42 protein-coding genes and 1 tRNA gene (2 of these 43 cut by a window edge) are annotated in these 57,671 nt (G+C 52.7%); 4 read left to right on the top strand and 39 right to left on the bottom strand.

The window, feature by feature from the left end; genetic code table 11:
* From ftsH to KF749_05305, 12 genes are all read right to left on the bottom strand, one after another.
* A protein-coding gene (ftsH, locus tag KF749_05360; protein MBX2990584.1) for an ATP-dependent zinc metalloprotease FtsH crosses the window boundary here: on the bottom strand, positions 1 to 97 show its start. Its footprint begins 1,910 nt before the window's first position; the window shows 97 of its 2,007 coding nt (coding positions 1-97); it begins with the start codon at positions 95 to 97; its stop codon lies beyond the left edge, outside the window.
* A 51-nt stretch (positions 98 to 148) separates the two neighbouring features.
* Positions 149 to 703, bottom strand: coding sequence for a hypoxanthine phosphoribosyltransferase (gene hpt / locus KF749_05355; protein MBX2990583.1), 555 nt, complete (start codon positions 701 to 703; stop codon positions 149 to 151).
* Positions 672 to 2,207 (bottom strand): tRNA lysidine(34) synthetase TilS, encoded by a 1,536-nt coding sequence (gene tilS, locus KF749_05350; GenBank protein ID MBX2990582.1) that lies wholly within the window; start codon positions 2,205 to 2,207, stop codon positions 672 to 674. The genes hpt and tilS overlap by 32 nt, the downstream gene beginning before the upstream one ends.
* Before the next feature lie 74 nt (positions 2,208 to 2,281).
* Entirely contained in the window at positions 2,282 to 3,880 is a 1,599-nt protein-coding gene (locus tag KF749_05345; GenBank protein ID MBX2990581.1) for a PP2C family protein-serine/threonine phosphatase, read from the bottom strand.
* 17 nt (positions 3,881 to 3,897) lie between these two features.
* Positions 3,898 to 4,248 carry an STAS domain-containing protein gene (locus KF749_05340; protein MBX2990580.1) on the bottom strand — a complete coding sequence of 117 codons (351 nt, stop codon included), beginning with the start codon at positions 4,246 to 4,248 and terminating at the stop codon, positions 3,898 to 3,900.
* Positions 4,249 to 4,256: 8 nt separating this feature from the next.
* Positions 4,257 to 4,673, bottom strand: a complete 417-nt coding sequence (locus tag KF749_05335; GenBank protein MBX2990579.1) for an ATP-binding protein — start codon at positions 4,671 to 4,673, stop codon at positions 4,257 to 4,259.
* Between the two features lie 5 nt (positions 4,674 to 4,678).
* Complete coding sequence (locus KF749_05330) at positions 4,679 to 7,849, bottom strand: SpoIIE family protein phosphatase (GenBank protein MBX2990578.1); 3,171 nt, start codon at positions 7,847 to 7,849, stop codon at positions 4,679 to 4,681.
* A gap of 142 nt (positions 7,850 to 7,991) precedes the next feature.
* A complete protein-coding gene (locus KF749_05325; GenBank protein MBX2990577.1) occupies positions 7,992 to 12,407 on the bottom strand; it encodes a right-handed parallel beta-helix repeat-containing protein in 4,416 nt (1,471 codons plus the stop codon).
* Positions 12,408 to 12,477: 70 nt separating this feature from the next.
* On the bottom strand, positions 12,478 to 12,984 hold the full coding sequence (locus tag KF749_05320) for a hypothetical protein (protein ID MBX2990576.1): 507 nt from the start codon (positions 12,982 to 12,984) through the stop codon (positions 12,478 to 12,480).
* A gap of 555 nt (positions 12,985 to 13,539) precedes the next feature.
* Positions 13,540 to 13,613, bottom strand: a tRNA-Met gene (locus KF749_05315).
* Positions 13,614 to 13,691: 78 nt separating this feature from the next.
* Positions 13,692 to 15,905 (bottom strand): copper-translocating P-type ATPase, encoded by a 2,214-nt coding sequence (locus tag KF749_05310; protein ID MBX2990575.1) that lies wholly within the window; start codon positions 15,903 to 15,905, stop codon positions 13,692 to 13,694.
* A gap of 35 nt (positions 15,906 to 15,940) precedes the next feature.
* Positions 15,941 to 16,144, bottom strand: a complete 204-nt coding sequence (locus tag KF749_05305; protein ID MBX2990574.1) for a heavy-metal-associated domain-containing protein — start codon at positions 16,142 to 16,144, stop codon at positions 15,941 to 15,943.
* Positions 16,145 to 16,384: 240 nt separating this feature from the next.
* On the opposite strand from KF749_05305, the gene KF749_05300 reads away from it, so the two are divergent.
* Entirely contained in the window at positions 16,385 to 17,023 is a 639-nt protein-coding gene (locus KF749_05300; protein ID MBX2990573.1) for a hypothetical protein, read from the top strand.
* A gap of 67 nt (positions 17,024 to 17,090) precedes the next feature.
* Here the strand turns inward: KF749_05300 and KF749_05295 are convergent, their stop codons facing one another.
* The 3 genes from KF749_05295 to KF749_05285 form a co-directional block, all read right to left on the bottom strand.
* On the bottom strand, positions 17,091 to 17,636 hold the full coding sequence (locus KF749_05295; protein MBX2990572.1) for a helix-turn-helix transcriptional regulator: 546 nt from the start codon (positions 17,634 to 17,636) through the stop codon (positions 17,091 to 17,093).
* Between the two features lie 60 nt (positions 17,637 to 17,696).
* Entirely contained in the window at positions 17,697 to 19,115 is a 1,419-nt protein-coding gene (locus KF749_05290) for an FAD-binding oxidoreductase (protein MBX2990571.1), read from the bottom strand.
* 184 nt (positions 19,116 to 19,299) lie between these two features.
* Positions 19,300 to 20,445 carry a T9SS type A sorting domain-containing protein gene (locus KF749_05285; GenBank protein ID MBX2990570.1) on the bottom strand — a complete coding sequence of 382 codons (1,146 nt, stop codon included), beginning with the start codon at positions 20,443 to 20,445 and terminating at the stop codon, positions 19,300 to 19,302.
* A gap of 29 nt (positions 20,446 to 20,474) precedes the next feature.
* Here KF749_05285 and KF749_05280 point away from each other — a divergent pair, with 29 nt between their 5' ends.
* Entirely contained in the window at positions 20,475 to 21,161 is a 687-nt protein-coding gene (locus tag KF749_05280) for a CoA pyrophosphatase (GenBank protein ID MBX2990569.1), read from the top strand.
* Here the strand turns inward: KF749_05280 and KF749_05275 are convergent.
* The 19 genes from KF749_05275 to KF749_05185 all read right to left on the bottom strand — a co-directional run bounded on the left by KF749_05275 (position 21,158) and on the right by KF749_05185 (position 43,848).
* Complete coding sequence (locus KF749_05275; protein MBX2990568.1) at positions 21,158 to 21,757, bottom strand: sigma-70 family RNA polymerase sigma factor; 600 nt, start codon at positions 21,755 to 21,757, stop codon at positions 21,158 to 21,160. The genes KF749_05280 and KF749_05275 overlap by 4 nt on opposite strands.
* Positions 21,758 to 21,962: 205 nt before the next feature.
* A complete protein-coding gene (locus tag KF749_05270; protein ID MBX2990567.1) occupies positions 21,963 to 24,395 on the bottom strand; it encodes a HEAT repeat domain-containing protein in 2,433 nt (810 codons plus the stop codon).
* An 86-nt stretch (positions 24,396 to 24,481) separates the two neighbouring features.
* Positions 24,482 to 26,299 carry a tetratricopeptide repeat protein gene (locus KF749_05265; protein MBX2990566.1) on the bottom strand — a complete coding sequence of 606 codons (1,818 nt, stop codon included), beginning with the start codon at positions 26,297 to 26,299 and terminating at the stop codon, positions 24,482 to 24,484.
* A gap of 1 nt (position 26,300) precedes the next feature.
* Positions 26,301 to 27,218 carry a substrate-binding domain-containing protein gene (locus tag KF749_05260; GenBank protein MBX2990565.1) on the bottom strand — a complete coding sequence of 306 codons (918 nt, stop codon included), beginning with the start codon at positions 27,216 to 27,218 and terminating at the stop codon, positions 26,301 to 26,303.
* Positions 27,208 to 27,423: a hypothetical protein gene (locus KF749_05255; protein MBX2990564.1), complete on the bottom strand. Its 216-nt coding sequence runs from the start codon at positions 27,421 to 27,423 to the stop codon at positions 27,208 to 27,210. Before KF749_05255 ends, KF749_05260 begins: the two co-directional genes overlap by 11 nt.
* A gap of 23 nt (positions 27,424 to 27,446) precedes the next feature.
* A complete protein-coding gene (locus KF749_05250) occupies positions 27,447 to 28,211 on the bottom strand; it encodes an energy transducer TonB (protein ID MBX2990563.1) in 765 nt (254 codons plus the stop codon).
* A 31-nt stretch (positions 28,212 to 28,242) separates the two neighbouring features.
* Positions 28,243 to 28,740 (bottom strand): biopolymer transporter ExbD, encoded by a 498-nt coding sequence (locus tag KF749_05245; GenBank protein MBX2990562.1) that lies wholly within the window; start codon positions 28,738 to 28,740, stop codon positions 28,243 to 28,245.
* A gap of 14 nt (positions 28,741 to 28,754) precedes the next feature.
* On the bottom strand, positions 28,755 to 29,219 hold the full coding sequence (locus KF749_05240; GenBank protein MBX2990561.1) for a biopolymer transporter ExbD: 465 nt from the start codon (positions 29,217 to 29,219) through the stop codon (positions 28,755 to 28,757).
* Between the two features lie 34 nt (positions 29,220 to 29,253).
* Positions 29,254 to 30,030: a MotA/TolQ/ExbB proton channel family protein gene (locus KF749_05235; protein ID MBX2990560.1), complete on the bottom strand. Its 777-nt coding sequence runs from the start codon at positions 30,028 to 30,030 to the stop codon at positions 29,254 to 29,256.
* A gap of 67 nt (positions 30,031 to 30,097) precedes the next feature.
* The gene (locus tag KF749_05230) at positions 30,098 to 30,442 is read right to left on the bottom strand and encodes an STAS domain-containing protein (protein ID MBX2990559.1); all 345 of its coding nucleotides are present in this window, start codon (positions 30,440 to 30,442) and stop codon (positions 30,098 to 30,100) included.
* Between the two features lie 444 nt (positions 30,443 to 30,886).
* A complete protein-coding gene (locus KF749_05225; protein ID MBX2990558.1) occupies positions 30,887 to 32,206 on the bottom strand; it encodes a sigma-54-dependent Fis family transcriptional regulator in 1,320 nt (439 codons plus the stop codon).
* A 3-nt stretch (positions 32,207 to 32,209) separates the two neighbouring features.
* Entirely contained in the window at positions 32,210 to 34,102 is a 1,893-nt protein-coding gene (locus KF749_05220) for a HAMP domain-containing protein (GenBank protein MBX2990557.1), read from the bottom strand.
* 168 nt (positions 34,103 to 34,270) lie between these two features.
* The gene (locus KF749_05215) at positions 34,271 to 35,845 is read right to left on the bottom strand and encodes an aryl-sulfate sulfotransferase (GenBank protein ID MBX2990556.1); all 1,575 of its coding nucleotides are present in this window, start codon (positions 35,843 to 35,845) and stop codon (positions 34,271 to 34,273) included.
* Between the two features lies 1 nt (position 35,846).
* Entirely contained in the window at positions 35,847 to 37,964 is a 2,118-nt protein-coding gene (locus KF749_05210) for a T9SS type A sorting domain-containing protein (protein ID MBX2990555.1), read from the bottom strand.
* Between the two features lie 52 nt (positions 37,965 to 38,016).
* Positions 38,017 to 38,691: a DUF4956 domain-containing protein gene (locus tag KF749_05205; protein ID MBX2990554.1), complete on the bottom strand. Its 675-nt coding sequence runs from the start codon at positions 38,689 to 38,691 to the stop codon at positions 38,017 to 38,019.
* Complete coding sequence (locus tag KF749_05200; GenBank protein ID MBX2990553.1) at positions 38,691 to 39,482, bottom strand: polyphosphate polymerase domain-containing protein; 792 nt, start codon at positions 39,480 to 39,482, stop codon at positions 38,691 to 38,693. Before KF749_05200 ends, KF749_05205 begins: the two co-directional genes overlap by 1 nt.
* Before the next feature lie 33 nt (positions 39,483 to 39,515).
* Entirely contained in the window at positions 39,516 to 40,598 is a 1,083-nt protein-coding gene (locus KF749_05195) for a hypothetical protein (protein ID MBX2990552.1), read from the bottom strand.
* The gene (locus KF749_05190) at positions 40,595 to 43,444 is read right to left on the bottom strand and encodes a CotH kinase family protein (GenBank protein MBX2990551.1); all 2,850 of its coding nucleotides are present in this window, start codon (positions 43,442 to 43,444) and stop codon (positions 40,595 to 40,597) included. The genes KF749_05195 and KF749_05190 overlap by 4 nt, the downstream gene beginning before the upstream one ends.
* Before the next feature lie 23 nt (positions 43,445 to 43,467).
* Positions 43,468 to 43,848, bottom strand: a complete 381-nt coding sequence (locus tag KF749_05185; GenBank protein ID MBX2990550.1) for a hypothetical protein — start codon at positions 43,846 to 43,848, stop codon at positions 43,468 to 43,470.
* A gap of 366 nt (positions 43,849 to 44,214) precedes the next feature.
* Between KF749_05185 and KF749_05180 the strand changes: the two genes are divergently transcribed.
* Together KF749_05180 and KF749_05175 are read left to right on the top strand one after the other, a co-directional pair.
* Complete coding sequence (locus KF749_05180) at positions 44,215 to 45,882, top strand: HAMP domain-containing histidine kinase (GenBank protein MBX2990549.1); 1,668 nt, start codon at positions 44,215 to 44,217, stop codon at positions 45,880 to 45,882.
* A complete protein-coding gene (locus KF749_05175) occupies positions 45,879 to 46,580 on the top strand; it encodes a response regulator transcription factor (protein ID MBX2990548.1) in 702 nt (233 codons plus the stop codon). Before KF749_05180 ends, KF749_05175 begins: the two co-directional genes overlap by 4 nt.
* Positions 46,581 to 46,842: 262 nt before the next feature.
* Here KF749_05175 and KF749_05170 read toward each other — a convergent pair whose 3' ends face one another.
* The 5 genes from KF749_05170 to KF749_05150 form a co-directional block, all read right to left on the bottom strand.
* Complete coding sequence (locus tag KF749_05170) at positions 46,843 to 47,190, bottom strand: VOC family protein (protein MBX2990547.1); 348 nt, start codon at positions 47,188 to 47,190, stop codon at positions 46,843 to 46,845.
* Between the two features lie 311 nt (positions 47,191 to 47,501).
* Entirely contained in the window at positions 47,502 to 52,190 is a 4,689-nt protein-coding gene (locus KF749_05165; protein ID MBX2990546.1) for a choice-of-anchor D domain-containing protein, read from the bottom strand.
* Between the two features lie 43 nt (positions 52,191 to 52,233).
* Complete coding sequence (locus KF749_05160) at positions 52,234 to 54,663, bottom strand: M20/M25/M40 family metallo-hydrolase (GenBank protein MBX2990545.1); 2,430 nt, start codon at positions 54,661 to 54,663, stop codon at positions 52,234 to 52,236.
* A 296-nt stretch (positions 54,664 to 54,959) separates the two neighbouring features.
* Complete coding sequence (locus KF749_05155) at positions 54,960 to 55,961, bottom strand: zinc-binding dehydrogenase (GenBank protein MBX2990544.1); 1,002 nt, start codon at positions 55,959 to 55,961, stop codon at positions 54,960 to 54,962.
* 73 nt (positions 55,962 to 56,034) lie between these two features.
* On the bottom strand, positions 56,035 to 57,671 hold the 3' portion of the coding sequence (locus KF749_05150) for an efflux RND transporter permease subunit (GenBank protein ID MBX2990543.1). It continues 1,561 nt past the right edge of the window; only the last 1,637 of its 3,198 coding nucleotides appear in the window; the start codon falls outside the window, past its right edge; the stop codon is at positions 56,035 to 56,037.

Below are 57,671 nucleotides of genomic sequence, written 5' to 3'. Positions count from 1 at the left end.
TCCAGTTGAAATCATCGTCCGGTCGGAATTGCTGCCCGGGACGTTTTTTTGCTGGTCGCTGAAACCCGCGTTTCTTGTCCGAATCCCCGGAGCGCATACCACCGTCTGTTTTCTTTTTTTCGTCCATCTCTTCCTCGTTAACGTAAAATCAGCTTTCCTTCAACCGGTAGATTGCCTTGAGGTGCCGCAGTTTCTGCGCGTAATCAAGGCCGTACCCGATCACAAAATCCTTAGGAATCGAAAATCCGATGTAGTCAATCTTCATCTGCGTCTTTACCGCATCTTTCTTGTACAGTAGAGTAACAACGCGAAACGACTTTGGGTTCTGATGGCGGATCAGATCGCGGATATACTCCATCGAGAGCCCGGAATCAATGATATCTTCCACAATGATGATGTCACGTCCCTCCACCTGGCAATTCAAATCCTTCAGCAACCGGACGTTCCCCGACGAAATCTTCGCATCTCCGTAGCTGGAGAGTTTGAGAAAGTCGATTTCGCAGTCGATACTCACTTCACGAATCAAGTCTGAAAAGAAGATGAATGAGCCGTTCAGTATGCCGATAAACACCGGCACAGTGCCTTTGTAGTCTTTGCTGATCGTCCGGGCAAGTTCTTTCACTTTTGCTTTGATCCGACGCTCGCTCAGCATGACAACGAAGCGATCCCCGTTAATTTTCAGACTCTTTTTGTTGAAGGGCATTCTGCTTTGGTAGTAAAGAAAAATGAAGTTTCATCACCCTCCGCGTTTCCAACGTCACTTTGAATCGTTCGTCAATTCTGTATCCGCACACCCACACAATGTCGCCCCGTTTTGTTTCGAGAATCGGAATAAACGGTTTCTCGAACACGGGGATCTTGGCATCAACGAAAAAATCGCTGAGCTTCTTGCGGCTCGTCATGCCAAGCGGAACGAACCAATCTCCCTCCCGCCACGAGCGGATGACAAGTTCCTGGCCTTCGACCTTGTCCGCATCAATATACTCCGTGTTCCTCCCGTTCGTCGGCGCGCTGCGCGTTTCAAGAATCTCCGACGAAAACTCGAACCGCTCGAACCGGTAGCGATGAGCCGGAAGAACTGCAAACCGGAACTCCACCTTCTCTTCAACGCGTCGAAAGACCAGATGATCCCGATCCCGATAGACAACCGAATTCTTGTCGATTTCCACACGCGACCCGGTCAACCCTTCTGTTAACTCCAAAACCCGGCTTACTTGATCGTATTCGAGTTTTGTTCCGGAGAACGCTTCCGAAGCCATCATAATAATGTAATGTTGAATGAGCTTCGGAATTGTCCTCAGCTTTGAAATGGAAAGATGCAGCTCCTCATTACTGTCGAACACGACAACGGGCTGATACCGGGCGTGCGCTGTCTCTTTCAGGAACACATCCAACTCACGAAACACTTCCGCCAATCGATTCATCGTCGAAACAACACCCCGATTCACTTCCTCTTTGATCAGAGGGAGTATACGATTCCTGATAAAATTCCGGGTGTAATAATCCTTCTCGTTGGAAGAATCATTGCGGAACGTCAGATGCCCGGCTGCCGCATAGGCCTCAATCTCTGACCGTTCAGCAAACAGCAAAGGCCGGATAATCCGCCGGTCTTCGCGATATACGGGAATCCCCGCAAGTCCGCTTACGCCGGAGCCGCGGAAGAGATTCATCATGATCGTTTCAACATTGTCGTCGGCGTTATGTGCCGTGGCAATTTTGTCAAATCCGCTCGAAAGCAACAGTTTGTCAAAGAACTCATACCGCAACATGCGGGCGGCTTCCTGAATCCCGACACGATGCTGCTGGGCAAATGCTTCAGTATCGGCATGCTCCACATACAATTCAAATCCGTAGTGGCGCGCGCTGCGCGCGACAAGGGCTTCATCACCGTCGGATTCTGCTCCCCGCAGCCGGAAGTTGAAATGAGCAACAATAATCGTCAGCCCGAACGACTCCTGCTCCTTTGCCAACAAATCCAGCAATACCATCGAGTCGGCCCCGCCGCTGACTGCGGCAATAATCCGATCACGCTCTTCAATGAGATGTTTCCGGCGGCTGAACTCATGAAATTGCGTGAGAAAGGCTCTCGACGACATCGCTTGTGTGTTTCCCCCGTTGGAAATGGCGAAACCCCGAAAAGCGGGCTCCACCGACGAATAATGCCCTTTTTGAGTGTCGATCTGCACGCTGAAAAAGGTACTGAACATGATAAGGAATTTGAGATTCTTTTGCTATCCCCGACCTGATGCTGATTCGGAACAACGAATGGAGTGTGGCGAAGTTAACGTCGAAGAAGATACAGGGCAGTAATGTCGTCGCTTTGCGGAGCCGACCCTGTGAAGGAGGAAACATCGCTCATGAGCGAATGTATGAAATGCTCCGCGCCTTCCGGCCGGTTGTTGATCATGAATTTCTTGAACGAATCATTCGTGTCGTAGAGCTTTTCGTCGCTGTTCATCGCCTCGGGAACGCCGTCCGTGTACAGCAACACGCGTTCTCCCGGTTGGATGATGATCCGATCACTCTGATACGGAAAGTCGATGTCGAGCATGCCGAATGCTATGCCGCCATTCGCATATTCCTCCACCGTACTGTTGTTCCGGTGAACGTACATCGGATTGTGCCCGGCGTTGATCGTCTCCAACTCTCCCGTCGACGGATTGAGAACACCGACGATACCGGTAATATACCGTTCGGGAGTAGACGAACGGTACATTGCGCTGTTGAGTTTCTGCGCCAGCGTCAGCAAGGAAAATTCCACCTCAAGATACGCCGTCAGATAAGCATGAAAACTGCTGACCAGCAACGCGGCAGGAACGCCCTTCCCCGCGACATCCGCCATGATGAACGCATACGTTCCGTTCGCTAAAGGAATACAATCGTAATAATCCCCCCCGACCGCCTTGGTCGGAATATTGATACCGAACAGATCGTAGCCCGGGATTGCGGGAAGTCTTTCCGGTATTATCCGCTTTTGTATTGCCGCGGCAACAGCAATATCCTGCTCGATTTTTTGCTTCTCCAACTCTTCATTATGCAGAAACTGGTTTTCAATCACTGCATGAACCTGACGGCACACAGCAGCAAGAAGCATCGTGTCGGTTTCGTCAAACGGGATTGTGCCTGCCCGGCTTTCCTTTTCGTACAGATTGAACGCGTATGTTGCATCACGAAACTTGAATCCCGCATGAATGCGATGGCGCTTGTCCTTGATACGATGCGGCTTCGTCCCGGCCGGGAAAACCAGTTCTTCCATTGACTGCCCCTGAACGGTTTTCTTGTATGTACCCCACGATGCGTTGGTCAGAACCGCGGCCCGCTCAAGAGCAAGAACAGGGGGCGAGACTCCCTTTCTCGGCCTCGTCAATTCGATACCGGTATCGATGAGGCTGTTCAGTTGCAGCAGACGGTGATTGAGAGAAAAGATGAGTTCCTTCTCTTTGCGTTGCTGAAGGTGTGCCTGATACGCATTTGCGAAGAGTTGGAGAAAAATCTGAAGTGAGATTTTGTCGAGGGATGAATACGTGCTGCCGTCGAGCTTGCGTCCCAGTACAACGCCCGCCGATGATTTATCCACCAGCGGCTGAACGGCAGTCAGTTTCGGATCTTTTCCGCCGAATCCCTTCAACGCAAACGTCGTTGACGCTTCGCCGAGATATTCGGAGCTTTCGTGCCCTTTGCCGTACAGAAATTCCCATAAGTCGGCGGATTTCTGTTTTCGATAAATGGAGATTTCCGACGTGACGAAATTTCCGCGAAGAAGATGGAAGAACTGTCGGGACAGTTCTTTCAGGTTCGTAGCACGAGTGAGGGCTTCAAATCCATCCTGCAATGAATCAATTTGAACAGAAAGCCGGTCAACGAGATGCTGAGATGCCACGTGGGTGCCCGCAACTGCTATATTGAGAATGACTTGAGGGCATCCTGCACGGTCTTTTCTTTCCCTGCAAAGTTGAACAATCCCATAATAGAAAGCATCTTCTCGACACCGGGATCCAAGTTGGTGAACACGAGCTTGCCGCCTGTTTCTTCCAGCCGTTCGATGATCTCGATCAGAAAAGACATGCCGATGGAGTTGACAACTTTTGATTGCGCCAGGTTGATGATCACGCGCTTGATGCCGGCGTCAAAATGCTTGCTGAACTCCTGCGCAATCGCTTCGCCGCCTTTGTTGTTGACATATCCCGATGTTGCAATCACCAGACACCCGTCCTGCACTTCTGATGTCAGTGTAAACTCTTGTTCCATTGTCGATCCTACGTCAGTTTCTTGATGAGCGTAATCTTTGTTCCTGTTTCTTTCGACTCGATGCGGAAATCATCCGACATTGATTTCATCAGATGCAATCCCCACCCGCGCTTGTCTTTCGAGCCGAATTTCTTCCCGATGTCCGGCGATTGAATTGCCGAAGGCTGGAATCCCTTCCCGTAATCCCTGACAAAAATCGTCAACTCTTGTTTGGACATCGTGAATTCGACCTGGACAACCGGGTTCTCTTCGCCTGCATGTTCCAGCGCATTGATGATCGCTTCTGTAACGAGTACGCGGGCTTCCCCAACTTTCTCGTCGGTGATTCCGAGATGGCGGCCGAGACGTTCCAGCCCTTCAATCGCAACCAACTCGATATCGGGAATCTTAGGAAGTTCGATTTTCAAAGCTACGGTATCATGCATGGGGGTCAATCCTTCATCTTTACGGCAATCATCGTGATGTCGTCTTCCTGCACAGCCCCCTTCATCCACTCGTCGCCCGACAATGCGAGCCGGTTGATCAACTCTTGCGGTGTTTCGCCTGCCGCCTCCTTCAACACCTCGTGAACCCGGGCATAGTCGAACATTTCTCCAGCGGCGTTCTTCTGCTCGGGCAGGCCGTCGGTCAGCATTAGCAGTGAATCGCCGGCCTGCAATTCTTCCTCGTGGATAATGTAGGGAAAATTTCTCATTGCACCTAACGGCATGCCTTTGAGCAATACCTCTTCAACCGTTCCGCTGCCGTTTCTGCAAATGAAAACGGGCGGCATCCCGGCCGTTGCGAAGGAAATCTTGTGATTGTTGATTTTTACGAGCGTCATGGCCATCAGCAGCCGGCCCAACTTGATATCCTTGATTGCTTTGCTGCAATGGTTCAGGAATGATTTGATATCGAGCCGGGAAGCATCCGATGTAAAGAGTCCTTTCGTCAATGTAACCACAGTTCCTGCCTGCATGCCGTGTCCGGTTGCGTCGCCGCACGCGATGCTGAGTGTGCCGTCTTCCGCGAGATGGAAATCGTAATAGTCGCCGCCTACCTCGGTCGCAGTTTTCATGAACACGGCAATCTCCAGATGAGGGAGTTTCGGTACTTCGCGAGGAAGCATGGAGAGTTGAAGTTGCCGCGCCTCTTCCAATTCCTTCGTCTTGCGTTCGTTTTCGGCTTCCAGCGCCCGCTTTTCCGCTTCCGCAGCCTTCGCCCGCAGTTCGGATTCCCGCACAAGTGCCTTCTGCTCCCGCCGGTTGATTTCAAACTTGCGAAGCTGATACAGCACTCCAAAGAACATCAACACATATCCCGCATAAGCCCAGGCTGTTTTCCACCAGGGCGGAGTGACCATGAGAATCATTGCCGTGCCTTGCTCGTTCCACACGCCGTCGTTGTTCGAGCCTTTCACACGCAGAGTGTAAGTGCCGGGATCGAGGTTGGTGAACGTTGCCCTGTGCTCGGTGCCGAGCTGAATCCAGTTGTCGCTGAAGCCTTCCAGCTTGTACGTGTAACGGTTCTTGAACACGTTGTAGTAGCTCAGCGCGGCAAATTCGAATGTTGCGATATTGTCTTTGTACGTTAACTCAATCTTGTCTCTTACAGGAATGCCCCGTTCTTCGATAGCCTTTCCTTCACTGTCATCCGTATTGTATCTGCGAAATGTACTGAAGACGACGGGCGGAACGAACGGATTGTCCTGCACGCGGTCAGGATGGAAAACGTTGAAGCCGCCGTTGCCTCCGAAGTACATTTCACCGGTGGAATAGTTCTTTGCATAGGCATTCTGATTGAAATCTTCCCCTTGTAAGCCGTCGCTCGCATCGTAGTTGCGGAACGTTTCATTCACCGGATCGAATCTCGACAATCCCTTGTTGGTGCTGAGCCAGAGATATCCCTTCCCGTCTTCCAGAATTCCGAAGATGCTGTTGTTCGGCAGGCCCTCCGTCTCACGATAGATTGTGAAGTTCCCCGTTGCGCGGTCGAGCCGGTTCAACCCGCCGGTAGTACCGACCCAGAGGTTATGCAGCCGATCTTCATAGATACAAACGACAACATCGTCGCTCAGACTTGAGGGATTTGACTTGTCATTCTTGAAAGCGGTGAATGTTTCCGTTTCAGGATCAAACCGGTTGAGGCCGCCGGCGGCTGTTCCGACCCACAACACACCCTCATGGTCTTCGTGAATTGCCCATACCGTTCTTGCACTCAAACTGGCCGGAATATTCGGATCATGGTTGTACGTTTTGAATGTTCCGGATGCCCTTTCGAATTTATTCAACCCGCCGCCGTTTGTCCCGACCCAAAACGTGCCCTTCCTGTCTTCGAGCAATGCATAGATTCTGTTATCGCTGAGGCTTTTCGGATTGGCGGGATCGCGGCGATAATGTATGAACGTTCCCGTCTGCCGGTCGAACCGGTCGAGGCCGTTACTCATCGTTCCAACCCACAACACACCTGAACGATCTTCATAAATAACATTCGGAACATCTCCCAGACTTTTCGGGTTGGCGGGATCGGATTTATAGTGGGTGAAGGTTTTCTTCGCTTTATCCAGACGATTGAGGCCGCCGGGCGTTCCGATCCATGCAATGCCTGAACGATCCACGTGGATTGTTCTCACCTGGTTGTCGTTCAGGCTGTTCGGATTCCGGGAATCTCTCGCGTAATGGGTGAACGAAGTCAAACCCGGATGAAACGTGTTCACGCCGCCTCCGCTTGTGCCAACCCATAGAAGCCCCGACCGATCCTGATAAATGGAAAAAATCCAATTGCTGCTCAAGCTTCTCGGGTCGGTATCCTCATGCTGGTAGCTCGTGAATACGCCCGACTCCCGATCAAACCTGTTCAAGCCGCTGTTCACCGTGCCGACCCATAGCGTGCCTAGTTGATCCTCAAAAATGGGCCACACCCAATTGTCGCTCAGCGAATTCGGATTGCCGACTTCCTTTTTGTAGTGGATGAAGGAATCGGTTGCCGGATCGTAGCGTTCGAGGGCACCACGGGTTCCTATCCATATCGTGCCCGAGCGATCTCCGTACACGGAATATACTCTGTTGTCACTCAGACTTCGGGGGTTGGCGGGGTCATTCTTGTATTCCGTTTGAATGCCGGTTTTTGTATCAAGCTTCCTCAGCCCTCCGCCGGGCTTCCTTTCCCAGCGAACGCCTGCATGATCCTCATACCAGGGAAAAACTGAACTGAATTTTGCATTCTTCAGGTCAATGCTGTCCTTTTGTACCTCCGTAAACGTCTCTGTGAGTTTGTCGAACCGGTTGAGAACCTCGGCATTGGTGAGTGTCTCAAACCACAGAACACCGTCCTTATCTTCGTAAATGGAAACGATGAAGTTGCCGTTCAGGCTCCTTTCGTCGGCCGGGTTATGCTTGAAGACGACAAAGGTGTATCCGTCGAATCTGTTGAGGCCTTCCTGCGTTCCAAGCCACATGAATCCTTGACTATCCTGAAAGATGCATGTCACCGAACTCTGGGAAAGCCCGTGCCGGACGTCCAGATGCGAGAACCTGAGTTTGGCTTGGGAAAAGGAATTCGCGTAAACGAGCAGGACAGCAAGAAAAAGGGCCGCAACTCTGCAACCTGTAATGAATAACATCGCGTGCTTGTGTTTCCGAATCACTGATGGGCTACTTTCTTGAAAAACAGAAGAGGTGTCACAATCGCTTCATGACACCTCCTCATCACAACAGCTTCCGGTGTAAAGGTAGTGACGACCGGAAGATTATGCAAGTCCGGCCTTACTTCAAGAACATCATCTTCTTCTGTTCTAAAAACTCTCCCGCTTTCATGTGGCAGAAGAACACGCCGCTGCTGACCTGCTGTCCCTGGTCGTTCTTCCCGTCCCATACAACATCATATCGCCCTGCGTCGTACGTATTTTGAACCAGGGTTCTTACGGCTCTGCCGAGGATGTCGTACACCACAATGCTCACGGTACGCTGCTCTGGCAACGCAAACCGGATAGTAGTGGCAGGATTGAAAGGATTGGGGTAGTTTTGTTCCAAGGCAAACGTGGTCGGGATTCCTTCCCCGTTCATTGCCTCCGGCTCGAGTGTCCATCCGCCTGCGGCAGGCTTGAGGATTCCGGAGAATGCGCTCCCCAAAGTAATCATCGCTTTTGCATCGGCATTGATGGTATTGGCGAGGAAGGCGCCCGTAGCCTCCGTCTGTGCCTTGAACGTGATGTTTCCGTTCGGAGCATAGAAGTTGGCAAATACGATGGCCTTCGGGCCGAGTACGACTGCTTGTGTTCCCGTACCGCCGACAAAGAAGAGAATTCCTGATGCGTCAATCGGGCTTCCTTGTGCCGGCCCGATGTACGTGTCGGCATCGGCATTCACGTCCTTGACGACGCGAACGCGGCTTTGTCCGTTAAACAGCAGCCTTGACTTGCTTTTCGTTGTAATCGATCTGAATTGGTAGACACCTCCACCATTGAAAGTTAGCGTTGCCTGCGGTTGCACCACAATATCCCGGTATGTTCCCGGAGCAATTGATGTCGCCTTTTTGGTGGCAACCGTGATGTCCTGCGTTCCGGCTGTCGCCGTTTCGAACGGCGGAAGGGCCGGAACAACCGGGAGACTCAGAGGCGTGTTCCGCGAACCGCTGATTGTTCCCTGATTTGTGAGGCTATTATAGTACGCATCTCCGAATACTTTCGCATGACTCTTCAGCGATATTCTGTTGGCACGCACGCTGAATCCGGCAGGAGTTGTTGCTTTGGCCCCGAGTGACAACTCGACCTGACTTCCGGGTCGGGCATTATTAACAATGACATCGCCCGAATTCACAACAACATCCGCCCCGAGGTCGATTCCGGCACCGGCAAACAAAACCGCATTTGTGGAAAACGGGGCAAGAACATATACCGATTGCTCGACTTGCCGTTTGAAACTATCGGCAGCGGCAACCTGACCGCGGGCACGGACTATAAATTTGTAGCTCCCTCCGACTGCCGTATTGGTGAATGAACCCCCGTAAATTCCCGCTCCGGTGTGTGTTAAAGCAACAGTCTGGAACCCGGGACTTCCCGGCACTATCACATCGGCCAAAACCTCCGCGTCAGTAATCGGGCCGCCGCCAAATACATGTTCGCCACCCGGAGATTGCCCGCCTTGCGAAAGCCGGGTCTCAATACTCACGACTTCATCAATGGCATAGTTCAGCTTGTTGAACTTCAGCGACATGGTCACGTCTGTTATTGCAACAAGCGAAAGCCTGAGTTCTTCGGGGGAGGGTGGCTCGGGAGTGGTGTTGGCCCCGTTAACGTGCAACCTCCAAATTCCGGGCGCCGCATTGCGGATGCGGTAGAAAGCAAACGTCGGGCCGGTGATGTGTTCCACGCCGGGGAAGTTTGTGTAGTTGAATGGTGTAATTGTGTCGCCGGGAGTGGGCGGCAACAGACTCAACAGAAACGTGCTCCCCTGCCATGTCAGGCCCGGAAGAAGAAGCGACGTGCCGGGATCAACCGCCCCCTGCCATGTCAAACCACCCTGCCACGTCAACCCTCCTTGCCACGTGAGTCCGGGCGCGTTCGAAAGAAACGTCGTATCGGCGAGCAACTGTGTGCCGGTAATCGTGTTCCAAATCTCGTTCACAATTTGGCTGAGTGTCGTATCGGAGGCAAGGTGATATGAGCCGCCTGTAGAGTCAGCGAGTCTGCTGCTCAGATCTTGGCCCGGATTTCCGGCGAAACCGAGCGTAAACAAGCGGGTTTGGGAGGTTTTGAGAGATGGCAGAACGCTGAGCGCATCGGGCGTTCCGTTGTTATCTCCCGCACTGAACAGAATCATCGCCCTTCCCTGATTCATCAACGGAGATGTATTCAACACAGACTGTGCTGTTTGCAATCCTTGCCCCAGAAAACTCGTCCCTCCGGCGGCCATTGCTTCGATTCTCGTACTCGCAAGCTGTCGCGATGCATTGTCCTGAATAGAAATGAGGTCGGAAACGACTGTATTGGGCAAACGGACAATGCCAATCCGATCTCCCACTCTCAGCTTCTGAACGAGTTCCAACGCGCTGTTTTTTGCCGGCTCGAAAGCCTGCTCGGTTGAGGCGAATGTTCCCGCCCCGTCGAAAACGAGTATCACATCAACTCTACTTTGAGGAATGCTCCGGAAGATGTAGCCAATACCGGCAGTATCGGGCGGATGCAACTCGCGCTTTGATACTTCGCCGTTCTTGATGAAGCCGTACATCGTCACAAAATCATTTCCCTCTCCCATGAACGGAACGTACTGCGGATACCCGGGATCATAAATATCCCCCAATCCGCTATAGTGTCCGATTTCGTGTGTCGCAACGTTCTGTACATCCTTCTTCCCCGCCGTATCTGCCGGAGAAGGATTCGGAGGGACGATCACGAAGGGAAAATGCTCGGCGTTGAAGGCAATATCCACATCCGTGAACTCTCCGGTGACGCTGTTGTAGCGAACTCGTGTTACCGCAATTGTGCCCGGGTCGGCTCCGGTAATGTATATCCAACTTGAAGTAATCCACGCAACATTATTCACACCGTCGGGCAAGCCGCCCCAAACGTTGTTACTTGGAGAACCAACTTTTGAATAGTTGAGCTGTGGAAGGGCGCTCCAGGTGCCAAATGCATTGTCAATCGGAGGTATGAAAGAGGGTGGGATGTCCGTGCTCAACGAATATACGCCTTCGCCGTTCGCCCAACGCAAAGGAATGCCGGAGAATGTTGTATTGACAACAAAATGATCTCCGTAAATCTTGGTCCGAACCCCGACAATAATATTCCCGGAGAATTCCGATGTATTCCCCGCGGAGTCTGTTGCAGTTGCCGAAAGAAACTGACCGGCAGAGAGCGGAACAAGGGAGGGAATGGAAAACACGGCATTACCGTTTGCATCCGATCTGAAAGTTGCTGTTCCTATGAAGGTTTTGCCCTCACCGAAACCCGTCGGATCGATAACATCGTTCCGGAAAACCTCAATTGTCAGAAGATTGTGCGGCCAACTGTTGACAGAGCCGCGCACAAACGACGACTCGACATCTGCGTAATACAACACAGGATAGTTCTGCCCGAAATTCGGGAGAGATGACGTTTCGGGGCGCGGTGTCGGCGGGCGCGAAGGGGGCTGATTCGGCGTAATTCCGTTGTCGCTCAAATCAATTCCCAACTCGCCGTTCTCGTATATCCGGTTCCGCGAAATGCGATTGCCGAGCCCGGACACGACGACAATACCCGCTTTGCCGTTCCCGGTTATGGCATTTTCCAAAATTGTATTGTAAGAAAGTACGGAGATCTTTATTCCGTGCGCGTGAAAGCCGCTGATCATTAGACCTTTGATTGTGGAGGAGCCCCCTGTGATATGAAAACCGTTGGTATGATCAGGGGCGTCTACTCCATTCAACGCAATTAGAGGCGTACCGGCAAATCCGGGCTGGGTTGTTCCATCAATCACCACCGGACGATCAATCGTCGGTAATGGCGATGCAGGGCTTATCGTCCGTACACCCGTACCGGGGATATTGAACTTGATGGTATCAATTGCCTTGCTCGCATTGGTGACTGCCAGAGCATCACGCAATGAGCCGCCTCCGCTGTCGAGCGTATTGGTGACTATCACAGTAACGGGAATATCCGCCAACACTTCAGCATCAAGATACGACTCCGAGCCGCGGTCGCGGCCGCGAATTGCGAGAAGGTTGCTTCCGGTGACAAGGAACTCGTCGGGTACGCCAAATACATAACTGTCCCGAACAGCACAACCCTCGCGTGTTCGCAACCCACCCGAAACGTCCTGCCCGTTGAAGAACACCTGAACATCGTTGTCAATCGCAATACGGATCATCACGTTGCGTGCACCGCCAGGCAGCGAGAACCACTTTCGTACAAGAATGTCGGTGTTGACCGACCATGAAGTCTTCACATTCGCTGTAGTGTTGAGCGTGCAACCTCCTATCGATCCAAAGCCGGCATCGCCCGTTGCCCACGCGTTATCGTCGTAGCCCGGCGATTCAAATCCTGAAAGCAAGCCCCAGCTTACTTGCATATACTTGTATCCCGTCCCCAAATAGGGAACGACCGTCGAATTCGGTTGCGCCTGCGCCATTGGCTGGCTGCCGAACAAGATTGTCGCAAGCGTTATCAGAATTGCCCGGACTGAAATCCCGCTGTTTTTCTTCATTATCATAGTCTCGTTTTATTAAGTCTGAATCGATTCTTGGTTCTGTATCCCTTCCCCTCCGATGAATCATCTACTGACCATTCTGAGCGGCACCTCTGACACGTGTAGCAAATGCCTCAAGTAATTCGCCTTCACCAACAACACGCTTGCCCGAAAACCGTTCGGTTGTCAGACTCAGTTTTCCCTGCTCACCTCCGGCTACACGCAATACTCCTCCCGCATCGCGTTCGGCGAACACCACTACTTCTTCATCCTGTCGGAACCTGGCCACATGGCTGTACAATTCTCCTACACCGTCCACTTCTCCGCCGGGAACGGTGATCGTTAAAGTCCGATCCTGCCGGCTTCCCTTCAAGTACTGGTCGACGGCGATTGTCACGTTCGTGACAATTTTGGTTCTATCGGAAGACCATTCCGACTGCATCGACTGTACACTGCCGACCGCAACGATGTGTGCGCGCGCAGCGAGTTCTTCTGCGCTGATTCCGTGTGTCTGACTTTCCGCTTTTGTGGCCACAAGAAAAACTGCTGCGAGTAGTAGCAGTGACACAGGGCTTACTCTCCATCTCTTCGTCATGCGGCAATCTCCATTAGTTTTTGTGTAAGTATGGTTGTGATTCTGCGGTTATTGCCGGAGCAATCCCTGGCCTGTGAATGGCCAAGAAACCGGCGAGAATGGGAAAACAAATACAGGGGAGTATTTTTGATACGATTAAACTGGATTTTTCCTGAAACGACGGGAAGAAAAGATTCGCGAAGAGGAAAGAAACATCGACGGACAACTCACATGGCTGTAGAAATGTCAGAACTTTCATGAGCACAATCGTTGACTCGTCGGAATGGATTGTAAGAGAACAAAGTGGATCTCGATGCCGGAAAGCATCGACACCTCCATTATACGCTAACCCAAAGTTCTAATCAATAACTTTGTTTGTGAATGTGATCGCTGTGTGCAGTGTATGTAAGCAATCTCAACACTCATCCCACCCACTAATGACTATTCAAAGACACTCGCATATTTTTGCGTCGCATGGGTGAAGAAGATGGGTAACTTCGCTGAAGCAGGTCAGTACAAAATGATAGACTGCGTGATAATGATCCGGAGTACATATCTCCGGAGACTTGAAGAGGGTAGCGGGAGAGGGATTCGAACCCCCGACCTACGGATTATGATTCCGACGCTCTAACCGGCTGAGCTATCCCGCCGTAAACACTTCACGTGGCTTTGTTGAGCCACGTGTTTGTGGTTGAAAATATAGGAAGAAAACACGGAAAGCGCAAACATCACCGAAAGCGTTTGAGTCGGAGCGAATTACTTACCACGCTTACCGAACTGAAGGCCATCGCCGCCGCGGCCATCATCGGGTCCAATAGTCCGAATGCCGCGAGAGGGATGCCGACGGTATTATACACAAACGCCCAGAAGAAATTCTGTTTGATCGTCCGCAATGTTGCCGACGAAAGTCGAATCGCGTGAACGATGCTCATCAAGTCGCCGCGCATCAGCGTTATGTCGGCTGCTTCCATTGCAATGTCAGTTCCAGTGCCGATGGCGATGCCGACATCCGCTGCCGCGAGTGCCGGGGCATCGTTGATGCCATCGCCGACCATTGCGACTGTCCTCCCTTCCTTTCTCAACTCCTGAACAGATCGTGCCTTGTCCTGCGGCAGAACTTCCGCAATCACTCTCTCAACTCCTGCTTGCGTCGCAATGGCATTCGCCGTGCGTTGATTGTCGCCGGTGATCATCACGACTTCCAATCCCATTTGCTTCATGCGACGAATTGCTTCCGCCGATGTCGGCTTGATCGTGTCGGCAATGGCGATGATGCCCGCTGGTTTGGAATCGATTGCTACAAATACCGGCGTCTTCCCGTCCGCAGCGAATCTGGTCAACCGCTCTTCTCTTCCGTTCAAATGAATCGCGTACTCTTTCAGCAGGGAAAGATTTCCGACCGCTACCGGCAATCCTTCAACAACTCCGGCCACGCCAAATCCTGTAAGGGATTGGAACGCCTCGGCTTCAACGGCTGCAACAGTGTTCCTTTGCGCATACTCAACAATTGCATTCCCCAGCGGATGCCCGGATTTCCTTTCGAGAGATACAGCATGTTTCAGAATCGTCACCTCATCAAAACCATCGAAAGCCACAACATCAGTGACCTTCGGTTTTCCTTCGGTGATCGTTCCTGTTTTATCAAGAATGATGGTCTGAATGCGATGGGCACGCTCAAGACTCCCGGCATTCTTGATGAGTATGCCGAGATTTGCGCCACGTCCCGTTCCCACCATGATCGCCGTCGGCGTTGCAAGCCCGAGCGCACACGGGCAGGCGATGATCAGGACGGCAATGAAATGCACGAGCGCATGATTGAACCCGGCATCAGTGGCAAAGTACCAACCGGCAAAGGTAACGGCGGCGATGCCGATGACGATCGGAACAAACACTGATGCGATCTTGTCGGCGAGACTTTGAATCGGCGCCTTTGAGCCTTGCGCTTCTTCCACGAGTCGGGCAATATGCGCCAGCAGCGTGTCCTTCCCCACCGCGGACGCCCGCATGGTAATGCTGCCGTTTTTGTTGATCGTTCCGCCGATTACGTTGCCGCCAATGTTTTTTTCGACGGGCATGCTTTCGCCTGTCACCATCGATTCATCAACCGTTGTCGTGCCGCTGAGAACAACGCCGTCAACTGGAATCTTCTCGCCCGGCCGGACGATTACTGCATCACCCGCGATAACATCATTGATGGACACGTCCTGTTCAACACCATCTCGCATCACTCGCGCTGTCTTCGGCTGAAGCCCCATGAGTTTCCGGATTGCATCGGAAGCCCGGCTCTTTGCCTTCGATTCCAGCAACTTGCCGAGAAGAATGAGCGTAATGATCGTCGCTGTTGTATCGAAGTAAACGTGTCCCTTATGCCCTGCATGACCTAAAGCCTCGGGAAACAGAACGGCGATGGTGCTGAATACGAACGCGGATCCCGTCCCCACGGCTACCAGTGTATTCATGTCGGCGGAGAAATGCTTCAGCGCCGACCAGAAGCCCTTGAAGAATCTTCTTCCCGGGATGAACAATACAGGAGTTGTCAGAAGCAGCAACAGCTTGTTTGTCTGTTCAAGCGAAAGTGGCGACCAGCTTGCGTATGACTCAAACATGCTTGCCATACTGATCGCCATAATCGGCACTGTGAGCGAGCCGCTGAGGATAAGTTCCCTTTTCAGATGCTGCATCGTCCGGCTCTGATGGGTCTCGCCGCCATCGGATTGGCTTGATTCTGTCTCCGATACCACAAGCGAATACCCCGCATCGGCAACAGCTGCACGGAGTTTCTCGACGTTCACTTTCGCCGCGTCGAACTCCACTTTGGCCTTTTCGCTTGCGAGGTTCACTGAGGCTTCCTGTACGCCATCGATTTTCTTCAGGGCTTTCTCAACCCGCGTGACGCAACTCGCGCAGGTCATTCCCTGTACAGGCAGAGTCAGAGTTGCCATGTGTTGACCGGTATTCATGTCATTGATTCTCGATTTCACGAAACAACCTTGTAGCCCGCTTCATCCACCGCACGCACGAGATCGGCATGTGAGATTTTTGATTCGTCGTACTTTACATGCACCTTCCCGATTTGTACATCTTCGATTTCCACGTTCTGCAGCCTGGCGAGTTCCTTCTTCACACTCATCACGCAATGACCGCAGGACATGCCTTCGATTTTCAGTTCTTCGGATTTCATGGATTTCCTTTTCTGTGGATCGATTGATTGACTCAAATATACAGCTGTGGGAGTGCAGACACCTTACAGAATTGTGACGGAAAGTTGCACATCCGGAAGGCCGTTATGCGGAAAGAATACGCTATTCCTGCAAACGGCGTTGACAAAAATATGACAAAACCATGAACCCCGCCTGACAAGCAGCCGCGCCCGATCGACTATTTTACACGCAGATGTTTCACACGTATCAAGGAGAACGTCATGAATCATGTCCGGCACATACTCAGCCTGATACTCTTCCCGGCTATCGCAACACAATCCGTTGCTCAGGATCGAAGCGACAGATTTGATCACGTCCTTAACCGGAAAGGGCAATCAAAGATCACGCTGGCAACCGGCATACCGTATATCGGGATAGCCGAGTATGCGTACGGCATTTCAAACAAAACAACCGCCGGTGTTGTGTTCGGCATAACGCCATTCGTTGAAGGATACGGAATCCGCGTACGCACAATACTCCACGAACGCGACAACTACAGAGTGTATTTCTGCGTTCCTGTACTCTACTATCCGAAAACGCAAGACCTCGGCGGCGACCCGTGGTGGCTGACACGGCCGAACATCAACTTTGAGTGGATGAATGACGCAGGGTTCAGATACAAAGTGGGAGGAAGCATCGTCGCCGCTGCGTCGCACCATACGCTGTTCGGTGAAAGCTCAAATGCCAAGTTTGCTCCCGGTTTGTGGAATGCAGTACACGGTGGAATATCGCTGCCGGTCGGGCCGAGTCTGATGTTTCAGGCCGAAGCCTCTCTTGTGCTGAAGGGCGTGCAAGTACCATCTCAATGGGTCGGCGGACCGCCCGTGATTCTCGTACTGGGAATTTCGTATACGTTTTGAGCGGGTCGCATAGATGGGCTTCACTTGCAACTGTGTGGAACCCATCTCGTCCAAGCGGCACATACAGTCAAGGCAACGCAACCTCATCCAACGGCTTCCTCGCATTCCCGACCAACTTCTTGAACTTGCTCGGGGTCATGCCCGTCACTTTCTTGAATTGGTTGGAAAGATGCTGCACGCTGCTGTAACCGAGTTTGTAGGAGATTTCGCTGAGGGTCAGCTCGCCGTATTTCAGAAGTTCTTTCGCGCGTTCAATACGCAGCAGGATGATGTATTGCTCGATGGTAATATTCTCGACGGATGAGAATAGTGTACTGAGGGAATGATAGTCTTTGCCGATTTCCTGTGAAATGTACTCCGAGTACTTCAATCGCATCGGCTCTTTTTCGGCGTCCCGCCGGACGAGTTTCAGCACCGCCTGCTTGATGTGCTCGATGGTTTTCGCCCGCTGATCTTCAATCAGTTCAAAACCGTTTTCCACAAGAACCGGACGTATCGCGCCGAGATCGACCGGCCCTGCAACCACAACTTCCCCCAAAACAATACTCCTGACATCAACTCCCAATCTTCCCAATTCCTCCCGCACGACTTTGATGCAGCGGTTGCACACCATGTTCTTGATGTGAAGTGTGGTAACGTCGGGCGGCATTGCTACAGGTCGGATTTGCATTCGCTATGCTTTACCCGAAATCTTCAGGTTGGACGAAAACAGATTCTGCGGATCGTATTTTGCCTTCACTTGACGCAACCGTTCATAGTTGGTTCCGAACGACTGCTTCAACAGATCATCCCCCTCCTCAAGAAAACCGGGAAAATTGAAGTACATCCCGCCCGGTGAGTATTTCTCCGCGTCCTTGTACAGACTGCGCGTCCATGAAATATTCAACTCATCGTCTTTCGGGTCTTCCCAGTTTGCTTCGATGCCGAGCATGTATGGTGCATCCCGCTTGAAGAACGCGCTCTCTTCCGGCTTCACGCGTCCGATTGCTCCACCCAGGCACCACACATCAATGGAAGTCAACGAGGACGGACGTTTGGCTGCGTAGTCGCTCAACATGTCTATGACTGCGGCGTCGATCTCTTTCAGGTAAATGGACTTCCAGTAGTATCGCCTACCGTCGGGATACTCAGGATCGAACAGTTTTTGTGCAACGAGGTACGGCATAGGGCCGCTCAGATCAACGGCGGGGGTTGCCACTTCACGCAAGGGTTTGAACACGGCTTCTCCCTTCTCCACCGGTCCGCTCCAGCATCCCGCAAGCACAATGACGGGTGCGCCCTGATATTCCTTGGGTACCGGTTCCTCGTGCGGGGCATTCCAGTAGATGGCAATGCTCATGACATCTTCCGGTGCGGTCTCCATAAACTTCCTCCATGTGTTCAAGGCGTTCTTCGCTTCCGCTACAGGATACATCACGATGCACATCCATACGTCCGGCCCGACAGGACGAAGCTTGAACTCAAACGAGGTCACAACACCAAAGCTTCCTCCACCTCCGCGAAGTGCCCAGAGCAGATCAGCGTTGTTCTTCGCGTCGGCCACCACCATCTTACCATTGGCGGTGACGACATCAGCGGAGAGAATATGGTCGCAGGTGAGCCCGTACTTGCGGGTGAGGAAGCCCATTCCTCCGTGGAGCGAAAGACCAGCAATTCCTGTGGCCGACACGACGCCGACTGGAACTGCAAGGCCGAAGGCCTGCGCCTCATGGTCCACATCCCCGAGTTTTGCTCCTCCGTCCACGCGCGCCGTTCCGTTGAAAGGATCAACCCGAACACGGCGCATCGGAGAAAGGTCAATCACGACTCCGTAATCGCAAACCGAATTGCCTGAGACGTTGTGCCCGCCGCCCCGCACTGCCAGGGGTAGTTCATTGTCCCGCGCAAAATTCACGGCAGCCATCACATCGGCGGCACCCGTGCATTGTACGATAACGCCGGGATGTTTGTTGATAATGCCGTTCCAGATTTTTCGGACGTCGTCATAGCTGCCGTCAGTTGGGCGAAGTACAGTTCCTCGAACTCGCGAACGTAGCTCCTCCACTGCCGTATCATTGATATTTGCGGCATTGGGAGTTCTCGTATCAGCCATGGTCAGGGCCCTCCTTTGGTGATTGATTCGCTATGAGTATCTAACCGGCGAGCGGGGATTGCTCCGGATGTAATTGCAGTGGTGGCATTTCGCGGCTGCGAGGAACACACCATGTCACCTCACAGGTAAAGATAAGTTCTTATTTAGAAAAATCAACTTCTCTCTGCTCAGGTTTTTCTCAATCTCATTTCATCAAAACAAGTTTGATTGTTTGAGAAAAGTTGCCAATCCTGAGTTGACAGAAATACATGCCCGAAGCAAGCGAGCTTGAGGCAACAAACTGCACTGAATGTTCTCCCGCCGATTGATTTTCCCCGACCAGGATAGCAACTTCCTTTCCGTCTGTGGAGTAGATTTTAAGGGAAACCGTCCCGCCGACCGGCAGCCGGTAGGATATCGTCGTGGAGGGATTGAAGGGATTGGGATAGTTCTGCGAAAGCGAAAACTCCGAGGGAACCGTGGCAACGTCAGGCAATACGCCTGTTGTTGAAATCAGGCCGGCATCAATCCACGCTGAAAACCAGAGTGCTGCGAGACTTTCCGTTGCGCGCTGGACTTGCTCAAGCGTGATGGCCCTCGTCTTCAACCACAGAGCATTGTAGTACGAGGCCGGAGCCGTGCCGCTTCCGTTCCAACCCGAAACGATCTTCGCGTACGTGTCGGCCTGCAACACCGTATCAACATAGCTGTTGGTGTGAATGATGTAGTCAAAGATGTAGTTGATCCTGTCGGCAACGTAGTACGTCGTATCCGGCGTAATGAAGAGATGCGACAGATAGTATGTCGGGCTGAGCATCGTCGTTTCGTAGCGGGAATGAATGCCGTAGTTGTTCGTGTACTGTCCGTTGTAGTTGAGTGTATTATGCAGCGGTTGATGCGCATCACCGACGTAATGCCCGAGGTCGGAGGCGGTGAGCTTTGCCTGATTCCAATCGCCGCGGCTGAGCTGGGCCACAAGTGAATCGTAATTCCAAACCGTCGCCCACGGATTCGTGCCGTTTGCCTTCACCCGTTCCCATCCGTATTGCATAATCAAAGTGTCAAGACTTCTTGTCAGATTGTGGAAATTCGGATAGTCATCAATATCCATGAAATGACGGGGTCGCTCGGCATAAAGGCTGGTATCGCCGTAGTCGACGCGAACATCAGCGTCATGGGCGTGTGCAGCGAAAAAGGAACTGTCCTGAATGAACAGCATCATCCGGTTGGGAAGATGATACACGACGGTACGATTGATGAAGCGATGTGTATTCCAGCCCCACCCTGAAGCCTCTAATAACACGACAAAAACGCCAAGAATGATTGCTGCTGGCAGAATCAGTTTTCGCATACGCTTTTTCTCATGAAGGTGATGAAGGAATGATTGCTCATATTCAATATACGCTGTCCTACAGGGAGTTGCAATTAGTCAAGCTCGGCCCCCACTTTTTTGCAGCTTCTCCCCTTCTTTCCTATATTCGAGCCATGTTTCGCAACCTCACGCTCGACGAAATCAAAGCCTTGCTCACGGCATCAAATGAGTCTCCGCGCAAATCACTTTCGATCGAGGGCTATTCCCGCGCAGCCGTTCTCGTTCCCCTCATAGTGGCGGGAAAATCTCTTGATCTCCTCTTCACAAAGCGAACTGAATCGGTTGAAACGCACAAGGGGCAAATTTCCTTTCCGGGAGGGATGGTTGATGCGGCGGATCGCGATGTTTTTCATACGGCGCTTCGCGAAGCCCGCGAAGAAATCGGGTTGACCGAGTCGTGTATTGAGATTGCCGGTATGCTCGATGATATGGCAACTCCGACGGGTTTCGTCATTACGCCGGTTGTGGGTGTGATTCAGGAATTGCCTGAACTTGCCCCCAACAATGATGAAGTTGCGGAAGTGTTTCGTGTGGGATTGGATTTCTTCTCTCAACCGTCGAACGGCCGGATAGAACTGCGGGAGTTTCATGGCAGCAAGCACGAGGTCTGGTACTACAACTGGCAGAATAAGGTAATTTGGGGCGCCACCGCCATGATGATCCGGTCGCTCCTCAAGAAACTGAAAATCGCCTAAACCGCAAGCGCAAACTCGGCCGGATTAAAGCTCTCTCCTGTTTCGTAGCCCGTGTTCTTGGCATATTCTTTCAGGTTATTGTACAGAATGCTTCTCGCCCTATGAAGGCGTGAACGAACTGTGCCGATGGGGATGTCGAGAACTTCGGCAATTTCTTCGTACGGCAGATCCTCAAGATCCCTCAGCACAATTACGCTCTTGAATTTTTCAGGGAGCGCCGCGATTGCCCCGGAAACTTCGTCACCGAGAACGTGGTGTTCAACGCGGTCGCGCAAATCGTTCGAGTACTGCGTATCGTGCTGCATGAATTGGTACGGGGAGATTTGCTCGTCATACTCGACTATTTCAGGCTGCCTTTTCACCCGACGGTATTCGTTGATGAAGGTATTCCGCATAATGCGATACAGCCACGCCTTTGCATTGGTACCCTGTTCAAACTTGTCGAAGAAGCGGTAAGCCTTCAAGAAGGTCTCCTGGAGAAGGTCGCTGGCATCGTCAACTGACCCAGTCAAGTAGAATCCGTAGTTGTAGAGCATATCGGAGTAGGGCAGCATAATTTCGTTGAATTTTGAGTGCTTTTCGACACCTGTACTCATTACTTTCACTCCTCCAGACCTTTCTTCTGTACTTTCGTATAACTCGTTATGTTCGATATGTACGATTATAAGAACAGGTGAGTTAATTGTCAAGAGGTGAATAGTGAATTCTTCTTAATGATTCTTCGCGGGCAGCAACATCATCTGTGAAGGAAGGGGTGCATTCTGAACCGAGAAAATGAAATGTCCGAACGCCAAACGTGGGCTATTCGGATTTCACGCTACCTCTAAACTCATCGAGTGCAGATTCGATTTCCAGTCTCACATCGTCGTCCGACTCTTGTTCCATGCGCCTTTGCAAAACGGCCATTGCATCGCCTCCCCCCCACATGCCGAGTATGCGGACAGCGTTTTTACGCATGGAAGAATTGAAATCGGACGCAAGCAGGATGACAGCCGCGCGGGCATCGGAGGAACCTTCACCTACATTACGCAGAATATCCAGCGCAAGCCCGCGGATATCCGGGGCATTTCCGGGCTCTACATACTTGATTGCATACGGAATTGATGCGGATTCTTGAATGCTGCTAAACGCCTGAAGAGCTGCGCGGCGAAGAATGTCGCGATGCGATTCGATATCGACGTACTGCCGGGCAATGCTGAACACATTGGCAGAGTCAATTTCCGCCAGAAGATTCAAGCACGATGCCTGAACGATGTAGCTCGAATCGGCGGCAAGAGCTTGCTTGACAAAATCCACAGCGTCAATTGACGCATGCTTGTCCAAAGCAACAATTGCAGCGTTGCGCACGGCGGACTTGGTGTCGTTGTAAATGTGAAACATCGCTTCTTTGACGCCGGGATACGTCATGACACCCAGATAGATCGCTGCTTCACGGCGTACGGCCCAGAAGCGGTCGCTCAATGCCGCATCTTTGAGTGCAGAAAACACGTCGCTATCCTCCGGGTACGGCCTCAACTGCCGCGCTGCTAGGATTCTATCAGCCATATCCGCGGCATTGCGAAGTTGATAGATGAGTTCTTCTTTCGATTTCTCGAACTTCAACTCCTTCAGTACCTTCATTCCCCTGTCCGGAATGACCATGAGAGGCTTTTCGTTCAACGGAATGGAAACCTGTTGCTCATATTTCTCTACCCACACCCGCGTCAGAGTCTTGCCGGAAGAAACTGTGCATTCAATGTCAAGCGGAAACCGGAACAGGCCGGCGAGACTGTCAATCGTCTGCGTCTGTCGAATTGTAAGAAGGAGATTTCCGGAGGCCTCGTCGTATGAGGACGCTATTTCCAATCGGGGGTATCCGGCCTTGAACACCCATTGGTCGAAGAACCAATCCATGTTCTGCCCGGTCGCATCTTCCACCGCCTTCATGAGATCACACGTACCGACGCTTGTAAAGGCATTGCGCTGCAGGTACAGACGCATTGCCCGGTGGAATTCCTCCTGGCCAAGAACATGATGCAGCATATACAGAACCCACGCCCCCTTCGAGTAGAGGTTCCCGGGAAAACTGTTGACGCTGACTATCGGTCTGCGGCCTTCGCGCTGTTCAAGCGAGATGATACCAGCCGCCTGTTCCATCAAGCTGAGCTGGAACTCATCAAATCCGCGGGCATGTTGTTTGTAGAGCGCCTCGTAGTAATTCGCAAAGCCCTCGTTCAGCCAGAGCTCCGACCAATCGCGGCAGGTCACGAGGTCGCCGAACCACTGGTGGGCTAGTTCATGAGCAACGACATCATCAGCAGTAAAATCCAGCAAGCCGCGCCTGTCGATGAGATACGACGTATTCAACGTAACCGCCGTCGTATTCTCCATCCCTCCCCACATAAAATCGTCGATAAAAATCTGGGCGTACTTCTCCCACGGATACGGGAATCCTGTCACATTCTCAAAATACTCCATGATGCCGGCTGTCGCCGAAAGACTGCGAACACCATCTTCAGCCCTCTCTTTGTACACGTAGTATTCGAGCGGGATGTTCCTGAATTTTTCAGTAACGATTTCGTATTGTCCGGCGGCGATCATGACGAGATATGCCACATGCGGCTTTGATTGGGACCAGTGAAAAGTCTTTGTCTTGTTCTTCTTGTCGTGCCGGACGTTCACGAGCCTGCCGTTGGAGAGAAGCGACCACGAATCCCGGACTGTGGCAATTACCTCCGAGGTGGCCCGGTCATTCGGAAAATCCCAGCACGGAAACCAATGCCGGTTGTCCATATCCTCGCCCTGGGTCCAAATCTGGGCTTTACGTCGCGGGTTCGTACTGTCGGGGGAAAGGAAATACATTCCTTTTTTCGGGGTGGCGGAATAGCTAACAGAGAATGTGACTGTGTCTGAAAAGCCGTATGCACGATCAAGGCTGATAGCGAGTTGTTTTCCTGAATTGACGAACTGAAGGTTCTTCCTTCCTTTCAGAACTACACTTTTCACATCCAGTTCCACGGCGTGTAACGTGCAGGCGCTCAAGTTGCTTTTCAGCGGAACGAACGAAATCGTTGTTGTGCCGGAAACCTTCTTCTTCTCCTCTTCGAACGAGACTTCAATTTTGTAATGAAGAACATCATACTCCCTGCTTGGACGGGACTTGTCCCTTGAGCTGAACAGTGAACCCGATGTTGCAACGAGTGAATATGTGAAGAAAAGCCCGATGGCCGCAAGAAGTATTCGCCGATTCATCATGAAGATGTGCATGGACATATGTACAAAAAAAAAGACGCCGTCCCGCTGGAACGGAACGGCGTACACCTGTCAGATTAAAATACCGGTTACTTGCAACTGATCCTCTCCATAGCCTTCTTGGCCTCATCGTGGCGAGGATTGATGCGGAGAGCCTTTGCATATGCCGTACACGCCTCCTGCACAAGCTTTCTGTTCTCTTCGGTTCTTCCCTCTACCCTCAAGTAGGTCAACGCAAGGCCAAGCCAATAGTGACCTTCCGCGTTGTTCGGCTCCAATTGATTGCATCGACGGAACTTTGCAGCGGCCTCCTCCGTCCTCTTTCGATTCTCATCCGGATCATCGCCGCGTGTGAGAATGAGACACTGCCCGATAACAAGGTTCAAGCCACCTGTTTCATTATAGGTGATGCCCCTGCGGAAGCTGTTGAGTGCCGAGTTGTAGTCTTTACGGCTGAAGTAATACGAGCCGAGTTGTGTATACGCTTCACCTGCTTCCCTTTTGAATCTGTCCGGGTTTTCGTTTGCAAGCCGGATTACTTCGTCATACGTCTGCTTCATCTTGTCGGTGGAATCCACCTCAAGATAGTAGCGGGCAAGCCAGAGATGCGCCTGCAGAAAATCCGACCGTAGTTCAATGGCTTTGAGGAATAGCTCCCGCGCCCGGGGCAGATTCTTGGGCGGCTGCATATAGCTTGAGCCCGCATTCACATACGAAACGAGTGAACGGGGATCGCATTCTATTCTTTTCTCGAACATCCGTGCAGCTTCTTCGTAGTTCTGCTTTTTCATGTAAAGGAAGCCGAGGTTGAAGTACGGCTCGCAGTTCGTTGAATCCGCATCCCGTGCTTTCAGCAGAACCTCCATTGCCTCGTCTTCCTTCCCGGCACCAAACAGCGCTGTACCAAGTTTGGAATAATCCTCCGGCAATATCGCCTTGCGACGTTCAATCGTTTCAAAGGCGCTCATGGCCCCTTTGTAGTCGCGTGTCTCGACCAGCGCGTATGCATACGCCCGCCAGTTATCGACATTTTCGGGGTCGAGTTTTACTGCTGTTTCGCCCGCTTTTGCCGCATCCGCCCAACGCTCCGAGTTGGCGAGGGACTGGGCATAAATCGACGCTGCTTCCACATGATCGGGACGCAATTTCACGGCACGATCCATAAAAGGTACGGCACGCGGAAATAATTTCGCCCTGTAGAGAATTTTGCCTGCCTCGAAGTACGCATCAAAATTCATCGAATCAATCTTTACTGCCGAAAGAAAAGCTTGCACAGCCTCGGTGTATTGCCGGTTTGCTGCATACGTGCGGGCAACTTTCATCTGCGTTTCAATATCGTTCGGCGAAAGTTCAAGCGCCTTCTCGTAGTTCATATTCGCAAGCGGGCGCACACCCTGTTTGTTGTACGCATCCCCTAACGAGATATAAATATTCGGGTTCTTGTCATCGCATTCTTTTGCCCGCGTCAAGAGAACAATTGCTCCATCCGGTCCGTCAATTTGTCCAAGCTCTACAAGAGCGGCACCGTATGCTGCCGGCACACGGCAGTCCTTCGGAGCAACTTTTGTTGCGCGTTTGTATTGCGCAACGGCGTTTGCATTATCCTTCTTAATCACATAGGCATCGCCAAGGGCAATCAAGGCCTCGACATTGTCGTCGTTGATGCGAACGGCCGTTCTCAGATAGTTGATGGCGTCGTCAATCTGCTCCCGCCGGAGAGCTATCGCGCCGAGATAATAGTTGCAGTCACTTGATTTCTGTCCCGCCTTGATTCCTTCCTGAAACGCTGCAATCGCCGCCGCTGTATCACGGGCAACAAGAGCAGCCCGCCCTCTGCCAAAAAAATCCTGGGTGTGACCGGCTTCAGCGATAAGGAGAATTGTTATGAGAAGTTTTGCGAGTTTCATTCTATTGTACCTGTTTTGATGTTGTTTCGACTAAGCGAACGGGCATTGTCACGGGAACAAGACCTTCACTCAAGAATCTTTGCTGTCCGTGAATAGAGGTGATGTGGGCAATGAACCCCGTCGCAACCGTATATCCGTATGCCCTGCTATAAAGGTACACAGGTCGGGTTATCGGATAGTAGTTTCTGTGAATGTGTGCCTGATGCGGTGTATAAAAACGCCCAACGGGTTCCGTCGTATCCGGGCGGCTTCCGGGCTGACCAAGGGCAAACACCGTTAGGCGATCTTCCCTTCCTCGCAACCAGTTCAGTCCGACGATGCCGATGGCATTCGGATTGTTCTCAACATAGGCCACAAGACTGTCGCTGGATAGGATTCGTGCAGCACTGAGCGTGAAGGGGTTGTCGTTCATGATTTTCTTCCGGAACACCTCATTGACGCTGGAATTGACGTCGCCGACGGCAACATCAATGAGTCTGCCGTTCCACTTCCAGCGGGCGAGCGATCCCTGAAAGATGCTGTCAAGTTCCGTCAGACGGAGTTCCTTTTGTGCGTTGCTGCTGTGCCCTATAACGGCGATCGCATCAATGGCGCATCGATAACTCTTCCATTCGATATCGGGGTACCGCTTCAGAACATCAAGTTCCTCATCATTGAACGCCCGGGCGCTGACGATCACCTTTACGCTATCGTTAATGAAGTTAGTGATTGCCTCCCTGCCTTCGACGACCCTGATGTCAATTTTTGCGTCGGGATAGGATTGTTCGAAACCGGAAGCGATAATCTTCACGACATTGCTTACCGACTCATCGACTTCGACAGTAACCGTTCCCGACGTTGTTACCAGCGGCTTTCGCTGATCGCAACCGGCAAGAAGCGCGACAACTGTCAGCAGCATAATCCTGATCTTACTCTTCATCTTGATCCGTACCCTTCGAACGAATGTAGGTCAGAACATAGCGATACGCCCCATATAAGAACACTACCGCGCCAAAGATGACGCGGTAGTGTTCGGGAACATGTTGTGGAACAAAATATCCTACGATTGCCATCATCCCGACGATCATCACTGCGCCCGATACTGCATAGCCGATATATCTGAGCACAGAAACGAAATTCATCACTCCCATTTTCTGTCCGAGTAGTATTACTTCCGATCCGCCAGCTTGAACCTGAAGGGCACGGACACCCACACGGACACCGGGCCGTTGTTCATGTATGCCGGCGTAAACAGAAATTGCTTTGCCGCTTCAACTGCCGCGTCGTTAAAGATCTCGGCATCGCTTTTCAGAACAACAACCTGCTTCGGCTTGCCTTCCCTGTCCACCCAGATCTTCACCCATACTCTTCCTTCAAGGCCTGCACGCATTGCAAGTTCGGGATACTTCGGCTCGACTTTGCGCACGACGACTGGTTCTTTCTCGACAGCGACAAAATCCGCGGGCGGACCGTCGTCTTCAATCCTGATATCCTGTTCAATCTGGACTCCGCCAGCGCCGTCACCAAATCCTTCACCAATAGGGGCTGCAACCTGACTCATTTCGGTTTGAGTGGCAATTGTTTGTTCCGGACTTGCTTCGGCATCAGGAACCGGGACAGGAGCACCAACAGTCGGTTTTGCCACCGGTGCGCTCACGGAAACCGGAGGCGGTACGTTGGTGTTCGTCAGCGACGGCGGCGGGCCAAGGTCACTGTACTTCAAAATACGAACATTGATTGGCGGTGGTTCTTCCTCGCCCAATACTTGGGCAAGATAGTATGAGCCGAACCCTACTGCGTGGATTGCGACAGCGATCAGGAAACCGCGAAACCAGTACTTCTGGTATACCGCCTTCAACTCAATAGCGCCATACTTTGATCCTGCGCTAACCGTACCGGTGGAACCTGCTCCGGCCATGGACAGCTTTGCCATAGTCATTCCTTCTTAAAGATATGGTGAGTTGTTATTTAACTTCGGAAATAAGTTTCAGATCCTGCTCCGTCATTCGGGCAATACTGAACCGCTGCATTTCCGCCTGATTGAGTTCGTCCATTACATCCACCATCACTTCATACTTCGCCTTCGTATCTATCTTAACAAGTGTAACCAATTTTGGGTTCGCCTGGACGCGTTGGCGGATATCGGCCCGCAGCTTCGAAAACTCCATTTTCTGCGGGGCGTCCATGCCGATATTCCAGAACACTTCGCCCTTTTCGTTCAGCCGAAGAGTCAGGAGATTGGACTCGGCGATTTCCACTTTGACGTTTTCATCAGGCGGAAGATTGATTTCCATCGTTTGCGGACGCGCCATCGTCGTCGTGAGCATGAAAAACGTCAGCAACAGAAACGCGATGTCAACGAGCGGCGTCATATCGATTCGGATGCCGATGCGCTTGGACTTTTTGCGTTTCTTCTTTCCATGACTTCTCGGTTGTGGGGCATCCCCACCAAGACCTGCCATAGTGTTAGCCTCCTCTAATTCGCTTCAAGATTTGTAACGAGATTGAATCTCGTAATTTTCGTTTTTTGCAGAATGTCCATCACGTCCTGCGCGATGCCAAACTCGGCATTCTTGTCTCCTTTGATCACCGTGCGCAACTTGGGATTCATGGTTCGTGCTTGAATCAAGTAGTCTCCAAGCTTCTCGCGCGGAATCTTAACACCCGCTCGCAGCTCATTCTCCTTGCCGAACAAACGACCGCGCAAGCGTTGCGAATCGACATCCATGAAGATATCCCCGTCCTTCGAGAGGCTGAGTGTCAGCACATCCGATTCCGGCAACTTGAACACCGAGTTCGACGCAGGCAAGTCAATCGACACTTCTTCCGCCGGCTTGAACTGGGTTGTCAACATAAAGAACGTCAACAAGAGAAACCCGATGTCAACAAGTGGCGTCATGTCAAGCAGAATGCCGTGACGTTTCGGTTTTATCTTCGCCATATGATGCTCTCCTTTTGTTTTGTTTGTCGAGAGATCACTTGGTTTTCGCGCCCAGGATTTCAGCAACATTGTAGCTTGCTTCATCCACCATGTACATGAAGTTGTCCACACGCGTTACGAAGAAGTTGTAGAAAATGATACCGATGATAGCCGCAAAAAGTCCGAGGGCCGTATTAATCAGCGCCTCGGAAATACCGATCGAGAGCTGGATAGCATCGGGAGCGCCTGCCTGGGCAAGAGCCTGAAATGCACGGATCATACCGATCGTTGTTCCAAGAAGCCCGAACATCGTCGCTGTCGATGCAATCGTGGAAAGCGCAATCAGGTTTCGCTCAAGAAGAGGAGTTTCGAGAGCCGAGGCTTCTTCGATGGCCCGCTTTGTCTCCGCCATCTTCTTCTCGCCATCCATCGTGTTGTCGACGAGAACTTCCTTGTATCGTTCGAGACCCGATCGTATGATGTTGGCCGCCGACCCTCGCTGGGCGTCGCATTCCTTGATGGCATCGTCAATTTTTCCCCCCATCAACGCCGCCTGGACCTTCTTGAGAAATGCGGGAAGCGAACCTTTGCCCTGGGCCTTGCGAAGAGAAAACGTTCGTTCAAAAATAATCGTCACATTCATCAGCGTCAGTGTAATCAGAATCGGCACGACATAGCCGCCTGTATACACTGTTCCGAGCAGGTTCAGGGGTTGCTGCCGTGTTGCACCATCCTTGAAGTTCTCAGGGTTGCCGAGCACAAACAGATAGATGCCAAACGCTACGACAAGCGTTACAACTATCACGACAGTGAGAAACACAGATTGTTTCATCGATCAAACTCCTCTTTTTGTTTATGTAAGTTATAGATGATAGGTAAATGAACTGATATGAGATTTGTTACGACAGCGCTTTGACTGCGTCGTCGCGGGTTTCCGCAACATCAAATACCATCGTCAACTTCGTAATCACAAAGATGTTGTTGATATTGTTGTTGATGCCGCAGAGTTTAACGACCCCATTGTTGCGGGAATAGGTGGTATGAGCCTGAACAAGCACGCCGATGGCCGTACTATTCAGGTACGTCACTTTGCTCAGATCAATGATGAGCTTTTTATTGCCCTGCTCCACAAAATCCGCCACCGCACTCCTCAACTCGTCTGTCTCTTCGCCGCCGACGAGTGAGCCTTTCACTTCGATAACGCCGATTTTGCCGCTTTGAAGCGTTGTTGTTTTGACTGACATAGTGTCTCCAAAAAACTGTGCGATACTGTTGGTGATTTGAATGTAGTTCACAAGGAAAAACAAAGGAAGTCACACAAACGCCACGTTACTCACCCGGAAAACAACCGCCGGAAGTAGCCAAACACTCCTTTTCGTTTTGGGTGAAGAAGACCCGGGCAGGGATGGCAGGTGCCCGTTGTGGTGAGTGTTTCAGAACCCAAATTGATATATGTGTGACGCAAAACAAATGCCATTGTTCAGTGCGACCAGTTGGTGTGAATTTACGGGTTTTGGGCTGCGGGAAAAACCAACGTCTTGCACAATGCAAGATAAAACTACGTGAATTGATATTCGGGTTGGCCAATTCAGTACGTGCCAATATATTACCACTTCTTGCAAAATGCAAGGCAAATTTTGGGCACGCCGGAATCTGAAAATGACCGGATATCGGCTGGTAACAGGCTGTCACAACTGGAATTTCTTTCTTTTTCGCCAGAGTGTTGCGGGATCGATATTCAATATGGAAGCGGCTTCTTCAAGGTCGTGCGCAATGCGCAGAACTTTCATAATGTGCAGGCGTTCCACTTCCTCCAGCGACATCAGTGCCGACGACGATACCCCCAATTCACGAAATTGATCGGGAAGGTGTTCAAGACGGATGTCGCCCTCACGCGCAAGCAACACTGCCCGCTCGATAACATTCTCCAACTCGCGAACATTGCCTTTCCATGAATACGATTTAAGGGCGAGAAACGCGTCCTTCGAAATTTCACTACTGCTTCCCGATTTTCTCAGAAAATTCGTAACCAGCAGCGGAATATCCTCCATCCGTTCGCGCAACGGAGGAAGTTTGAGCGTAACGGCATTCAATCTGTAAAACAGATCCTCACGAAACGTTCCAGACTTCACTGCTTCCTCGATATTCTTGTTGGTGGCCGCAATGACACGGACATCGACCTTGAGGCTTTCGGTTTCACCGACGCGTTCGAATTCCTTACTTTGCAGAAAACGGAGCAGCTTCACTTGCGTTTGCAACGGAACCTCACCGATTTCATCAAGGAATACCGTTCCTCCATCGGCGGCCTCAAATCTTCCCTCCCGATCCTTTGTTGCACCTGTGAATGCTCCTTTCACATGTCCGAACAACTCGCTTTCCAACAGCTGTTCGGCAAGTGCGGCACAATTCACGACGACGAAAGGTTTTTCACGGCGCGGGCTGTTCTCATGGATAAAGTGTGCGAGAAGTTCCTTCCCTGTTCCACTTTCCCCTTCAATCAATACGGCGATATTGCCCGACGCAACCTGCAAACCAAGATCGAGCATCGAGCGCATTCTCTCGCTGCGCGTAACAATCTCTCCGGACGATTTTGCACGGCTCAGTTCTTCCTTTAATTCCATGACCTCGCGCCGCAGACTGTGATGATCGAGAACCTTCCGGGCAAACAACTTCAGTTCCGAAAACTCGAACGGCTTTTGCAGGTAGTCGTACGCCCCGAGTTTGATCGCTTCCACGGCCGAGTCAATGCTCCCGTGCGCAGTCATCAACACAACGGTTGCGGCGGGTTGAAGTCTTCTCATCTCACGCAACAATTCCATGCCATCTATCGGAGACATCTTGAGATCGAAGAATGCAATATCGAACGGCTGTTCCCGGATCGTATCAAGGGCCTTCAGCGGTTCTGAAAAAGCGTTTACGTCGAAGCCTACTGCTTCAAGCCCGATCGCTACAGTTTTGAGAATGTTCTGTTCATCATCAACAAGAAGGACGGAAGGTTTCGCTGGCATGCATCAGCCGTGATGTGTTGTGGAGTGAGTGTGATCAAGCGGAAGCAGGAATGAAAACATGCTCCCTTTCCCGGCTTCGCTGCGTACCCAAATCTTGCCGCTGTACGCTTCGACAATCTCCTTTGCAATTGCCAGTCCCAATCCCACGCTTCCGGGCGTTGAAGCTGAGGCGCTTTTCACCTGCACAAACTTGTCAAAAATCGTGTCGATGTGTTCGCTCGCGATTCCGACGCCTGTATCCTGTACTTCGAACAACATCCCGCGTTGCTCTTCACGCACGCGTACAGTAACGCTGCCGCCCGGATTGGTGTACTTGAGAGCATTGGTGACAAGGTTCGTAATCACCCACGACAGTTGCTGTTCATCGGCAACAAGCGAACGCAGCTCCGCAGGAATTTCGGCCACCAGCCGGACATTCTTCTCCTGAAATTGAATATGCAGCGGTTTGATGGTTGATTCTACCAATGACCGGACATTGAGCTCTTCGTTCTTGAATTGGAGTCTGCCGGACTCGAGTTTCGACAGTTGCAGCAATTCCCGCGCGAGTTTTGTCAGTCGCTGGCTGTCTTCTTTCGTGGAAAGAATCAGGTCCTTCTGACGATCGTTCAACGGACCGAGCAGTTCCTGATTCAGCAGATCGACACTCATATTGATCGAGGTCAGCGGTGTGCGGAACTCATGCGACAGTGTTGCAATGAAATCCGATTTCATGCGATCCAGTTCCTTGAATTGTGTCACATCCTGCAGAACCGTCAGCGTGCCGTACAAATGTCCCTCGTTATCGAATATGTTCGACACTTTGGGACGGAAGTAGAGATGTTTCTCAAAGCGCTCGAACTGCAAATAGTTGACCTGAGCGCCACTGCCTTCACCATCCAATTCCCCGTCGTCCCTCACGGATTGCGACGCCGAGCGTATCAGTGACATGATGCGTTCATCGCGAATCACCGAGCCCACGGGCTTGCCGATTGCATCGATATCAAGATATCCGAACAACTCCGCCACAACATTGTTGATGTGTATGATTTTCATATCTGCATCGGTAACGATAATCCCGTCAGAAATGCTGTCAACAATTGCTTCCGACTTCCGTTTCTCTGAAATGATCTTGTCGATATTCATCTGCTCGTACCGGCGCAGGCGTTCCGTCATCTTGTTGAATTCACGGCTCAACGAACCGATTTCATCGTCTGACAGAACGTCGATCTTCAGATCAAGATGCCCGGCCCCGATTTCCCTGACGCGCTGCGTGAGGGCTTCCGCCGGTTTCACCAGCACGGTCGTAAGCCAGATTGTTCCGGCAATTCCCAACGCAAGCGTGACAATCGAGGCAATCATCATCCCGTACGCCGACTGGTTTGCGATGGAATGCGTCTTGCTTTCAAGATTGTACATCCCTGTCTGATTGTATTCGAACAACTGGAAACACAATGAACGCAACTCTTCGGAAACCGGGCGGACGCTTTCGTAATAATAGTTCTTCGCCTGCGTGAACGCGCCTTGCATAATCATGCCGCGCATCGAGTCGGTAACGGAGATGTACGCGTTGCGGGCATTATGCAACGAGTCGCGAAGCGACCCGAGCTGGCCTTCCGGCATCCTCCTGAGCGCCTGCTCGTACCAGTAGAAGAACATCTCCTTGTTTTCGGCGAAGGTTCCGCTGACGGTTGCATCCTCGCCCTGACTTGCGACAAGCAACGCGTTATCCTGCCCCTCAAGTGATTTCACCATACTCTCCGCGGCAAGAACGCTGAGGTAATTCTCCCTCAGGATAGTCGCCACGGTGGTTCCGAGTGCGTAGAAGTTGTACACGGACCAGAAACCCGCGGCAAGACTCAGCGTTACCAGCAACGCAAACGTCCAGATAATCTTCGTCCGAATGGTTCTCACCATCATCCCGGTTGTCTCTTTTGAAAATACAGACTATGGAAATGTAGGGGAGTAGGCGGGGAAAAACAAGAGAAAGTTGGAGTTCCGACGGCAAAACACTTCCGCCGGCCGGGTCCCCGATTCCGGCACAGACCCGGCATTGGCGTAAGTGCAAGGAGGTGTACTTCTAATAGGTCATTTCAGCACTACAAGTTTGCGGGCGCTTACAAAATGTTCAGTAGACATTCTGTAGAAATAGATGCCGCTCGAATGTTCTGACGCGTCAAACACCGCCGAATGCATCCCTGCGGGTTTCCGATCACTCACCAACGTTGCTACACGCTCACCGATCATGTTAAACACTTCCAATAATACGAACGTCTCTCGCGGAACGGAAAACGTGATTGTTGTTGCAGGGTTGAACGGATTGGGATAGTTCTGCGACAACTCAAACTGCAGCGGTGGAGTATTCCCTTTCTCATCAACATCCGTAATCAATATCCCCGGATAATTCGGAGCATACCGCAACGCGCGGACGATCTGACCGCCCGGTTGATAGTTCCAAACCACAGTCCCGGCAGATGTAGTTTCGAAAACCCGTCCGCTTGTCGATTGCGCAATGAGCGTGTTACCGTTCGGCAGACGTTGCACGCCTCCGAGATGATTCGAGTAGAAGCCCGAAGCGGAATAACTCCACACGGGCGACGAAGGTCCGAACGCCGCGCCCGGCGTCCAGATATAGTTGCCGGCGGTATCCACCGGCGGTACGAGTTCGACAATCATTGAAGCACCCGTTCCATTGCGATTGTTGAACGCCATCAGATGCCCGCCGCCGGGAAGAGTGTCGGGGACCCACGCAGCACAGTGTACGACATTGAACACCGTCGCGCCGGGAGCCCTGTATGCTGCCGGATTTCCCCAACGGTACAGAAAATCTCCCCCCTTCCCCCATCGCCCTCCTGTATGTCCGGCTGCTTCGGCAATCGTCGTGCTATGATCGATTACATAGATCTCATCCAATTCGTGGGACGAGAAGACGATTTGGTCGAGTTCAGGATTGTAGCTGATGCCGTTGACGTGCATCCAATCGCCGCTTGTGCTGCGATAGTTGATATCGAGCAGTTCGGGATGGTCGGCAACGACTCCGTAGTTGGCTTTTGTCGGATCGAAATCTTGAATGAGATGATCCCATGCGTGCCATCGCCAGACAATGTTTCCGCCGGTACTCCCAACGGGCTGTACCTCGATAATATGGTCGGGCCAGATCGTCGCGCTATGGTTCATTCCGGCAGCGACGGCCTGAGCCCCGGTCTTTACTTCCCACGCAATGATAAGGACATTTCCATTGGGCATCGGCTCGATGTCATGATGGGCGCGATACGTTGTTGTGCTGTACGTGTACTCCCAAAGCAACGAGCCGCTCCATGAAACGCGTTGCACAACACCCTGTGCGCCGCCGCCGTTGAGCGACGAGCTTGATGAAACTGCTGTTCGAAGAACTGAACCATCCTGCAACAGATACGCCGAATATCCCCCGCTTCGCGTATGAGTCCAGCTCTTGACAATCGTGTTGTTCATGTTGACGAGACGCGTCGTATTGCTGCCGAACGTGCCGTACAACGTATAACCGTCGAATGCCTGTGCTGCCACGTAACCGGGCAGCCAGGCAAGCGTTATGAAGATGAGAACTTTCGTCAGAAAGAACTTCCCGACCGGCTGCATTGCGTATCCTCCTTGGTGATGAAACATGTACGTGTTGGTAATACTCATGTCACCGCATAAGAAGCATTCGCTTCGTTTCCGATGATCCGTTTGCAGTAAGCCGGTAGAAATACATACCGCTTGAAAGAGAGGCGGCGGCGAATTGGATTGAATGGAATCCTGCCCTTTGTACTCCGTGCACAAGAACTGAAACTTCCTTACCCAAAACATCATACACCTTCAACGTCACCGTGCTTGCTTCCGGGAGTTCGAAAGATATTGTTGTTGTGGGGTTGAAGGGATTCGGGAAGTTCTGGAACAATTGAAAGAGTTGCGGCAACTGATCCGCAGTCTCCCCGCCGACCGACGTCGACCCGCCAGTTGTTGTCTTGAGAATCGCCCCGCCGCTTCCGGCAACAAATCCGGTACTTGCGTCGAGGAATCGAATCGAGGTAATCTGATTGCTCGCGCCGCTCGCTTGGCGCGCCCAGTGCATTCCGCCATCTGAGGTTTTGAGAATTGTGCCGGCGTCGCCCGCAGCGTATCCCGCCGTTGCCGATGGAAAGTGAATGGAATAGAGCCACTCGCTCACTCCGGAAGGCTGACTGCCCCAACTTGACCCCCCGTTTGTTGTTCTCAAAATCAAACCGTCGCTGCCGACCGCACAGCCGTTATTGGCATCGGCAAATGCAATCGACCACAACATGGCAAGCGGTTCGACATGTTGGTTCGTCCAGTTCGCCCCGCCGTTCGTTGTCCTCAGGATGACGCCATTGGCCCCGTAGCTGTCTCCTCCGACGGCAAATCCTGTACTTGCGTCAAGAAAGTACACAGACGCTAATTGCTGTACCACATTACTCGTTTGCGGTGCCCATACTCCGCCACTGTTAGTCGTTTTGAGAATAGTGCCATCATACCCGACAGCATAACCCGTTGAGGCTGTCGGAAATGCAACCGAGAAGAGCCATTCGCTAACACCGCTTTGTTGCGGTTCCCACAGCGTTCCGCCGTTTGTCGTTTTGATGATTGTACCTCCATCGCCGACAGCGTAACCTGTATTCGCATCGGTAAAAGAAACGGATTGAAGCACCGATGTCGTTCCACTTGATTGGCTCGTCCAATTCGCGCCGCCGTTTGTTGTTTTGAGGATTGTTCCGAATTCCCCTGTTGCATATCCGACATTAGCATCCACAGGAAAGATGGATTGCAGCCAGCGGGTAGAGCCTTCCGATTGCGGCAGCCACGACGTTCCACCGTTTGTTGTAACGAGCATTGTGCCGGACTCACCAACCGCATGCCCCGTGTTTGCATCGGTAAAATGAACCGATTGCAGAAAATACTGCGTGCCGCTTGTCAGAGGCACCCACGCAGATCCTCCATTGGTCGACTTAAGAATTGTGCCGAACGACCCCACGATGTACGCCGTGTTCGCATCGGTAAACCAGAGAGATTGGAGCCAGTCGAATGTTCCACTTGGCTGGCTCTGCCAAACTGCCCCTCCGTCAGTGGTTCTGAATATGACGCCGCCGTTCCCCACCGTTGCGCCTGTGGAGGCATCCGTGAAGAAGACAGAATAGAGCGTGTTGGGCGTTCCGCTTGTTTGCGAACCCCAATTGGCCCCGCCATCGGTTGTCTTCCGAATTGTTCCTCCCACGCCAACCACATACGCGGTGGTTGCGTTTGTCAGAAAGACTGAGGAGAGTTGATTCGTCGTTCCACCGTTTTGAGGCCCCCAGTTCATGCCGCCATTCGTCGTCCACAAAATCATGCTCCCGACACCCGAACTCGCGCCGCCAACTGCGCATCCGGTGTTTATGTCAACAAAATGAACAGACGAGAGAGTAGTCGAGGGTTCGGTGTATTGGTGTACCCACTCGGCGCCACCGTTTGTTGTTTTCAGGATTGTGCCCTCGGCACCGACGGCATATCCTGTATTTGCGTCGACAAAATGGAGTGCGGTAAGCTGATTCGTTGTTCCGCTTGACTGGCGTATCCAGGTTATTCCGCCGTTTGTTGTTTTGAGAATGCTTCCCGCATCTCCCGCGGCATAGCCGAGTCCGGCATTCACGTAACGGGTTGCATAGAGCGTGTTTCCTTGAGGAAGCGGATTCTGCCAGACCCATCCTTGTGCGAGCAGTTGCGACAAGGGGAAGAGCAGAACACCGATGAACATTATCATCTTTTTCATGTCATTTCTTTCAGGATAGTGAGGAGATGTGAGTTGCTGACCAGAACTGCTCTCATCGTGGAGACAAAACTCCTGAACGAACGCCGCTGACGGATTTTAGTCCGCGCAGTAATTCTGCGGCGCCGGCGTCGTTTTTCGGCTTGACGTAATACGAAACCTCCAATTCCCCGTTCTCTCCTACCGATCTCACATTCATCAGGGAGTTTTGCCGGGAGTGTTCATGCAACATCGCCAGATAGGGTGGCTCCTTGCCGTTTTGATCGCCGTGCTGCGGCTGATAGGTGAACTGTACGATGAATTGTTTCCGGGAAGAAGAGAGAACATTGAAATTCACGAGCAGGTAGTAGCCGGTGCCGAGAATGATCGTCCCTGCAAACGCGGCGGCAGACAATCCCACGCCTGCCGTCATTCCGATGGCGAGAGCGAGAAAAATATGCACAATATCCATCACTTCTTTTACAGCTGTCCGGAACCTGATAATCGACATTGCGCCGACAAGGCCGAATGCGCGGGCAAGGCTGTCGCCGATAACCATAATCACAACAGCCGTAATCATCGCGAGAAGAACAAGCGAGTTCAGAAAGCTCGCCGAATACCCCGGCCCGCGGTACGCCGCACGGTAAAACGCAATGTGAATAAGTCCGCACAAACTTGCTACAAACACGTTGGCAACAAAGTCACCGAGCGTAAGGGGTGAAACGGTAAGACCTTCGAAATATTGCAGCATCAGGCAGCCACCTCCGTTCGGTCGGGCGCAAGCGATGCTTCGCTCCGGCCGATAAGGTACGCGCACCCCATCATCCCGGCAACACCGGATGCCGTAACGCACGACCCGTATTTCGATACACTGACGCGAGTCAATCCGTGTTTCCTGACAATCGCACGCAGCCACGGAGCAAACCCGCCTCCGAATTTTAATTCCATTATGAATGATGAAGGCGCAAGATGCGTTAATCCGTTTTCAATATACAAATCGTCCAGCGAGGGCAAACCCTGGAAACGCAAATGCTTGTCGAATGTGATTCGCAGATTCGGATCGAACTGTCCCTGAAATGCTTCCCTCTCATACGTGACGAGAACCACCGGCCTCATTGCCGACCGGACGTAGTGAAAAAGAAATCGCCGGGCGTTGTCCAGAGCGAGGCTTCGGTTGGGAAGATCGAGCATGTACTCTTCGGGACATTTCGTTTGCAGAAATGCCGGCAGGTCGTTTGCAGACAATGCCGAACGGTACTTCATTCCCCGCTGCTCGACTTTGGTTTTGATTTCGAGAAACACCATCGCATCTTCCGCAGCAATATTATAAGAACGAACGCGGAGTTTCTTTCGGTTTTTTATTCCTTCCAATTTCTCGCGGTAAGCGGCAAGCCGGGATGTATCGAAGTAGATGCTTCTGACGGTGTATTGATGATCCTTGCGGCGGAGGGTATAGGCGTCGAGCGTGGTGTAGGGGATGATATCCCGGCGCAACGCATCAAGCCGCTCCATCGGAACGACGTACTTGTATTCAAATCGCATATCTGACCCTTGTTACAAATGCGAAACGCTTGTCTATCTCACCAGCGATTGGAGCTTTCGTTTAACGAACTCCAACGGCGAAAGAGAGCCACATTCAATCGTGCTTCGTGCAAGCAATCCGTTCAACACTTCCTCCGGCAAGTCGGTGAGTTGCGCCGTTGCAAGCACAACCTGCTGCCCGTTCAGCGAGTGAATCGTCTTGTCGACTTTCGTCACCGCCGCCCGCGGGATACCGCCGACCTCGCTCGCGAACAATCGTACTTGCTGCTCGGGCATCACGCTTACCCGTTCGTGAACGGGTACCGGCATCACCACAACGTAGCCCGTTGTGTCCGAAACAACCAACAGCGTGTCTCCCTTCCCGACTTGCGTGACAATGCCCGAGATCGGAGCGATGAGCCTGTACTCTTGTTCCTGCCGTTCCAACACCTGAATGTCGTTTTGCAACGACTTGATCTGCGCACGAACGAAATCGGCCTCCTCTTTTTTTGCTCCCGTCGTCACGCTTCGAAGTTTTGCCTCGGCAATTGACACTGCAATGGTTGCCGTTGCCGCCCGGCGCTGGGCAAATTCGTATTCCTGCTCCGACACTAACCCTTTGTCAAACAAGAGCTTCTGGCGGATAAGGACGGAAGTATACTCATCGGCCTGGCGCTTCGCGTGTTCAACCGACTGGACGGCTTCCTCGACAATGGATTGTTTTTCTCCTGTCACCGCAACCGCAAGCGCGGCTGTGGCGTTTTGCAGTTCACCGCGCAATCGTTCAAGCTCGCGCTCAACTTCGCTGGAGCGCGCAATGCCGACGGTATCTCCGGCAATAATGGTAGACCCGCCGGCGATTCTTGCATCAATGGAAAAACTCATCGCGTCGCCGCGACTGAACTGGGCGAGCGAGTAGTGTTTTGTAATTCCGCTTGCCCGGTCCGCGATAAAGGTCACGATTCCACCATCCCTGTTCAGGGCAACGATCCATTCACTTGTGCAGAGAATTTTCCCCGTTGTCGTAATCGTGTACGGGACAGAGATCGGCAAAACGAACAGAAGCGCAAGCAGCACAGCGGCGGCAACACCCAATGCCCATTTGCGGCGATACGTATCGGACTCCTGGCGGCTCATTTCATCAATACCATCCGCCGTGTTTGCGTATAGCCATCAGCCGAAATCCTATACAGATAGATTCCGCTTGAGAGTGGCGATGCGTCGAGCGTGACGGTGTGTGTGCCGGCATTCCGTCGCCCGTCAACAAGCGTGGCAACCCGTTGGCCGATGAGATTGTACACCTCCAGCTTGACGTTACTTTCCTTCGGCAACCCGAATGAAATAGTCGTGGAAGGATTGAACGGATTGGGATAATTCTGCGACAACGAGAATGTCGTCGGAATGTTTGATGTGTGCTTCACGTTCGTTATGAGAGAAACATCCGTTCCTGTCAACACAATTTCCGCAGTCCCGCCCGAAGGGTTCAACGTGTTTGCGCCGCTCGGCCAGACGCCATCTGCGTCCGTTGCTATAGCGAGAATTGCCCCGGTCTCGCGTGAACGCCGCTCGAACCGCCGGATGCCGTTCGGCAGAGCGTTCGGAACCACCATGCCGAATGCCCCGTTGAGGCCGTCCACGTTTCCGGCATAGAATGCAGCGTAGTTGTTAGCAAGGGTGTTGGCTGTTCCGTCATGCTCGATGAATGTTCCCGAAACCGGCCTTCCGCTTCCGGCAGTGTTGTCGTAGGCAAAGACAAAATCCTTTGTAGCGGCGGAAGACGAACCCCGGAGGCCGGTACCCGAAGTATCGGCCGGTGCTGAGTCGAGCCTCACAACACGAACAGAGTCGGGCGTCGTGAGGCGTACAGCTACCGATGTCCCAGTGCCGCCGTCGTTCAGCGCGATTCTCATGAACACGTGGTTCCCCGGTGTGAACCGCGCATTGCCTGTCGGCTCGGAGATAAACCAACCTTCATACATGCCGGTCGCGTCGCTGGTGAACGTTCCATACGCACCATCTACTGAAAGACTCGGGCCGGTCGTCCGTGTGAAGTCGCCGGATGCGGGAACGAGAATGCTGTTACCCGCTCCATTGGCGGTCGCGAGATCGGTTGACGTCACCATCTGATTGAAGTAGCGATATGTCGCGTTCTGCAAAAGTCCGGAAATCCGCACTCTGTACGCAAACGGAATGCGGTTTGAGTTCGTCCCGTTATTCCCTTGTATCACTTGCGGTAGAACAAGTGTTGTCAGAACGGGATCAATAATAATCGAGTTGCCGTTGTCGGCACTGAATGTCGGCCGTGCCTGTACGAATGGCCCCGTTCCGTTAGGAATGCGCGCCATGGAGCGGTTCCCGACTTGCGGCCCGAACGTGACAGAATCGAGAATGCTCACGTTGACGTTCGAGAAGATGATCTGTTCACCACTTGCCGACAAGGCAAAGTTGGCATGAAGTCCCGCTTGGCCGCTGTCGTTATCAGCCCAGACGATCAGATAGCCGTTCGCCGCAATGATTGTATTGGCAGGAAATTGCCACTTTGTCGACAATGTCGGGTCGTCCGAAAGATACATCCCTCCGAGATTCAACGGATTTGATGTTGTGTTATAGAATTCAATCCAATCATCAAACTCGCCTGCCGGATCAGGAATTGAATCGTTCTGCGCCATGAACTCATTGATCACGACATCGCCGGGATTTACCGCAAGTACACAGGAGACGCCAAGCGTTGTCAGTTGCGACTGTACGCTCGCTTGCCGGAGGTTGATAAACGATTTCAGTCCCGGCTTGCGTGTCCCGCCCCCGCCGCTGGCGTTGATGTCGCTTACCAAATTGGTTTCGAATTGTGTGTTCGTGTACATCTTCCGCGGGTCGGCATACACGTGCGGCCGGATGGCATTCGCAACCGAGTCAATAAGCGGAAAGAGCCTTGTCGACGGAAAATAGTTGGTGAACAGCAAACACACTTGCTGCAAATACTCGGCGCGCAGCGTCGGCGTATTCAGAAATTTCCCGATGAGAGGACGGTTGGTTGCGCTGCTGACGTACGTGATGCTCATGCTCTCGAGATTCGATACGCCGCCGGTGTATGAGCCGAAGCTGAGCCCCAGATCCCAGGGAATCCATTCCATTTTCCCCGTAGCAGGATGAAAATAGAAGTAGAAGTTCCTTCCGCTGTTCAGATACGCGTCGAGGTTCGCAAACAGATTGTCGACTGCGACCGCTCTGTACAGGGCGTTCAGATTGACGACGTTCGGCACTGCAGTTGCCGTATTGACGTTATTGTTGAGTGTATCAAGAAGCCTGACGAGATTCGTCCACGCCGTTGTCGATTCTTCCGTTTTCATTTCGTAGCGACCGTAATACAGATTCTCAGCGGCGCCGTACCAACGAAAATCAGAAATAAGCCCCGAGCCGAACGCATCAACGGCCTTGAAGAGATCGCCCCCGTCGTTCGCGTAGCGGGAGTTCAAAAAACGTTTATCAACATGTTCAATCATCCCGTAGAATCCCCACAAGGTATCGTTAAAATACACATTCGCATAGTTCACCCGAGGCGCAGGCACACCCGCATCTCTGCAGAAATCCGAATGCATCTTCTCGCGCATGAACGTGGGGTCGCCCCAGCAATTGTTCAGATGAATACCCTTCACACCATCCCAGCGGGTTTCAGTCCTGAACTCATCGAGACTCAGCCTGATCGATTTTTTGTTGTTGGGATGACTGTACGAGGAATTCCCCTTGAGCCTGACGCCGATACTGTCGTATTCGACACCGTTGATCACGGCGTTTGCGGCAATGTACTGCTCGTTTCCTTGATTATAATAGATGGTGAGAGAATCCCAGTAGCGTTGCTGCGGAAACCGGAGATTGATAGTATGAATCTGCGTGCCCGCAAAAATACTGTCGCCCGGATTTTGTGCATTGGCGGCAATGGACATTCCTGCAAGCAGGACAATCACAAACACGATGTAGCGTTTCATTCCGACCCTTTGTGGATGGTAGGTTACTCGTTTCGTCGTCGCGGCCGATCTTCGAATCTGTTGCGGCGTTCATTTTGAGATGTTTCGAACTTCTTCTTCTGTTCCTTCGTCAACAGGGCGATGATCTTCTCGTCGGCCTCACGGTTCTTCTTCATCATTATCTCACGAAAGGCGCCGCGAGTGCCGCCCGAGGATTCGAACAACTCTTCGGTTTCCTGACGAAGCTGCTCGTAGATTTTCTTGACATCCGTTGTTTGCTTCTCGGTCAGGTTCAGTTCTTTTTTCAACTCTGCTGTACGCTCGTCAGGCGACATCCTTCTCGGTTGGGCCGAAGCTTGCAGTGTTATGAATCCGAACGAAAGAACGAGAGCGGCCGCTGTTGTAATTGCTGTATGCCGTTTCATAAACATTTTCTTCATAGAAGTGGGGGGACGCGTTAGCCGTGCATTGCCAAGCACCGCTATTCTTAAATTCATGCTATAATTACATCAAATGCAACATCCGTCGTGAACTTCTTGCTCTACAGGCCCTGACCAAACCCATCATTTGAACCAGACTGTGTGCCGCGGGTTTAACGTACAACTTTTCAGCACTGTGTTGGTTAAGAACCGGATAAATGTTTGCTAAGGATGACAAATGGTTGTTAAGATTGTTAAGACACCGTCAGGCCGTGCTTGCGGTCGGAGTTGTAAAAGGTTGACAAATAATTGTTAAGTCCGTTAAGGGCGTATGGAGAAACGAAGCGTGTTGTGTATATTTGAGTGATGAAAATGCGAACACCATACAGTCCTGCCGCCATCAGCGTCGGAGCCGCCCTGCTGTTGATTGTACCGCTTCTTGCGTACTTGCAGTACGTTTGGCTGGGACAATTGAGCACGCAAGAACGGGAGCGTATGCAAAGCAATCTCCGGTCAACCGCCTGGGTATTCGCAATGGAGTTCAACCGGGAGATGACTGGCCTGCTGAAAGCTGTCGGCGCCAAACCGGAGCGGCGGGGCGAGCAAGCCCTCTCCGAGGTGGCATTACGGCTGCAGGACTGGAAGGCGCGGACACCCCATCCCCGCATTGTGCGGGACTGCTCACTGGCCGATTCACCCGGCGCGGAACACGCTACACCGATTCGCATCGATGATACATCGACGGTGCTGTTCTTCAACAACGGCGACGGATTCGCCGTTCCTCTTCGCGACGATCCGCAGCGAAGCGTGATCGTCCATCTTGACCTTGCGTTCGTCAGGGATTCTCTTCTGCCGGAATACATGCGAACTTTCTTCTCCGCTACGTCAGAATCGGAATTTGAAATCGCCATTTTCGATAGAGAGAGGAAACTCTTCTTCTCATCAACCAAGGATGTTCCGCCGGACATTCTGGACAAGGCCGATGCGGTTGCTTCTTTTCTCGCATTTCCTCCGATACCGTTGTCGATGGTCGGGACAGGCCGCATGCCGCCGCCTCCGCAACACGATGACCGGAGGATGCGTCCCGAATCCAATATCCGCGACGGCAATCCTCTTCAACGATTCGGCCCTGATCGCGGTAACTCGCCGCCAAAACGGAAGGAGGTCGCCTTCTTTGAACTGCGCGCCCGACATCAGCGGGGCTCACTTGAAGCTGCGGTCAACCACATCCGTCTCAGAAATCTCGGCATCAGCTTCGGCGTGTTGTTGCTGCTCGGAGCAAGCGTTGTGTTTCTGCTTATCTCGTCACACAAGGCACATCAACTTGCGCAGCAACAACTCGAGTTCGTTGCAGGCATCTCCCACGAATTGCGTACACCGCTTGCCGTGCTGAAATCGGCGGGAGAGAATCTGGCAGACGGTGTTATTCACGATCCGGGGAGGGCGCAACAATACGGCGAAGTGATCAAGAACGAAGTCGAGCGCCTCGGCGAAATGATAAATCAAGCGCTTGACTACGGCGGTATTCAGTCCGGCAAGCGAACCTATGATTTGCATCCGCTCGACATTGCGGCCGTACTGGAAGAAGTACTCTATGCAGTACGCCATAAAACGGCAGATGATATCGCGATTGACACGTATATCCCGCCCGATCTCCCGCAGGTTCTTGGCGACACAAGCGCACTACAGTCGGCCTTCGAGAATCTTCTGACCAATGCGCTGAAATACAGCGGCGAAACGAAATGGGTCGGGCTCGAAGCAGAAGCAACCGCGCAAAACGGAAGACGATATATCAATATTATTGTAAGGGATAAAGGAATCGGCATTCCTTCAAGCGATGTCGACGATATTTTCGAGCCGTTCCACCGCGCACGCAACGCGATGGATGCACAAATCCCCGGCAGCGGGCTGGGATTGAGCATCACCAAACATATTGTCGAGGGACACGGCGGAACCATCACGGCAACAAGTTCGATGGAGATAGGAACGGTGTTCACCGTCCGGATTCCGACGCATGACCAGAACGGAACAACAACATGAACGCAAACGCCAAACGCATTTTGTTGGTCGAAGACGAAACAGGACTCGTGCTTACGCTCACGGACAGATTGAGCAACGAGGGATACCGTGTTACGCAGGCAGGCAACGGCATTAAGGGCGAAGAACTTGCTCTCGAAGGGCGGTTCGATCTGATTCTGCTGGACGTGATGCTGCCGCAGAAGAACGGATTCGATGTCTGCAAAGATCTGCGCAAAGCGGATGTTCGGACACCCATTCTGATGCTGACGGCTCGCGGCCAAGTCAACGAAAAGGTGGTCGGGCTGAAGTTGGGGGCGGACGATTATCTGACGAAGCCGTTCGAGATGATGGAACTGCTGGCGCGAGTCGAGGCATTGCTGCGCCGGCCAGCCTATGCCGCCGGCGGAACTTCGACAATCGGCAGCTACTCGTTCGGGGAGTTTACGTTGGACTTCAAGAACATGGAGTTGCTGCACCGAGGAAAACCGGTGGAACTCTCTGCACGCGAATTTCAGCTTCTGCGCTACTTCGTCGAGCATCGCGGCACGGCGCTCTCACGCGAAACCATCCTGAACAATGTGTGGGGCTACGATGCCATGCCCACTACCCGCACAATCGACACACACATAACATGGCTGCGCCAGAAGTTGGAAGACAATCCAAAATTCCCCAAGTACATCGTTACTGTGCACGGTCTGGGGTATAAGTTTGTGGGATGACCACCCGCTTCTTGTCAGTACTACTTCACGCTCGCCGTTTCCATAAGATGTGTCAGGTGTGCTGATCGTCTTGATGAGCCTGGAAGGAAACGAAACGGCGACCCGGGATTCCCGCCTCAGGGCACGCAACCGGCTTCGCGCATCAGTAACATCAATTTCCAGCAGACCGGCCATGTGATGTTTCGTGCGGGCGATCTGCCCGAGATCAATCGTTCCTATGCGGGACTTCGCGAAGTCAACAACGGAGTAGAGGCACGTTCTATCATGCTGACCTTCTGATCGGCACAGCGAACCGGAGAGTGTTGCCGTTGGGATCGTCAACGTAGAATTCCCTCATCCCCCATGCCTGATTGACCGGACCTTGATGAACTGGTGACTCCGGCTTCGCCGATGTATCCAGCCCCCTACTTACGAAACCGGCAAAAAGCGCATCAACATCATCAACAATAACGTTGACGTCGCAACCGAACTCGCTATCTCCCGCGAGAACCGAAAGCTGTATCTCCGCTTCTCCGTTCACGAGATTGATAACGGGAGATTCCGTGCCGAAGCCCGGTTCTTTCAGACTGAATCCTAAAATATTCGTATAAAACGAAAGGGATTCTTGCATGTTTTTGCATTTTAGGATTGGGATGAATTTCATTTCCTGCAATTAAAATTCACGACAATTGGCACTCCGTCGAACGTAGAGACAAGCGTTGCGGAGATTTACTCGATTGCTACTATATCACCCTGTTCATTTACTCTGTAAGCTGATTGAAAGGGAAGTAAATACCCCTTAAAGAAATCAAATTAGCTTGATTCATCGGAAAAGTCAACGCCCCGCCCGACTTTTTGAAAAAGCCGGACGAGGCGTGATTTGTTCTGCCTATCCTGTTAATCCTGTCCGAGTATTTTTGACAGGATAAACAGGATGGAATGTCACTTCATCAACAACATCTTCCGCACCTGAATGAACGCAGGCGAGCCGTTGGTTGGCGTTGCTTCCATGCGCAGCAGGTACACGCCGGTTGCTACACGCGAATTCCATCGAACATCATGGAATCCGGCAGGCAGCACGCCGGCAACAAGCTGCTCGACTTGTTGTCCGAGAATGTTGAACACCTTCAGCGTCACCTTCGCTTCCGTAGGCAACGCGTACTTGATCGTTGTCGAAGGATTGAAGGGATTCGGATAGTTCTGCTCAAGGGCGAATGTTGTCGGCAAAGCAGGCCCTCCTTCCACTCCCGTCACAATATCCAGCCGTACCGGAACAACCACCGGAGCACTGATGTTGCCGGCAAGTGTCAGCCGCGCCCGATACATGCCCTGACTCATCACGCCGGGATGAATCTGCACTTTTACGTTCACGCTGTCGGATGGCGCGAGAATACCTTGCGTAATGTCGGTAGAAAGCCACGGCACGGCATCCCGCGTCAGAAGAATAGCGAGATTGTTGTGCATGTACGCCGCACTGCTCACGACCTGCAGCGCAATGCTTCCGTCGCCGTTCTCAATTCCAATCGTTGATGACGTCAGCGTTTGCTGCATGTCCTGATACTGATACAGAACATCACCCGAGGGCTTGAGAATGATCTGGAATGTGTAGAGTCCCGGCTCCGTCGTTCCGTAATGCGGCACGTTGGTGTACTGAACGATGAATCTGCCGTTGGCAGCGTCGTGATGATAATGCACGGTTCCGCTTGTGCTCAGATCCAGGTCGTCCCACCACGGATACAATGCGTTGTTCGGCTCGGCAGTTGCAGGAATGCCGCCGTTCAGGTATGCCGCCGAAGTCGAGGCAACATCGAAGCCGAGCCAGCCGTTGGTCACCACCTTCATTGATGAGTAGGAATTGCCATAGAACGTGAAGGCAAACGGCAGCGAAATCACAACATACCCGTCGTCGGCGCTGGGCGACCATCCTGTAATCTGTGTGCCGATTGTCGAGATATCCGTCCAGTTGTACGTCGGTCCGCCCTGTTCGTCGCTGTCAATCCAGCGGTAGCCGAATGCGTCGGGGCCGCCGCCGCCCTTTGTTGCAGGAGGATTGACGGCTGGCGCAACACCCTTCGGGAGTTCGATAGTCGCCTGCTGTTCCATTGAGCGCAGTACGGATGGCGACGTACCGGCCAGCGATTCTTCTATTGTAAACCGCAGCGTGTCAGTGCCGGCGTTCTTTACCTTCATCATCTGAAATGTCGTATCAGCGGTAGGCTGTCGCGTGAACGCGAAAGAATCGGGTTGGACAACCATCAATGCAACACCGCCGTGGCCCTTCAACGGAATGGCGGGAGAACTGGCAGCGTTCGAGACAAACCGCAGCGTATCGTACAGCGTACCGAGAACCACCGGCTTGAACTTCACGGTCAGCCGGACGGTATCCTGCGGGCCAAGCGTGAAGCTGACCGGCGCAACGGAGAACCGTGCATTCGCATGCGTGATGTTGGTGACGCTCAGTGAACCCGTGCCGAGGTTCTGCACACGCACGAACTGCGTCGCCGAATCGTTCAGTTGAACCGCCCCGAAATCCAGTCCGGAGGGCGTTGCAGAAATCAACGCACCGCCTGGGCGCGCCATCAGGAATTCGGCGATGTTCTCGGTGAACTTCTTCGCCACGGTAGTGTCGGTAATAGCTCCAACAGAAAAGGTCGCGAACACAATTTGTCCCACGCCCGGATCAGGCAGCGGGTTGTACACAATTATCCCCGCCGTATCAGGACCCTGCGCCGCATACGTTGACCAGCCCGCTATCTTCCTTGCATGCGTGTCGCCCGGCTGCAACCGCATGGCATCGCGATGGCCTATGCCGCTTGTCGGGAATGGAACCGGACTTGAAATGACGTGAGGCGTTGTGAACACCGGATGCGTGGGAACAGTCAGTACCAGATTGGCACTGCTGACATCGCTGATCCAGTTGCTGTCGCGCAGCACTTCACGTCGGAACGGCGGGTCGGCATCCGTGGTGGTGCCGCTCTTGCGGAACACGTATCCCACCTCGCCGCCTTCCACCCAAATCTTGCCGCCTGCTTGACTGCGGTTTACGAGAGCAGCGCGCTTTGTCGCATCGCCAAAAATACCGCTGGTTTTGCTTCCGGCAGACCAAACAACAACATCGTAGTTTGCGTAGCTCGCCGGATCGTGCGCGGCAAATGTTGCCGTATCCACCACAAATCCGACTTCCGTCAGAGTGCGGGCGATGAGACGTGAGCTGACGCCTTTCTGTGCCGCAGGACGTTCATCAATCCCCTTGTCGGATATCGCTTTTTCCTTTGTCGTTACATCATCATCCACTACCAGAACAACACCGCGTGCCGAGATGATGGCAAAGCGGTGGAAGCCTGTCGGCGGATTCGTAGCGAGGTTCCCCGCAACCGAGCGATCACGTGCAACGACCTTGTAGATAATCGTATCGCCAACAACAACCTGATTCGTATCAAGCGGGAATGCCGCCTGGAAGTTATCTTCTGTAGATCGAATCATCCCGAACGACCCGCTCAGCGAACCGCGCAGGCGCATATAATCCACCCATACGGAATCAACGCCGAGGTTATCCGTAACGGTTGCCCGCACCATTGCCGGCCACCGCAGCCGTGCCTGATCGCGCAGCGGCGTGTGTGTAATAACCGGGGGAATCACATCGGGTCCGGCAATAAAACTGTGGAAGCTCCCCGGAGCTCCGGTCGGATGCGTTGCCGCTCCGCCACTGCTATCCTTCGCCGAAACATAATATCGGTACGTTGCCTGGATGCCGTTTCCGGGAATGAGCGCCTGATAGACATTCGGCGTTCCCGTCAGTGTCATCTGCAGACTGTCGGTGAAAGTTCCCGTTCTCGTCCAGAACACCTTCAGGCTCGACGGAATGAGTGGTGATGATCCCTGCACGATCGTCGCCGTTACGGTGTACGGGCCGTTCAGATTCTCCGTATCGGTAAGAGGAATGTGAGAGATTTGCGGAACGTAGTTCGCCGGATTGATGAATCCTCTCAATCCAAACCAATACACAATAGATTGAAGATGCGCTCCGCCGTACAAATTGCGGTCGGCCTGAATCACTGCTTCGGCATTCAGGGTCATCGTCACGCCGCTTGAGGGCAGGTAGAAGTGACTTTGCAGAACCAGCTTATCCAACACTTCACGCCCGATTTCATTCCAAATGTACATGAGGCTCGATGACCACATCTGGCCGTCGGTGTGAATTGTTCCTGTCAATCCTTCCGGATAGTGCAGAGCGTAGTTCAACACACGTCCGGCCCAAAACGGATTGTGGCCATCCCAATCAAACACCCAGAAATAGGGAGGATTGGCGGGTTGCCAGTGTCCGAGACTGCGTGAGTACGACTCGGCCCAGTAATCGCCAAAACCTTCTCCCAACGCCCCTTGCTGTCCCGACCCTGACCAACCGGGTACGGTCCCGTGATGAATTGCGTGGCCGTACTCATGAAGAATAACATCAGCATCTTCCGCATCATCCACACCGCCTTCACCGAATGTCAATCTATTAGTCGAGGGATAATAAGCGGAATTGTCATCTCCGTTGAATCCGTGCGGGTCGGCTTGAATGGAATTGTTTTGGATGTTGGTGAAACCGAGCGACTGTATGTGCCGCTGTGATTGGTCGAGATGGAAGTACACCATCACATCTTCGAATCCATCTTGAAAGCGTGTATAGCGGAACGAATCGGGATGAGCTGCAGTAACAACGGGTGTACTCGGCGGATCCCAATCGAATGATGTAACGTACGGACCTTGAAGCCTGTACAATCCGCTGCTGAATGTGATATCACGGAGCGTGCGAAGTTTCCGCTCGGCATTGAGCTCGGGCGAGTCGGCGTCATTGTTGTCAACGTAGCCGCCCGTGCCGTATGTTGCGCCCGCCGTGGAAAGCGGATCGGGATCGAACACGTAGCCGCTTCCATCCACTTTCAATACCCTGGAGTTGCGTCCACCTTGCTCCGACGGGCCGTGGAAGCATGTCATATCCGTCACGCTGATGACTTCGCCGCTGCGGGCGTCAACAAATACTTCCCAATCGCCCCGCGGTTCAAACGCGGGAAGAACAATACGATACGCGAGCTTCGCCGTTCCTTTTTCCATCTTTACCATCAACTGCGAAGTCTGCGGGCCGTGCAATTCTCCACGGACTCCCAAATGAGTACTTGCGGATTGTATGGCCGCATTCCCGCTCATGGCAGCGCTGACTGTAGGAACGGATATCCCCGGCTTGTAATTCGACGCAAAGAACTCGACATAGTTCTTCCGGTCAATGCTGACAACAACGTCCGATTGGTACACCGGAATGCCGTCGTAGTTCTGGTTGAATCGAACATGGTAGCCCGCCGGACTTTCCTGCACCAGCGAGACTGTGAGGTCGGAAAGATCGGACTTCATGTTGAAGCGTTGAGATTGGCTCCGGAGAAACTCTCTTGCCATCGTTTCCGGTGTGCCGCTCAACGGGCCGACCTTCAGATTGGATAACGTCATCGGTGCCGGAGGAGCATCGGCATAGACACCCGCCCCTGCCGCCTGTCCCCCCATCTTACTGAGCGACTGCGCCGGGAGAGGAGAGAAGCCTCCACACACCATCCCCGCAATAACACCTGCAGCTATGATTGTGAACTGTGATCTCATTCCACCTATTCCTTTTCTTTGGTTGATTGATGAAGTGTGATCCTCATTTCATGAGAATCAGTTTGCGTGCGGCAACGGGAGATCCACCACCCTCCTGTTGTGTCACATCCATGCGAACGATGTAGATTCCGCTCGAGGCCGCCGAGGCATTCCACTCGACGGTGTAGAAGCCGACCGGTTTGTAATCGTTGACGAGCGTCGTCACTTCCCGGCCGAGCAGATCAAAAACTGTAATCCTTACACGCCCGCCCCGGCTGTCAACGGAAAACGGGATGTTTGTTTTGGGATTGAAAGGATTAGGGTAACCGTGCCCGAGCGAAGTCTGAGCCGGAAGCTGGAGATTGTCCGGCTGTGTTCCCACGGTTACCGAATCGAGATAGTCGACACGCATCTCATCGATGTACCATCCGCGATGGTTCGTCAGCCAGTCGCTCGAAAACCGGAACCGGAATCGGACACGATGGTTCGTAAACGTCGAAAGCGGAAAGCCCGCTTCCACCCAACCCGTTGAATTGCCGGAGTAGCCGGGGCCGCCGAGTGCGACAATGGACGAAAAAGGGTAGTTCCCTTGCGGGGTCATAAGCTGAAAGGCACCACTATCAACCGACACCCAGAAGTTGCCGCCGTCGTTGTTCGGCTCGATGCGATACAGATGCGTGAACGTGAGCACGCCTTCGGCTTTGTTGGAGAGATCGAACGGAGGAGATTCGAGAACTGAATTCAGGTTGTTCGCATAGTTCCCTCCGAGATTCGTCGCCCACACGCGCTGGCCGCGGGGCGGAGCCGGAATGTCCGTCGTGCCAATCAAACCCCAACTCCAGTCGCCCGAGCCTTCAAAGCCGCCGTTCGAGTTTTCAAAATCCAGCAGAATCGAATTCAACACCCTCCATGAAAACCAACCCGCTTCGGGAAGCTTGGCAAGGTTTCCCGAGAACGATCCGTCCTTCGCATAAATGGCGTACTCAATGCGATCGCCGGGCGTGAACGGGCCACGAATGTAGCCGCGCCACATGTTCCCGCTTACTTGCTCCATCGTGTCAAGCCGGAGCGTTCCTCCATTGGCTTTGTACTCGATCCACGCGAGCGATATGCTGTTTTGGTCGGTGATCGTTGCACGAATTTCATAAGGATTGTCAAGGTAAGATTTGTTGGAGAGAGCTGAATGTGTGATAGCCGGCGGAACCGAGTCGCCAGCAACATGAAACACAATCGGCGAAGTCGTGTCAGCGGGAAACGTTGACAGAACTGTATCCCCGTTGGCAAACTTCAGAAAGTATGAAACCGTTGTGCCGTACGGCTGTTTCGGGATGAACCCGCGGTACAGCAGCGAATCACCTGCGCTTCCCACCTGCGACATCGGCACGGCTGAATATGCCGGATGGGTGTTCGTCCGGAAGAAAACCTGTCCCTGAAGAATCGGGGCCGAGGTCAACAGCTGTGCATCGAGCTGGATATTTCTCGAACTATCCTGCGTGTCGCCGTGCGGTGAGTGAAGGATGTTCAAGTATTTTCGTTGGATTCCTGCAAAATGCGCCACGCCTGCTATGGCTCCCCTGGTAATTTGATAGAGGTATTGGGGATCGACATTCGCAAAATTATCGGTACTCCGGTGATAATGCGGTGTCTCAATTCCTTCGTAATATCCCGTAATCACATACCCGGCATCTTCAAACGACATGTAGTCGCTGCCGTAGGCATTCGTGATGGTAGTCGTCAGCGTCGAGTACGTTCGCGTAATTGCAGCAAGTGTATCTGTGTAGCGGGCTGACGCTTCGTTGTTTGATGAGGGAGAGTTGTCTTCATCCCTCTCAACTTTCACCATCGTATTTGCGTTGCCGCGGTACCCGCCGATCTCGTCCACATTAATGACGATCTTGATGTTGTGGTTCTCGGGAACAACGACATTCTGCACGTAGGCCCTGCTGCCGACAAGTCCCTGTTCTTCCGCTGAAAAGCAAATAAACCGGACGGAATAGTCGAGGTTCTTCGAAGCAAGCAGCCGGGCAACTTCGAGAATCAATGCAATGCCCGACCCGTTATCATTCACGCCCGGCGCAAGGGAGGTCGGCGTTTCGCTGATCGAATCGTAGTGGCCGATGAGCAGTACGTACGTGTTGGGAAAACGCGTTCCCGTTTTTGTCACGACAATATTCTGCAATGTGCGGCTGCTCCATGTGAAGTTATGTTGGAGAACGTCGCTGTAGCCGTATTCCTGAAACTTCGTCACGAGCCAGTTCTTCGCGGCAACCAGCGAGTCGGTGCTGGAATGCCTCGTCCGGAATGCTTCCAGCCGCTGAAGCGAAGCGATCAGGCGCGATGAATCGATGGCGCCCGCCAACTGCTGCAAGACGGGGTCAACGTCGAACAACAACGACGGCCCTTCCGCCGGCGTGACAGGATTTCCCCGCTGCGCATGAAGGGACTGTAAAGAAGCGATAAGAATACATAAGGAAAGAATGTACAAGCGTACCATGTGAAGACTTTCGAACAGTTTGTCAAGATTAATTTCCCCCATCAACGCGGTAACGGGCCGGACCGCACACAGCAGCCTCTTATCTCTGGCCGGGACATAACAACGCTAATGCGTATCGCTATTTGCGTAGCGCGAAGGTATCAGAATTCCCAGCGGGAAGATACATCAGGAGAGTGTGTGTGGAAATGAACAGAGGAAAGGCTGGAGAACAGCGGAGCGCTGGTTGCTCAACCTGATTTTAATATGGCGAAGTAGAAGATGAATATCAAGCGTTCAGCGTATGAAGGCTGAGTGTACTACGGATCATGCCTCAACACCACCTTCCCAAACTGCTTCCCGCCTGCTAATCGCTGCATCGCCTTCTCCGCATCGGCAAGAGAAAAGACTGAATCGATGACGGGTGTGATGTTGTGCTGTTCCACGAAGCGAAGCATTGCAGCAAACTCCTCCCCCGTCCCCATCGTCGAGCCGAGAATGGAGAGTTGCTTCCAGTAGATGCGTGCAGCTTCGGCATTCTGGATTTTGCCTTGCACCGAGCCGTAGTTGACGATTCTCCCGCCGGGCGCGGCAATATCTAACAATCTCGCGAAACCCGGTCCCGCCGCGCCATCAACAATCAAGTCAAAACCGCCTGCACGCTTCTGCAGCTCATCGGCCCATGTTTCGGCTGTGTAGTTCACGCCTCCACTTGCTCCGAGCGAAACGGCTTTCGCAATCTTCTCGTCTGAACCTGATGTGACAAACACCTTCGCACCCGCAGCAAGCGCAAACTGCAACGCCGTCACGGCCACGCCGCCACCGATGCCCGTGACCAGTACTCGCTCGCCAGCCTGCAGGTTGCCTCGTGTGAACAACGCCCGGTACGCCGTTAATCCGACAAGTGCAAGCGCCGCCGCATCTTCGAACGTAAGATGTTGAGGCTTCGGCCTGACATATCTCGACGGTACTGCAATATACTCTGCAAGCGTTCCGTTCTCCGGAAATCCGAGAACGGTGAAACTCTTCTGTTGCGCCTTCGGATTCTCCCCCCAGTTGTACCCCGGATTGATGATGACATCTGACCTGACAAGGTTGCGTCCGACATTCTTCCCCACATCTTCGACAACTCCCGCCCCGTCGGAGCCGATGATGATAGGATAGGTTGTGCGGGGATATGTTCCCTGCTGAATGTAATTGTCGCGATGATTAAGAGCTGACGCTTTGAGTTTGATGAGAACCCCGTCGTCTCCGATGACAGGTCTGGCGACTTCCTTGAGATGCAACGGTTCGGCTTTGGATTCGAGAAGGATGGCTTTCATATACCGCCAATAAAACAAATGAGAATATGCTTGGTACCAATTCCAGAATACAGAATCTTCGCGAGAAATCCCACTACGTGCGTGCCCTGTACACAACCGCAAGGACGGCCGGCACTACCACGAGTGTCAACAGGGTTGATGTGCAAAGCCCGCCAATTGTTCCGAGGGCAAGTGAGTACCATATACCGGAAGAGGGACTCCAGAGCAATAAGGGGAGAAGAGCGCCTATCGTGGTCAGCGAGGTCATCATGATCGGGCGTAACCTGTCCGCAGAGGCATACACAAGGACGTTTACCGAAACCGAGTCGGCTTGAACGCGCTTCGCCACATAATCAATCAAGAGAATGGCATTCGACACGACGATACCGGTGAGCAACATGGCCGACGCGTACCCGCCGCGACCGAACGGTGTGTCCGTCCAATAGAACGCAAGAAACAATCCGATCAGTGAGAGGGGAACAGTGAGAATCACGATGAGAGGCCTGGTAAACGACTCGTAGAGTGAGGCCGTTACCATGAAGACAATGACCAGGGCAACAAGCGCAAGCCAAAGCATGGAGGACTTGTCACGTTCGGACATGATAAACCAGGCAAAAGACTTGTCGAACTTGTACCCGTGCGGCAGCGGCATTGCGTTGATGGTGGATTCGACAAACTGATCGCCATACCTGAACGGCCCGCGATACTCGAACGAAATCCAACGGACATACTGCTGGTTCTCCCGCGTTATCTGCGACATAACGCGCCGTTCATCAAGCTGCACAAGCGCGCCAAGAGGCACCGTTTCGCTGTGCGCATTCACTATCGGCTCGCGGAATAACTCTTGTACAGTCGCGGAATCAAAGCCCCGCATCTTTGCAACCAGAGGGACTCGCTCGCCGCCGAGCGAAACGGTTTGCCGGTCAACCGTCCCGCGCGTCATGCTGCCGATCCACGGCATGATGTCCGCTGCCGTGAAATGATGCGCGGCAACGGCTTCGCGGTCGAAGCTCATCACCAACTCGGTAGATTTCGGCCAGCGGCCGAATGTTCTGTCAATATCCACCTCGGCAATACGCGGGTTGCGTTCGAGGCGTTGCTTGAACTGTTCGGCAAGTTCTTTCACCTTTCCGTAGTTATATCCCAACACCTTCACATAAAAACTCGGCGCCGATTCGCCGCCGGAGTAGAAGCCGGGCCCGAAGCCGGACACCGAAATCGAAGCACCGCCTGTTTGTGCCGCCAACACCGTCAGCCGGTTTTTCACTACATACGGCAGAGCCGTCATTGAGGCCTTCCCGTCAAAATCCACACGTACCGAAGCGTAGTCGTCAACGATACGCGTCGTCATGAGACTGACGCCCTCATGCGCCGTTTGAACTTCACGCTCGATGAGTCGCGCCACATCATCGTACCGATGAAGCTCGGTCCCTTGCGGAAAGCCGACACGCACCACGAGATACGTTTCGTTCCCCCATTCCCACACTTCTCCCTTCGTGACTTTGGTAAAGAAGAGATGCGAAGCACCACCGAGTGCCGCGTTGAGATACGGACGAGCGGCCATCATCGGCTCGCTTGCGAACACTGCGTTGTAGATTCGTGCAGGAAGATGTTCAGCATCAATCCGTTCCGGAAGCAGCCACACAGGCAAGCCGAACGCGAGGACAACTGCCGCAAGTACACTCTTCCGCCAGCGCAGACACCAGCCGAGGATCTTTCTGTATGCGGCGA

The sequence above is a fragment of the Bacteroidota bacterium genome (assembly GCA_019637975.1).
Lineage (GTDB): Bacteria > Bacteroidota > Ignavibacteria > UBA10030 > UBA6906 > CAADGV01.
Note: the sequence above shows the minus strand (reverse complement) of the source record. Positions and strands in the feature narration are given on the sequence as shown.

Bases quoted from the DNA above. Each gene is read 5' to 3' on its own strand.
- KF749_05190 (MBX2990551.1), bottom strand. From the start codon at position 43,444: ATGAAACGCTACATCGTGTTTGTGATTGTCCTGCTTGCAGGAATGTCC.
- KF749_05330 (MBX2990578.1), bottom strand. From the start codon at position 7,849: ATGTTATTCATTACAGGTTGCAGAGTTGCGGCCCTTTTTCTTGCTGTC.
- KF749_05200 (MBX2990553.1), bottom strand. From the start codon at position 39,482: ATGCGATTTGAATACAAGTACGTCGTTCCGATGGAGCGGCTTGATGCG.
- KF749_05290 (MBX2990571.1), bottom strand. From the start codon at position 19,115: ATGGCTGATACGAGAACTCCCAATGCCGCAAATATCAATGATACGGCA.
- KF749_05335 (MBX2990579.1), bottom strand. From the start codon at position 4,673: ATGCATGATACCGTAGCTTTGAAAATCGAACTTCCTAAGATTCCCGAT.
- KF749_05245 (MBX2990562.1), bottom strand. From the start codon at position 28,740: ATGGCAGGTCTTGGTGGGGATGCCCCACAACCGAGAAGTCATGGAAAG.
- KF749_05160 (MBX2990545.1), bottom strand. From the start codon at position 54,663: ATGGTACGCTTGTACATTCTTTCCTTATGTATTCTTATCGCTTCTTTA.
- KF749_05210 (MBX2990555.1), bottom strand. From the start codon at position 37,964: ATGAAAAAGATGATAATGTTCATCGGTGTTCTGCTCTTCCCCTTGTCG.
- KF749_05185 (MBX2990550.1), bottom strand. From the start codon at position 43,848: ATGAAACGGCATACAGCAATTACAACAGCGGCCGCTCTCGTTCTTTCG.
- KF749_05295 (MBX2990572.1), bottom strand. From the start codon at position 17,636: ATGGTGTGCAACCGCTGCATCAAAGTCGTGCGGGAGGAATTGGGAAGA.
- KF749_05305 (MBX2990574.1), bottom strand. From the start codon at position 16,144: ATGAAATCCGAAGAACTGAAAATCGAAGGCATGTCCTGCGGTCATTGC.
- KF749_05240 (MBX2990561.1), bottom strand. From the start codon at position 29,219: ATGGCGAAGATAAAACCGAAACGTCACGGCATTCTGCTTGACATGACG.
- KF749_05230 (MBX2990559.1), bottom strand. From the start codon at position 30,442: ATGTCAGTCAAAACAACAACGCTTCAAAGCGGCAAAATCGGCGTTATC.
- KF749_05165 (MBX2990546.1), bottom strand. From the start codon at position 52,190: ATGAGATCACAGTTCACAATCATAGCTGCAGGTGTTATTGCGGGGATG.
- KF749_05175 (MBX2990548.1), top strand. From the start codon at position 45,879: ATGAACGCAAACGCCAAACGCATTTTGTTGGTCGAAGACGAAACAGGA.
- KF749_05285 (MBX2990570.1), bottom strand. From the start codon at position 20,445: ATGCGAAAACTGATTCTGCCAGCAGCAATCATTCTTGGCGTTTTTGTC.
- KF749_05220 (MBX2990557.1), bottom strand. From the start codon at position 34,102: ATGATGGTGAGAACCATTCGGACGAAGATTATCTGGACGTTTGCGTTG.
- KF749_05250 (MBX2990563.1), bottom strand. From the start codon at position 28,211: ATGGCAAAGCTGTCCATGGCCGGAGCAGGTTCCACCGGTACGGTTAGC.
- KF749_05195 (MBX2990552.1), bottom strand. From the start codon at position 40,598: ATGAGCCGCCAGGAGTCCGATACGTATCGCCGCAAATGGGCATTGGGT.
- KF749_05170 (MBX2990547.1), bottom strand. From the start codon at position 47,190: ATGCAAGAATCCCTTTCGTTTTATACGAATATTTTAGGATTCAGTCTG.
- KF749_05205 (MBX2990554.1), bottom strand. From the start codon at position 38,691: ATGCTGCAATATTTCGAAGGTCTTACCGTTTCACCCCTTACGCTCGGT.
- KF749_05155 (MBX2990544.1), bottom strand. From the start codon at position 55,961: ATGAAAGCCATCCTTCTCGAATCCAAAGCCGAACCGTTGCATCTCAAG.
- KF749_05235 (MBX2990560.1), bottom strand. From the start codon at position 30,030: ATGAAACAATCTGTGTTTCTCACTGTCGTGATAGTTGTAACGCTTGTC.
- KF749_05270 (MBX2990567.1), bottom strand. From the start codon at position 24,395: ATGATGAATCGGCGAATACTTCTTGCGGCCATCGGGCTTTTCTTCACA.
- KF749_05225 (MBX2990558.1), bottom strand. From the start codon at position 32,206: ATGCCAGCGAAACCTTCCGTCCTTCTTGTTGATGATGAACAGAACATT.
- KF749_05310 (MBX2990575.1), bottom strand. From the start codon at position 15,905: ATGGCAACTCTGACTCTGCCTGTACAGGGAATGACCTGCGCGAGTTGC.
- KF749_05275 (MBX2990568.1), bottom strand. From the start codon at position 21,757: ATGAGTACAGGTGTCGAAAAGCACTCAAAATTCAACGAAATTATGCTG.
- tilS (MBX2990582.1), bottom strand. From the start codon at position 2,207: ATGTTCAGTACCTTTTTCAGCGTGCAGATCGACACTCAAAAAGGGCAT.
- KF749_05280 (MBX2990569.1), top strand. From the start codon at position 20,475: ATGATTGCTCATATTCAATATACGCTGTCCTACAGGGAGTTGCAATTA.
- hpt (MBX2990583.1), bottom strand. From the start codon at position 703: ATGCCCTTCAACAAAAAGAGTCTGAAAATTAACGGGGATCGCTTCGTT.
- KF749_05260 (MBX2990565.1), bottom strand. From the start codon at position 27,218: ATGAAGAGTAAGATCAGGATTATGCTGCTGACAGTTGTCGCGCTTCTT.
- KF749_05325 (MBX2990577.1), bottom strand. From the start codon at position 12,407: ATGAAGAAAAACAGCGGGATTTCAGTCCGGGCAATTCTGATAACGCTT.
- KF749_05300 (MBX2990573.1), top strand. From the start codon at position 16,385: ATGAATCATGTCCGGCACATACTCAGCCTGATACTCTTCCCGGCTATC.
- KF749_05215 (MBX2990556.1), bottom strand. From the start codon at position 35,845: ATGAGTATTACCAACACGTACATGTTTCATCACCAAGGAGGATACGCA.
- KF749_05320 (MBX2990576.1), bottom strand. From the start codon at position 12,984: ATGACGAAGAGATGGAGAGTAAGCCCTGTGTCACTGCTACTACTCGCA.
- KF749_05340 (MBX2990580.1), bottom strand. From the start codon at position 4,248: ATGGAACAAGAGTTTACACTGACATCAGAAGTGCAGGACGGGTGTCTG.
- KF749_05180 (MBX2990549.1), top strand. From the start codon at position 44,215: ATGCGAACACCATACAGTCCTGCCGCCATCAGCGTCGGAGCCGCCCTG.
- KF749_05265 (MBX2990566.1), bottom strand. From the start codon at position 26,299: ATGAAACTCGCAAAACTTCTCATAACAATTCTCCTTATCGCTGAAGCC.